A 52,891-nucleotide genomic window follows, 5' to 3' on the forward strand; every position below is an offset into this window, starting at 1 on the left:
GCACGGTCCCGCCGCCACCCGCTCCGCGCGTGCGTGCGTGCGGTGCGCTATGCGGCGAGCCGCTCGCGCTCCGGAGCCGATTCGGTCCGGGTCAGGGGCTGGGCGGCCCTGGACGCCGGCTTCGGCCGCTGGACGGTCAGGGCGACGAGCAGCCCGAGCACGAGTGCCGCGAGAGCGACGACCGCGATCGCCGGGGCTGAACTCGCCTGCGACAGCAGCAGCATGGCGAGTGTCGACAAGATCACGGTGGACGAACCGTAGGCGAGCTGTGCGACGGTCGGACGAGGCATGGCAATCGTGTCCTCGGAAGCGGGGGATGCGTCGTTTCTCGGTTCTCGACTCTATTCGCCTGCATGCCCTGGCAGGGCGGACGGTAAGCGTGACCTAACCAACAGTGCCGGAGCACGGGGGGCGCACGGAGTCATACCGTCCACGAAGTGGACGGACCCACGCGCCCGTTCGATGCCGCGTCGGCCCCGGTTCGGGGAACCGTAAACCGGACGTCCATTCCGCATAGTGCACTTGGCCTGTTCAAGTCAAGGCCTGTCTTTTCCGCTTAACCTCTAGTCAAATGTCGTCACTTGACTACACGCGTTGATCACGTGCCCGCGGAACCTCCACCACCGGACCTCCCTGCCGCGCGCGCGAACGCGGGGGAGGACATCAAGTGACGAGTAGACCCTGGACGTTCAGAGCCGCCGCGATCGGTGTGGCTTTCGCGGCGGTTTCCACCACTCTTTCGGCGTTCGCCGTGGCACAGGCCGACTCGGCCGCCCGTCCCGCGAACGTGGACCGGCACGACCCGCAGCCGGCCAAGGGGATGGCGGAGCACGACCTCGACGGACCGCTGAGCAAGACTCAGGAGGCGCAGCGCCAGGAGGCCCTCAACCAGGTCATATCCGGCGACGCGAAGGTGAAGGAGCGCGGCGGCTCGAAGGTCGTCGAGCTCAAGAGCCGCAAGGGCGACAGCAAGTACGTCGAGCTGGGCCGGGAGAAGACCGACAAGATCTTCACCATCCTGGTCGAGTTCGGCGACAAGGTGGACAGCCGCTACGGCGGCACCCCCGGCCCGCTGCACAACCAGATCGCCGAGCCGGACCGCTCCAAGGACAACAGCACCGCCTGGCAGGCGGACTACAACCAGGAGCACTTCCAGGAGCTGTACTTCGGCTCCGGCACCGGCTCGATGAAGACGTACTACGAGAAGCAGTCCTCGGGCCGCTACTCCATCGACGGTACGGTCTCCGACTGGGTGAAGGTCCCCTACAACGAGGCGCGTTACGGCTCCAACAAGTGCGATCCGGACAACTGCGCCTGGTACGCGGTGCAGGACGGCGTCACCGCCTGGGTCGAGAGCCGGAAGGCCGCCGGCCAGACCGACGCCGAGATCAAGGCGCAGCTCGCCGAGTACGACCAGTGGGACCGCTACGACCACGACGGCGACGGCGACTTCAACGAGCGCGACGGCTACATCGACCACTTCCAGATCGTGCACGCCGGCGAGGACGAGTCCGCGGGCGGCGGCGCGCAGGGCGAGGACGCCATCTGGGCGCACCGCTGGTACGCCTTCGGCACGGACGCCGGCGCCACCGGCCCCGACGGCAACAAGCTCGGCGGCACGCAGATCGGCGACAGCGGCATCTGGGTCGGCGACTACACCATCCAGCCGGAGAACGGCGGACTCGGTGTCTTCGCCCACGAGTACGGCCACGACCTCGGTCTGCCGGACCACTACGACACCAACGGCGGCGAGAACTCCACCGGGTTCTGGACGCTGATGTCGTCCGGTTCCTGGCTCGGCACCGGCAAGAACGAGATCGGCGACATGCCCGGCGACATGACCGCCTGGGACAAGCTCCAGCTGGGCTGGCTCGACTACGACGTGGCGAAGGCCGCGACGAAGTCCAGCCACACGCTGGGCGTCGCGGAGTACAACACGAAGAACAAGCAGGCGCTGGTCGTCGAGCTCCCGAAGAAGGCGGTCACCACCGAGGTGGTCACCCCCGCCGAGGGGCAGAGCCAGTGGTGGAGCGGCAGCGGTGACGACCTGCGCAACACGCTGACCCGTTCGGTCGACCTGACCGGCAAGGCGTCGGCCGCCCTCACCCTGGACGGCTGGTACGACATCGAGGCCGACTACGACTACCTCTACACCGAGGTGTCGGCCGACGGCGGCGCCAACTGGACCGCTCTGGACGGCACGGTGGACGGCCGGCCGATCCCGCGCGACGGCAGCGACAAGCCGGCGCTGACCGGCACGGTCGACGGCTACAAGCCGCTCGCCTACTCGCTGGACGCCTACGCGGGCAAGAAGATCGACCTGCGCTTCCGCTACCAGACGGACGGCGGTGTCGCGCAGAAGGGCTTCGCGGCCGACCGCATCACGGTCACCGCCGACGGCGCGGCGCTGTTCACGGACAACGCCGAGAGCGCGGACGCCGCCTGGACCGCGAACGGCTTCTCCCGGATCGGCGCGTCGTTCACCAACGACTACGCGCAGTACTACATCGCCGAGAACCGCCAGTACGTCTCGTACGACAAGACCCTCAAGGTCGGCCCGTACAACTTCGGCTTCTCGACGACCCGTCCGGACTGGGTGGAGCACTACCCGTACCAGAACGGCCTGTTGATCTGGAAGTGGGACACCTCCCAGGCGGACAACAACACCAGCCAGCACCCGGGCGCCGGTCTGCTGCTGCCGGTCGACTCGCACCCGGCCCAGCTGAAGTGGTCCGACGGCACGCTGATGCGCAACCGCATCCAGTCCTACGACTCGCCGTTCAGCCTGTACCCCACGGACGGCATCACGCTGCACAAGGCGGACGTGCCGACCGTCGTCCCGTCGTCGAAGGGCGTGCCGGTCTTCAACGACCACACGAACACCTACTACGACGAGTCGAACAAGACCGCGGGCGTCAAGATCACTGACACCAACACCAAGATCAAGATCGTCAAGGAGGCCCTGAACGGCTCCACGATCTCGGTCCAGGTCGGCCCTGCGGTGAAGTAAACAGCGTTTCTGCAGGTCAAAGCATGATCGGCGGCAACCCCCTGGCGGGTTGCCGCCGATCGTGTTTAGGTGCGTCCTGTGATTCTCTTATTGACACCGGACAGCACGGGGGTGTGACCGCATGGCCGCAGGAGGTTTCTGCAAGCTGCCGAACGGCACGGTGGTGGTGGCGATGAACCTGCCGAGTCCCGCCGCCGACGGCCCCGGCAGCGTGCGCGTTCTCGTCCACGCCCAGAACCGGGCGCGTGCCCTCACCAGGCTGCGCAACCTGGGGCTGCGCGCCGTCTACCTGCGGGGCAACGCCGCCCCGCCGAGCCCGGACGAGGTCACGGCCGTGCTGCACCATCCCGACGGCCTGATATGGCGCACCGCGCCCGACGCCGGGGCCGTCCAGGGAACCGACCTGACACAGGAGCTGTGGCACCCGATCCGGGCCCTGCTCAGGCGCCCGGCGCCGCAGTCCCAGCCGCAGTCCCCAGCACAGTCCCTCCTCCAGCCCCGGCCCCAGGCGCAGGGCCGCCCGGCCGCCGGGCGGCTGTAGGACCGGCCGCCGGCCGGGTGGGAGCCGCCCCCCGGCCGGGCACGGACCGGCTGCCCGCCCCGGCCGCGGGGTACCGGGCTCCCGGCCGCGGGATTACTGGGCGTCGGGCCGCCGGTTACTGGTTACTGGACGACGGGCTTGCCCGAGAGTTCCACGCCCGCCTCGCGCATCTCCTCCAGGGCCCGCTCGGTGGTCTCCGCGGCCACTCCGGCGGTCAGGTCCAGCAGGACCTGCGTGCGGAAGCCCTCCCGCGCCGCGTCCAGCGCGGTGGCCCGCACGCAGTGGTCCGTGGCGATGCCCACCACGTCCACCTCGTCGATCTTTCGGGCCCTGAGCCAGTCGGCCAGCTGCACGCCGTTCTCGTCGGTGCCCTCGAAGCCGCTGTAGGCGGCCGCGTAGGCGCCCTTGTCGAACACGGCGTCGATGGACCCGGAGGCGACGGCGGGCGCGAAGTTCGGGTGGAAGCCCACGCCCTCCGTCCCGGCGACGCAGTGCGCGGGCCAGGAGTGCACGAAGTCGGGGTTGTCGGCGAAGTGCCCGCCGGGTGCGACGTGGTGGTCGCGGGTGGCCACCACGTGCCGGTAGCCGGCGGGCGCCTGCCCGATCAGCTCGGTGATGGCGGCGGCCACGTCGGCGCCACCGGACACCGCGAGGCTGCCCCCCTCGCAGAAGTCGTTCTGCACGTCTACGACGATCAAGGCGCGGCGCATGGTCGGTGTCCTTCGACTATGGGGTCGGGGTGGGGAGCGGGGCCCGGCCGGTGGGATTCCGAGCCTATTGAGTTCGGATGCGGTAGGGGAGGGGGCGGACGGGTGCGGGTCGGCACCCGCCCGCTTTAGCTACCCGAGGGCCCGTGCGCGTACTCCGTGGGAATGACGGGTTCCCCGCGGGAGAGCTGCGTCGCGGACAGCGGCAGGTTGGCGCGGGCCGCCGCGTGCCGGTCCCGGACGGTGTCCAGCGGTTCGCGGCGGACCACCTCGCCGCCCCGGACCAGCTCGACCAGCAGCTGCCGGCCGGCCAGCTCCTCGGGCACGGGACCGGTGCCGACCACCTCGGCCTCCGCGACGCCGTCCTCGTCCAGGCGCCGCGCGGCCCACTTGCGGCCGCCGACGGAGGTCTTGCCGCCGCTGGACTTCTTCGCGACCGGCACCAGCGGGGCGTCCGGGTCGGCGGACGCGGCGCGCGCGACCAGCTTGTAGACCATCGACGCCGTCGGGTGCCCGGAGCCGGTGACCAGCTGCGTACCGACGCCGTACGCGTCGACGGGCGCCGCCGCCAGCGAGGCGATGGCGTACTCGTCCAGGTCCGAGGTCACGATGATCTTCGTGTCCCGGGCGCCCAGCTCGTCCAGCTGCTGCCGCACCCGGTGCGCGACCAGCAGCAGGTCGCCGGAGTCGATCCGCACCGCGCCCAGCTCGGGCCCGGCCGTCTCGACGGCCGTACGGACGGCCTCGGTGACGTCGTACGTGTCCACCAGCAGCGTCGTGCCCCGGCCGAGGGAGTCGACCTGGGCGCGGAAGGCGTCGCGCTCGCTGTCGTGCAGCAGGGTGAAGGCGTGGGCGGAGGTGCCGACGGTCGGGATGTTGTAGCGGAAGCCGGCCGCGAGGTCGGAGGTGGAGGCGAAGCCGCCCACGTAGGCGGCCCGGGACGCGGCGACCGCGGCGAGTTCGTGGGTGCGCCGGGCGCCCATCTCGATCAGGGGCCGGTCGCCGGCGGCGGAGGACATCCGGGAGGCGGCGGCCGCGATGGCCGAGTCGTGGTTGAGGATCGAGAGGATCACGGTCTCCAGCAGCACGCACTCGGCGAAGGAGCCCTCGACCCGCAGGATCGGCGAGCCCGGGAAGTACACCTCGCCCTCCGGGTAGCCCCAGATGTCGCCGGAGAAGCGGTAGCCGGCGAGCCAGTCGAGGGTCTGCTCGTCGACGACGTGCCGCTCGCGCAGGAAGCCGAGGACGTCCCGGTCGAAGCGGAAGTTCTCGACGGCGTCCAGGACGCGTCCGGTGCCGGCGACGACGCCGTAGCGCCGTCCGTCCGGCAGTCGCCGGGTGAAGACCTCGAACACGCTCCGCCGCTCGGCCGTGCCCGCCTTCAGCGCGGCCTGCAGCATCGTCAGCTCGTACTGGTCCGTGAAGAGCGCCGTCGAGGGAACCTCCACCGGCAGCCCAAGGTCCGCTGTGTTCATGACGAGGATGCTACCCCCATCTCGTCAATCTGACGATTTTGGGTGGCGTGGCCCCGGTCACGTCCCGCGAGGCGGCGCGTTTGTGCCTCCACCCCCCTCCGGTGGCAGCATGGGCCATGTGACGTCACCCGCACCCCTAGAGATCGAACGCACCGAGTCGGCGGAGGAGGAATTCGCCGTACCCGAGCCGGACGTCCCCTGGGTCACCATCGTCCACAACGACCCGGTCAACCTCATGAGCTATGTGACGTACGTCTTCCAGACGTACTTCGGCTACTCCAAGGACAAGGCCACCAAGCTCATGCTCGACGTCCACCACAAGGGCCGGGCGGTCGTCTCCAGCGGCAGCCGCGAGGAGATGGAACGCGACGTGCAGGCCATGCACGGCTACGGCCTGTGGGCCACCCTCCAGCAGGACCGCAAGTAGCGAGCCCGCCCGCCCACCAGCGAAAAGACTCCATGCCCGGACAATTCGAACCGCTCCCCGGCGGCGGCGCGGCCGTCGCCCTCGACGACGTCGAGATCTCCATCATCCGGTCGCTGGCCGTCCAGCTCCTGGAGCTGATCGGTCCCGGCCCCGCCGAGGACGCGCAGGGCGACCCGCTCGCCGAGCTGTTCGCCGAGGGCCCGAGCGAGCCGCCCGCCGACCCGGTGCTGCGCAGGCTCTTCCCGGACGCCTACAGCGACCCCGAGAAGGCTCCGGCGTCACCGCGGGACGCCGAGGAGCGGCGGGCGTACTCCGCCGAGTTCCGCCGTTACACGGAGAACGACCTGCGGGCCGGCAAGCGGGAGAACGCCCTCGCGGTGATCCGCTCCCTGGACGCGCTGGCCGGGGACGGCGGGGCCGTGCTGAAGCTGTCGGCGCAGGAGTCCCGGCAGTGGCTCGGCGCGCTCAACGACCTGCGCCTCGCGATCGGCTCCCGGCTGGAGATCGGCGACGAGGACGACACCGATCTGCTCTACCGGCTCCCGGACGAGGACCCGCGCAAGCCGATGGTGATGGCGTATCTGTGGCTGGGCGGCCTCCAGGAGACCCTCGTGTCCACGCTGATGCCATGATTTGTCCGGATGACGTGTTCGCTCAGAGGACGCTCAAATCCGGATAACGATCCCGTCACCGCTCCTGGGCTTTTCCGGGGCGAGACCGGTTTCTGTGACGGCCGCCACTAAAGCGTGAGTAAACGGCGTGATAAGAACTGGCAACTCCTTCGCGGCACCACCCCTCGCCGTGCTGGAGGAGCCGGCCATCACCGGCGCACACGTTGCCGGAGTGAGAAACGGTCCGAGTCCGCGGACCAACGCTCCCCACTCGCCGGACGGACGACGGCGTTCGCCCCTGCCGCACCGCACACCCCGTAGTGCTGAGCCACGCCAGCACGTCCCCGCGCCCCCGAGGTAGCTCGATGTCACTCGACTCCGTCACCACGTCCATCGACGATGCCGTCAGTGGATTCTTCGAACCGGTCGCCGAGAAACTCGGCGAGATCGTCTTCTACTCCGTCCCCGTCGGAGGAACCGAGCTGCCGCTGATCGTGGCGTGGCTCGTCGTCGCCGGACTGGTGTTCACCACCTGGTTCGGCTTCCTGCAGGTACGCCGGTTCAAGCTGGCCGTCGACGTGGTGCGCGGCAAGCACGACGACCACGGCTCCGCCGGTGAGGTCAACCACTTCCAGGCGCTGACCGCGGCCGTCTCCGGCACCGTCGGACTCGGCAACATCGCCGGTGTCGCCGTCGCCGTCTCCGTCGGCGGTCCGGGCGCGACGTTCTGGATGATCCTGTGCGGCCTGCTCGGCATGGCCACCAAGTTCGTCGAGGTCACCCTCGGTGTGAAGTACCGCGAGGTGCACGAGGACGGCACCGTCTCCGGCGGCCCGATGCACTACCTGCCCAAGGGTCTCGCCGACCGCTTCGGCCGCGGCGGCGCCAGGCTCGGCAAGGTGCTGGCCGTCCTCGCCTCCGTCATGATCCTGTTCTTCGGCCTCTTCGGCGGCAACCTCTTCCAGGTCAACCAGAGCTACACCCAGCTGGTCTCCGTGGCCGGCGGGGAGGACGGCGCCCTCGGCTCCTCGGCCGGCGCGCTGTTCTTCGGCATCCTGGTCGCCGCCCTGGTCGGCATCGTGCTGCTCGGCGGCATCCGCTCCATCGCCTCCGTCACCAGCCGCCTGGTCCCGGCCATGGCGCTCATGTACATCGCCGCCTGCCTGGTCGTCCTCGCCGTCAACGTGACCGCGCTGCCCGGCGCCGTCGGCGAAATCATCGAGGGCGCCTTCAACCCGGAGGGCGTCGCGGGCGGCATCCTCGGCGCCCTGATCGTCGGTTTCAAGCGCGCCGCGTTCTCCAACGAGGCCGGTCTCGGCTCCGCGCCCATCGCCCACGCCGCCGTGAAGACCAAGCACCCGGCGAGCGAGGGCCTGGTCGCCCTGCTGGAGCCGTTCATCGACACGGTCGTCATCTGCACCATGACCGCGCTGACCATCGTCGTCGCCAACCCGGCCAGCTGGGGCGAGGCACGCGAGGGCGAGGACATCGGCGGCGTCACCATCACCTCGGACGCCTTCGAGACCGTGCTGCCGTGGTTCCCGTACGTCCTGACCGTGGCGGTGCTGCTGTTCGCCATCTCCACCGTGCTCACCTGGGGCTACTACGGCCTCAAGGCCTGGACGTACCTCTTCGGCCGCAGCCGGACCAGCGAGACGGTCTTCAAGAGCCTCTACACGCTGCTCGCGGTGGCCGGTTCGCTGCTCACCCTGCAGACGCTGATCGACCTGGCCGACGCGGTGCTGTTCATGCTCGCCGTCATCAACATCGTCGGCCTCTACCTGCTGGCCCCCGTGGTCAAGCGCGAGCTCAACACCTTCCTGGACGCCGTGCGCGACCGCCGCGGCGGGGAGGGCGCCAAGCAGGAGCAGGAGACGGTCGACGCCGGCTGAGCCACCGGCCGCCCCGCACTGTCCGCCGGGCCCGCCCGTACCGACACCGGTACGGGCGGGCCCGGCCGTCGTTCGCTCAGAGGACGCTCAGATCCGGATAACGATCACATCACCGTGGCCGTCACCTGTGCCGAACCGGGCCCTTTATGTCCGCATCTCTTCGTGGCTCACGTCACAGGAGGCCTGCGTGATCACAGTGCGTGCGTGATACACCTTCACGATCGCCCGGCGGACGCCACCCATGTCCCCAGCCGGGTGCGCCACCGAGCCGGCAACCGCCGGCCAGGCACAACTCCAGCAGTCCGGGGGGATCGAGACCCGATCCGGAGGCCCACGAGCGGCCCGGGTCGGCATGGAGAAAGGCGCACACATGACATCGGCGCAGGCCGCCAAGGAGCATGAGGGCAACGCCCCCGAAGAGGGGTACGAGCGCGGGCTCGGCAGCCGTCAGGTCCAGATGATCGCGATCGGCGGCGCCATCGGCGTCGGCCTCTTCCTGGGGGCCGGGGCCAACATCGCCAAGGCCGGGCCCAGCCTGATCCTCATGTACGCCCTCGCGGGCGTCATCATCTTCTTCATCATGCGGGCGCTCGGCGAGCTCCTGCTCTACCGCCCGGTCTCGGGCTCCTTCGCCGAGTATTCGCGCGAGTTCCTCGGCCCGTTCTTCGGCTACTTCACCGGCTGGACGTACTGGCTGATGTGGGTGGTCACCGGCATGGCCGAGCTCACCGCCGCCGCGATCTACGTCAACTACTGGTTCCCGGCGATCCCGCAGTGGGTCACGGCCCTGGTCTTCCTGCTCGTGCTGTTCGTGGCCAACCTGATCTCCGTGAAGCTGTTCGGCGAGATCGAGTTCTGGTTCTCGATGGTCAAGGTCACCGCGCTGATCGGCATGATCGTGATCGGCCTCGGCGTGCTCACCTTCGGCTTCAGCGCCGCCGGCGACACCGCCGCCGTCTCCAACCTGTGGGCCTTCGACGGCTTCTTCCCCAAGGGCGTCGGCTCGTCCCTGATGACGCTCCAGGGCGTCATGTTCGCCTACCTCGCCGTCGAACTCGTCGGTGTCACCGCCGGCGAGTCGGAGAACCCGGAGAAGACCCTCCCCAAGGCGATCAACACCCTGCCCTGGCGCATCGCCCTGTTCTACGTCGGCGCCCTCACCGTCATCCTGTGCGTGGTGAAGTGGACCGAGTTCGCCGAGGGCGTCAGCCCCTTCGTGAAGGCGTTCGCGGTGATCGGCATCCCGGCCGGCGCGGGCATCGTCAACTTCGTCGTGCTGACCGCCGCCCTGTCGTCCTGCAACTCCGGCATGTACTCCACGGGCCGCATGCTGCGCACCCTCGCCGACAACGGCGAGGCCCCGCGCGCCTTCCGGCGGCTGTCGTCGACCAGGACGCCCGCGCTCGGCATCGCCGTCTCGATGCTGTTCATGGGCATCGGCGTGGTCCTCAACTACGTCGTCCCGGAGAAGGCGTTCGGCTACGTCACGTCCGTCGCCACCGCCGCCGGCATCTGGACCTGGCTGATGATCCTGGTCAGCCACGTGCTGTACCGCCGCGCGGTCGACGCGGGCCGGCTGCCCGCCTCGTCCTTCCCGGCGCCGGGCGGCGCGAAGCTCAGCTGGGTCGCCATCGTGTTCCTGCTCTTCGTGACCTGCCTGATCGCGTACGACGCCGACGCCCGCGTCTGCCTGTACGTGATGGCGGGCTGGGCACTCGCCCTGGCCGTCGGCTGGTTCTTCCTCAAGCGCCGCAACCCGCAGGTCGCGGGGCGCCGCCAGGCGGAGTTCGAGAAGGTCTGATCCCTGCGTGATCCCGCCATGCGGACAGCCCCGTACCACCCCTCGGTACGGGGCTGCCTTCTGCTTATCCTGACGCCATGCTGACCATCACCCAGGCCCTCTACGACCGGATCGTCGCCCACGCCCGCGAGGACCACCCCGACGAGGCGTGCGGCGTCGTCGCGGGCCCCGTGGGAGCCGGCCGCCCCGAGCGCTTCATCCCCATGCTCAACGCGGCCCGCTCGCCCACCTTCTACGAGTTCGACTCGCAGGACCTCCTCAAGCTCTACCGCGAGATGGACGACCGCGACGAGGAGCCGGTGATCATCTACCACTCCCACACCGCGACCGAGGCCTACCCCTCGCGCACCGACATCTCCTACGCCAACGAGCCCGGCGCGCACTACGTCCTCGTCTCCACCGCCGACACCGACGGCGCCGGCGACTTCCAGTTCCGCTCCTTCCGGATCGTGGAGGGCGAGGTCACGGAGGAAGAGGTCAAGGTCGTCGAGGCCTACTGAGGGCTTCCGGTTCACCTCCCGGCCCCGCCTGTCTCACCATCCGGTTGAAATCTGTCCGGTATGCGAGATCACACTCGGGGCCCGGCACCGGGAATCGATACGATGAGCCCATGGTTTTCCACGACGTGAGCGAGAAGACGCCGGGCATGCTGCTCGTGGCGCGGCTGCACGTCGACCTGTGCAGGCTCGCCAGCGCCATCTGTTGACGCTGCTCCCTGCCGCCGTACGGCCGTGAGCCGCGGCGCCCCACCCTGCGTACGACCACGCTCTTCCGCGCTGCCGCGCGCCCCGACCACACACCTCCCGACAGGAGCCCTGAGCCATGGCCATCGAGGTCCGCATCCCGACCATCCTCCGCCAGTACACCGACGGTCAGAAGGCGGTGGAGGGCAGCGGTGACACCCTCGCCGAGCTGTTCGCCGACCTCGAGACCCGGCACGCGGGCATCCGGGCCCGGCTCATCGACGAGGCGAACGGCGACCAGCTGCGCCGGTTCGTCAACGTCTACCTGAACGACGAGGACGTCCGCTTCCTCGACGGCATCAACACCAAGGTCTCCGACGGGGACAACATCACGATCCTGCCGGCCGTGGCCGGCGGCATGGCCTGATCCCCGATGCGCTACGACTCCCCGCTGGCCGCGGTGGGCAACACCCCCCTGGTGCGCCTGCCGCGGCTCTCGCCGTCCGCCGACGTCCGCATCTGGGCGAAGCTGGAGGACCGCAACCCCACGGGTTCGATCAAGGACCGTCCGGCCCTGCACATGATCGAGCAGGCCGAGAAGGACGGACGCCTGACCCCGGGCTGCACCATCCTGGAGCCCACCAGCGGCAACACCGGCATCTCGCTGGCCATGGCGGCCAAGCTCAAGGGCTATCGCATGGTCTGCGTGATGCCCGAGAACACCTCGCAGGAACGCCGCGACCTGCTCGGCATGTGGGGCGCGGAGATCATCTCGTCCCCGGCGGCGGGCGGCTCCAACACCGCCGTACGGGTCGCCAAGGAACTGTCGGCCGAGCACCCCGACTGGGTGATGCTCTACCAGTACGGCAACCCGGACAACGCGGGCGCCCACTACGCCACGACGGGCCCCGAGATCCTCGCCGACCTCCCCTCGATCACGCACTTCGTCGCCGGCCTCGGCACCACGGGCACCCTCATGGGCGTCGGCCGCTACCTGCGCGAGCAGAAGCCGGACGTGAAGATCGTCGCCGCCGAACCGCGCTACGACGACCTGGTGTACGGCCTGCGCAACCTCGACGAGGGCTTCGTGCCCGAGCTCTACGACGCCTCCGTGCTGACCACCCGGTTCTCCGTCGGGTCGGCCGACGCGGTCACCCGCACCCGTGAACTCCTCCAGCAGGAGGGCATCTTCGCGGGCGTCTCCACCGGCGCCGCCCTGCACGCCGCGATCGGCGTCGGCAGGAAGGCCCTCAAGGCGGGGGAGAGCGCGGACATCGTGTTCGTCGTCGCCGACGGCGGCTGGAAGTACCTCTCCACCGGCGTCTACACGGCGGCCACCACCGAAGAGGCCATCGACACCCTCCAGGGCCAGCTCTGGGCCTGACGGGCCCCGGCCCGGGAGGCGTTACGTGGCGAGGTGACGGACCTGGTCCCACAGGACCGGGTCCATCACCCCCACCCGCCGGCTGAAGTCCCGCACGGGCACGTCCCGCAGCTCGTCCGTCTCCAGATAGCTCGCCCGGCCCTGCGCGCCGCCGACCGAACCCGGCGGCAGCGGGATCACCCCGGCCCGCTCGTCGCGGTACGTGCTGGTGATCTCCGCGACCACCGCGTGCCGGCCGCGCACCGACAGCACCAGACACGGCCGGTCGTGGCCCCGCGTCCCCGCCGCGTCCACCGGCCCCAGCGGCTCGCCGCCCTCGGTGGACGGCACCCGCGCCCACCAGATCTCCGCCGGCTGAGGCCGCGACGATCCCTGCCGCGCGCGGCGCCGTCCGCGGCGCCCCCGGCCCCATCCGTCGACGAGCGTGGCGACCAGCGCGAGCAGCACCACCACCGCCACCAGCGGCCACCAGGACGTGTCCATACCGACGACGGTACCGGCGTCCCTCCGCTCCCGCGCGCCCCCAATTCACCTCAAGCGCCCCGTTGCCAGCCGAACCGGTGACACCGCAGGTGAGTTCCCCCACAACCGCCCTTGGCGGAGGAGCGACCGGACGTTTTGCGCCTTACGCTCGACGGACCGCACACTGCACGACCCCCGTCGCCCCCATTCAGGATTTCCTGTCGTTCCCGCCAGCGGAGGTTTCTGTTTCATGAAGCTCACCGTCGTCGGCTGCTCGGGGTCGTTCCCGTCCGCGGAATCGGCCTGTTCGAGCTACCTCGTCGAGGCCGACGGCTTCCGGCTGCTCCTCGACATGGGCAACGGCGCCCTGGGCGAGCTGCAGCGCCACTGCGGTCTCTACGACCTCGACGCGATCTACCTCAGCCACCTGCACGCCGATCACTGCATCGACATGTGCGCGTACTTCGTCGCGCGCTACTACCGGCACGACGGCGGCCGCTGCGCCCCCATCCCCGTGTTCGGGCCCGAGGGCACCGAGCACCGGCTGACCACCGCCTACGCCGACACCCCCTCCGCCTCCTCGATGAGCGAGGTCTTCGACTTCCACACTGTGAAGCCGGGCACCTTCGAGATCGGCCCGTTCACGGTCCACACCGAACGGGTCGCCCATCCCGTCGAGGCGTACGGCATCCGCATCGAGCACGGCGGGAAGTCCCTGACGTACTCCGGCGACACGGGCGTGAGCGCCGCGCTGGACGAACTCGCCCGCGACGCCGACCTGTTCCTGTGCGAGGCCGCGTTCACGCACGGCAAGGAGAACATCCCCGACCTGCACCTCAACGGCCGCGAGGCGGGTGAGACCGCCGCCCGCGCCGGCGCCCGGCGCCTGGTCCTGACCCACATCCCCCCGTGGACCGACCCCCAGGTCAACCTCACCGACGCCCGCGCGGTGTTCGACGGGCCGGTGGAACTGGCGGCGCCGAGGACGGCGTACGAGATCTGACGTCCGGCCGCGCAGACGTGCCGAAGGCCCCCGGAGCCATCTCCGGGGGCCTTCGTGGCGGGGTGGGGCTACTTGCCCTCCGCCTTCTGCAGTTCGGCCAGTTCCTCGTCGGACTCGCGGCCCGGCGTCGGCAGGTTGAACTTCGTGATCGCGAACCGGAAGACGACGTAGTACAGCGCCGCGAAGCACAGGCCGACCAGGGCCAGGCCCCACGGGTTGGAGGCGATGCCCAGGTTCAGGAAGAAGTCGACCGCGCCGGCGGAGAAGCCGAAGCCGTCCTTCATGCCCAGCGCCCAGGTCAGCGCCATCGAGACACCGGTGAGGACGGCGTGGATGGCGTACAGGACGGGCGCGATGAACATGAACGTGAACTCGATCGGCTCGGTGACGCCCGTGACGAACGAGGTGAGCGCGAGCGAGAACATCATGCCGCCGACGACCTTGCGGCGCTCCGGGCGCGCGCAGTGCACGATCGCGAGACAGGCCGCGGGCAGCGCGAACATCATGATCGGGAAGAAGCCGGTCATGAACTGCCCGGCGGTCGGGTCGCCCGCCAGGAACCGGGCGATGTCACCGCTCTTGCCCTCGTACTCACCGGCCTGGAACCACGGGAACGAGTTGAGCAGGTGGTGCATGCCGATCGGGATCAGCGCGCGGTTGGCGACACCGAAGATGCCGGCCCCGACGGCGCCCGAGCCCACCAGCCACTCACCGAGGTTGTGCAGGCCCGTGCCGAGCACCGGCCAGATGTAGCCGAAGACGATGCCGATGACCAGGCCCGCGAACGCCGACAGGATCGGCACCAGGCGGCGGCCACCGAAGAAGCCCGCCCAGTCGGGCAGCTTCGTGCGGTAGAAGCGCTGGTAGAGCAGGGCGACGACGAGGCCCATCACCACACCGCCGAGGACCTTGGCGTCCACCGGCGCGTCCACCATGACGACCTTGCCGTCGACGGCCTTCGCCACCTGCGGCAGGTTCTCGTCGGTGAACGTGGCCAGTACGTTCTTGAAGACCAGGTAGCCGACCACGGCGGCCAGCGCCGTCGAGCCGTCCGACTTCTTCGCGAAGCCGATCGCGATGCCCACGGCGAACAGCAGCGCCATGTTGTCCAGGATCGCGTTGCCGCCGGCCGCCATGAAGCCCGCGATCTTCGTCAGGAAGGCCGGGAACTCCGGACGGCCCAGCATGTCGGTGTTGCCGAGGCGCACCAGCAGAGCGGCGGCGGGCAGTACCGCCACCGGCAGCATCAGGCTGCGGCCGATGCGCTGGAGCACTGCCATCACACTCGGGCCCTTTTTCTCGGTTGCCTTCGCGGCGCCGGCGGTGGTCACAACTTCCTCCAGAGGACAAGGCGCCGCCCGGGACAGGGAAGGGGACGGCGGCGTCTGCGGACCGACGCGGCGCGGCTTGCGCCCCGGCCTCATGGCCAGAAGACCGCGTGGTCTACACCAGTGTGGTGTAGACCTGTTGTAGCACGATGGAGGGCGCACAAGGAACCCGCGATTCCGGTGACCGCGGGGCTGCGCCGCGTCACGCCTTCGTGGTGTCCTCCACCTCGTCCTCCGGCTCCCGCCCCGGCGTCTTCAGGTCGAACCGCGTGATCGCGAACCGGAAGACCGCGTAGTACACCGCCGCGAAGCACAGCCCGATCGGAATGATCAGCCACGGCCGGGTCGCCAGGTTCCAGTTGATCACGTAGTCGATCAGCCCCGCCGAGAAGCTGAACCCGTCGTGCACCCCCAGCCCCCACGTCACCGCCATCGACACACCCGTCAGCACCGCGTGCACCACGTACAGCGCCGGCGCGATGAACAGGAACGAGTACTCGATCGGCTCGGTGATGCCCGTCACGAACGACGTCAGCGCCACCGACAGCATCAGACCCCCGACCTCCTTGCGCCGGGCCGGCCGCGCGCAGTGCGTGATCGCCAGCGCCGCCGCCGGCAGCGCGAACATCATGATCGGGAAGAACCCGGAGGTGAACTGACCCGCGGTCGGATCGCCCGCCAGGAACATGTTGATGTCGCCGTGCGCCACCGTGCCGTCCGGCCGCGTGTACGTGCCGAACTGGAACCAGATGGGCACGTTCAGGAACTGGTGCAGACCCACCACCAGCAGCGCCCGGTTCGCGATGCCGAAGATGCCCGCGCCCCACGCGCCCAGACCGCTCATCCAGTCGCTGAAGCTCTCCAGCGCGTCACCGATCGGCGGCCACACCCACAGACACAGCGCCGCGAACGCGATCGCCACGAACGCCATGATGATCGGCACCAGCCGCCGGCCGTTGAAGAAGCCCAGCCAGTCCACCAGCCGCGTGCGGTGGAACCGCTGCCAGAAGTACGCCGCCAGCAACCCGATGACGATGCCGCCGAACACCCCCGGATTCTGGTACGTGAACGCGCTCGTCGTCCCGTCCGCCGCCTGGCATCCGACACCCGACACCACCTGCGCCCCGGCCGGACAGTCCTCCGGGAACTGACGCAGCACGTTGTAGTAGACGAGGAACCCCGCCACCGCCGCCAGCGCCGTCGAGCCGTCCGCCTTCTTCGCCATCCCGATGGCCACGCCGACACAGAACAAGAGGGGAAGACCCAGCGAGCCGTCGAGCAGCGCGCCGCCCGCGCCCGCCATCACCTTCGAGACGTTCGTCCAGCCCAGACCGTCGTCCCCGAACACGTCCGGCTGCCCCAGCCGGTTGAGGATGCCCGCCGCCGGCAGCACCGCGATCGGCAGCTGAAGACTGCGCCCCATCTTCTGCAGCGCCTGGAACAGGCTGTTCCAGCGGTCGCGGGCGGGGCGGGCGGGGCTGGCCGCACTGTCGGTGCTCATCCGGACCCCTTGCTGGGAGGCGGGTTTGGCGGCCGTCCGACCGGTGGTGTAGACCAGTTGCGGACGGTTCCGCTGTCGTGACGCCATCATTTACGTACGTACGAGATGGCCGCTCGCGAAGATGGGCCAACTGTGGGTTACTGCGACAAAGCGGTTCGGATCAGGGAGAAGGAACATGGCCAGCAAGGCTGAGAAGATCGTTGCCGGGCTCGGCGGCATCGACAACATCGAAGAGGTCGAAGGCTGCATCACCCGCCTGCGGACCGAGGTCGTGGACCCCGCCAAGGTCGACGAAACCGCCCTGAAGGCCGCCGGCGCCCACGGCGTCGTGAAGATGGGCAGCGCCATCCAGGTCGTCATCGGCACCGACGCCGACCCGATCGCCGCGGAGATCGAAGACATGATGTGACGCCCGGGCCTCATCTCCCGCCTCACCTCCTGCTTCACCCCTGAGGGGCCCTTTCCCCATGCGGGAAGGGCCCCTCAGCCGCGTGCGGCTAGGCTCGTCCGCATGTCACGCATCGACGGCCGCACCCCCGAACAACTCCGCCCGATCACCATCGAACGCGGCTGGAGCAAGCACGCCGAAGGCTCCGTCCTCGTCTCCTTCGGCGACACCAAGGTCCTGTGCACCGCCTCCGTCACCGAGGGCGTCCCCCGCTGGCGCAAGGGCAGCGGCGAGGGCTGGGTCACCGCGGAGTACGCCATGCTGCCCCGCGCCACCAACACCCGCGGCGACCGCGAGTCCGTCCGCGGCAAGATCGGCGGCCGCACCCACGAGATCAGCCGCCTCATCGGCCGCTCCCTGCGCGCCGTCGTCGACTACAAGGCCCTCGGCGAGAACACCGTCGTCCTCGACTGCGACGTCCTCCAGGCCGACGGCGGCACCCGCACCGCCGCCATCACCGGCGCCTACGTCGCCCTCGCCGACGCCGTCGCCTGGGCCCAGGGCAGGAAACTGATCCGCCCCGGCCGCAAGCCCATCACCGGCACCGTCTCCGCCGTCTCCGTCGGCATCGTCGCCGGCGTCCCGCTCCTCGACCTCTGCTACGAGGAGGACGTCAAGGCGGACACCGACATGAACGTCGTCTGCACCGGCGACGGCCGCTTCGTCGAGGTCCAGGGCACCGCCGAGGCCGAGCCCTTCGCCCGCGACGAGCTCAACGCGCTGCTGGACCTGGCCGTTTCCGGTTGCACCGAGCTGGCGGCACTGCAGAACAAGGCACTTGATACGGTCGCCGGAAAGTAAAGGGCGCCCCAAGACGACCGACGGCGGCAGGCAACCGGCCCACCCGCCCCGGCGTCCTTACCGACACGGGCGTGCGGCTCACCGCCGTACGCCCGACCAGCGGGCCGCCCGGCCCAGACCCAAGGGGAGGGATCGCACCCATGGCCGCGAGCCGACGCCGTCGTAGCCGTATCGCCGTCGCCACCGCAGCGATGGCCGCCGCCGCACTGACGGCCGGCCTGACCACCGGCTGCGCCGCCGTCGACAAGGCGCTGGACTGCGTGCAGACCGCCGACGCCATTGCCGACAGCGTCACGGAACTGCAGCAGGCCGTGGAGTCCGCCTCCAACGACCCGACGCAGCTGGAGGAATCCCTCGACTCCATCGAGAAGAACCTCGGCGACATCGGCGGCAAGACCGACAACGCCGACGTCGAAAAGGCGGTCGACGACCTCAACAAGGCCGTCGAGAACGTCCGCACCTCCGTGCGGAACGGCGACGAGACCCCCGACATCAGCCCGGTCACGGACGCGGCGGGCGAACTGACGAAGGTCTGCACGCCGTAACCCCGCCCGGCACGGCAGGGGTGGCGAGGACGGGATACTGGACGCCATGACGCGCTTGATCCTCGCCACCCGCAACGCCGGAAAAATCACCGAGCTCAGGGCGATCCTCGCCGACGCCGGACTGCCCCACGAACTCGTCGGCGCCGACGCGTACCCGGACGTGCCGGACGTCAAGGAAACCGGCGTCACCTTCGCCGAGAACGCCCTCCTCAAAGCACATGCCCTCGCCCGGGCCACCGGCCTGCCGGCCGTCGCCGACGACTCGGGCCTGTGCGTCGACGTCCTCGGCGGCGCCCCCGGCATCTTCTCCGCCCGCTGGTCGGGCCGCCACGGCGACGACCGCGCCAACCTGGACCTGCTCCTGGCCCAGCTCTCGGACATCGCCGACCCCCACCGGTCGGCCCACTTCGCCTGCGCGGCGGCCCTGGCCCTGCCCGACGGCACGGAACGCGTGGTCGAGGGCCGGCTCCCCGGCACCCTGCGCCACACCCCGTCCGGCACCGGCGGCTTCGGCTACGACCCCATCCTTCAGCCGGAGGGCGACACCCGGACCTGCGCGGAACTGACCCCGGCCGAGAAGAACGCGATCAGCCACCGGGGCAAGGCGTTCCGGGCACTGGTGCCGGTGGTGCGGGAGTTGCTCGACTGACGCGGGAACGGAACGGCCTGCGGATCGATCCTTCGATCCGCAGGCCGTTGACGTGCGGCGGAAGGGATTCGAACCCTCAAGCCCGTTCAAGGGCCACAGATCCTAAGTCTGCTGCGTCGCCATTGCGCCACCGCCGCTAGCCGCCTGCAATCGTACCGGGAGTCGCCCCTCGCCTCTTCCCGCCCCGGCACCATGTGCTGGTGGTGGCGTGACAGTTGGGGCACAGGAACCGCAGGTTCTCCCGCCGGTCGTCGCTCCAGTCGCCGTTGATGTGGTCGACCTCGAGGGGCAGTGGTTCGCCCAGCCAGACCGCCCCGACGCCGCACAGTGCGCAGCGTTCCTCGATGCCGAGTTCGGCCATCGCCTTCTTGAGCCGGCTGCTCGGGGTACGCCTGGCGTGTGCCGACAGATTCTCGGTGAGGACCTCCCGGGGATCCGTTGGCGCCGGTTGTCGCGCCTGTTCGCCGCGCGGACTCCCGAGGTGAAGTGCGACGTGTCGATGCCGTACGCCTTGATCCTCCGGCTGATGTGCGTGGGAGTCGTGTCCTCAGATGCCCAGATCCTTGATGATCTTGGCCACGTGGCCGGTCGCGCGGACGTTGTAGAGGGCGCGTTCCACCTTGCCGTCCTCGTCCACGACGATCGTGGAGCGGATGACGCCCATGTATGTCTTGCCGTAGTTCTTCTTCTCGCCGAAGGCGCCGTACGCGTCCAGGACCTTCTTGTCCGGGTCGGCGAGGAGGGTGACCTTCAGGGACTCCTTGTCGCGGAACTTCGCCAGCTTCTCCGGCTGGTCGGGGGAGATGCCGAGCACGTCGTAGCCGGCGCCGGCCAGGACGTCGAGGTTGTCCGTGAAGTCGCAGGCCTGCTTCGTGCAGCCCGGCGTCAGCGCCGCCGGGTAGAAGTAGACGATGACCTTGCGGCCCTTGTGGTCGGCCAGCGACACCTCGTTGCCGTCGGCGTCGGGCAGGGTGAAGGCGGGGGCCACGTCCCCGGGCTGGAGGCGCTCGGTCATCGGTCTCGACTCCTCTTGCGTGCGTGAAAGGGTGGTGCGGGTCCGAGCCTAACCGGGGGTGCCGACGGTGCGGCCGGGCGCGAAGCTGACAGACTGTCCGGAACAGCGTCAGCAGACTTCGGAGGCCGTACGGTGGCGGACACGTCGGACACCAGAACCCCGGCGCAGATCGAGGCGGACATCAGGCGTCGCCGCGAGGTGCTGGCCGAGACCCTCGACGAGCTCGGGGTGCGCGTGCACCCCAAGACGATCGTGGGCGACGCCAAGGCCAAGGTCGCGGCCAGTGTCGACAACACCCTCGGGCGCGCGTACGTCGGCGTGACCCGCGTCGTCAGCGATGTGAAGGCGCAGTTCACGGACGAGGAGGGCGCGCCCCGGCTGGAGCGCGTCGTGCCCGCGGTGCTGCTCGTGGCCGGTGTCGTCGGGCTCGTCGCCGTGGGGGCCCAGCGGCGCGGCCGGGGCGGTGGGCGCCGGCGGCGCTGAACCGGGGCGCGGGTGACCCACCCGCGCGCGTCCGGGCCGAAGGCAGGTAGGTTCTGAGGCGTGAGCGCCAACAGAAACGACACCCACGACAAGCTGCCCATCCGGATGCTGCACGACCGTGTGCTCGTGCGGCAGGACAACTCCGAGGGCGAGCGGCGTTCCGGGGGCGGCATCCTGATCCCCGCGACGGCGGCGGTCGGCCGTCGGCTGGCCTGGGCCGAGGTCGTCGCGGTGGGACAGAACGTACGGACCGTGGAGCCGGGCGACCGGGTGCTGTACGACCCGGAGGACCGGGCCGAGGTGGAGGTGCGGGGCGTCCCGTACGTGCTGATGCGTGAGCGGGACCTGCACGCCGTGGCCGCGGACCGGTTCGAGGGGTCCGAGGACTCCACGGGGCTGTACCTCTGAAACAGGGATCGTAGAGGGCCGGTGACCATCGTCACCGGCCTTTTTCCGCGTTCTTTGCTACGTTTGTGAGGGTCCACCCGTAGTCATCCGTATCACCCCGACGAGACGCGCCGTACCGGGTCAAGCGACAAGACGACGCACCGCCCCTGTTGGTCCGTGTCTTTCGGAGGTGCTCGTCATGGCCTGGGTTCTGCTCGTCGTCGCCGGTCTGCTGGAGGTCGGCTGGTCGATCGGGATGAAGTACACCGAGGGCTTCACCCGGCCCGTGCCCAGTGTGCTCACCGGCGCGGGCATCGTCGCCAGCATGCTGCTGCTGTCGCAGGCCGCGAAGTCGCTGCCCATCGGTACCGCCTACGGCGTGTGGGTGGGGATCGGCGCGGCGGGTGCGGCGGTGCTCGGCATGGTGGTGCTGGATGAGCCCGTCACCGCCGCCCGGATCTTCTTCGTGTGTCTGCTGCTGGTCGCCGTCGTGGGGCTGAAGGCGACCTCCGGGCACTGAGCCACCCTGGCCCCCTGCCGGGGCGCCGGGGCCCGGTCCGGGGCCCCGGCCGTTCGTTCAGTTCGGGTTCCCGCCGCCTGAGCCGCCCGTGCTCGTCTCGCCCGTCGTGCTCCCGTTGGTGGTGCCTCCGGACCCGGTGGAGGTTCCGCCGTCCGTGGTGCCCCCGTCGGCGGTGCCGCCGGAGCCCGTGGTGCCGCCGTCGGTCGTCGTGCCGCCGTCGGTGGTGCCTCCGGACCCGGTCGTGGTGCCGCCGTCCGTCGTGCCGCCGTCGACCCACCCGGGGGAGCCCGTCGTGGCGCCGCCGTCGGTGGTGCCGCCGTCCGTCGGGCCGTCGGTCTCGCCCGGCGTCTGTCCGCCGCTGTCCGCGCCGCCGGTCGTCGTGCCGCCGGTGTCCCCCGTGCCGGGGTCGGTCGGGGTGCCGGTGGCCGGGGGCCGGGTGTCGCCGGTGCCCTCCTGGAGGTCGAGGTCGAAGTCGGTGACCGGTTCGCCCTTCAGCGCCTCGGCGGTGTACTGCCCCCAGATCTCCGCGGGCGCGCCGCCGCCGTTGATGCGGGGCAGGCCCATCGCGCCGTACAGCGACTTGTGCTCGGCGGTCTCCGGGTCCTGGCCCATCACGGCGACGACGGTGGCGAGTTCGGGCGTGTAGCCGGCGAACCAGGCCGCCGTGTCCTCCTCCGCGGTGCCGGTCTTGCCGGCCGCCGGGCGGCCCGCGGCCTGGGCGGCGGTGGCGGTGCCGTTCTGCACGACGCTCTGCAGGACGGACGTCGTGGTGTCGGCGGCCTCGCGGCTGATGGCCTGCCGGGTCTGCCGCTCGGGCAGGTCCAGGATGTTCCGGCCGTCCTTGGTGACCTTCTCGATCATCGTGTACGTGCCGTGCTTGCCGTGGTTGGCGAGCGTCGCGTACGCCTGTGTCATGTCCAGGACGCTGGCCTGGGCCACGCCGAGCGCGATGGACGGCGAGGGCACCAGTTCGGGCGTGGCCGCGGGCAGGCCGAGGTCGATCGCGGTCTGGCGGACCTTGTCGGAGCCGACGTCGACGGCCATCTGCGCGTACACGGCGTTGACGGACTTGTCGGTGGCCTCGCGGACGGTGACGTCGCCGTAGTCGACGTTGTCCTCGTTCTCCGGCGCGTAGTGGCCGCCGGACCAGCCCTGCACGGGGCGCTGGTCGGTGCCGTCGTAGACGGTGTCGGCGGTGATGGGGCGGCCGTCCTGGGTGACGGAGCCGTTCTCGACGGCGGAGGTGAAGACGAACGGCTTGAACGTCGAGCCGACCTGGAAGTCCCGGCGGGTCGCGTTGGGCGTGTACTGCTTCACGTAGTCGATGCCGTTGTACATCGCGACGACCTTGCCGGTCTTCGTGTCGATGGAGGCACCGCCCGCGCGGACGTAGGTGTCGACCTTGTTGTTCTTCTTGTCCAGCTTGGACATCACCTTGTCGTTGACGGCCTTCACGAAGGCGTCCTGCTTGTCCTTGTGCAGGGTGGTCGTGATGCGGTAGCCGCCCGCGTCCAGCGCCGACTCGTCGACGATCTTGTTCTGGATGAGGTAGTCGCGGACGATGCGCACGACGTAACCGCGCTGCCCGGACAGGCCCGCGGAGACGGTGGTCTCCTTCGGCATCGGGAACTTCAGGCCCGCCCGCTCGCCGGCGTCGAGCCAGCCCTCCTTGACCATGCCGTCCAGCACGTAGTTCCAGCGGGCCTCGGCGGCGGCCCTGTTCTCCGGGCGGGCGACGACGTCGTACTCGCTGGGCGCGTTCAGCAGCGCGGCGAGGTAGGCGCCGCGGGCCGCGTCGAGGTCGGTGGCGTCCACGCCGTAGTAGGCCTGCGCGGCGGCCTGGATGCCGTAGGCGTTGCGGCCGAAGTAGCTGGTGTTGAGGTAGCCCTCGAGGATCTGGTCCTTGGTCTCGGTGCGGTCCAGCTTGATCGCGATGAAGAACTCCTTCGCCTTGCGGGTCAGGGTCTGCTCCTGCGCGAGGTAGTAGTTCTTCACGTACTGCTGGGTGATCGTCGAACCGGACTGCTTGCCCTTGCCGGTGGCGGTGTTCCACCCGGCGCGCAGCATCGCCTTGGGGTCGACGGCGGACTCGGTGTAGAAGTCGCGGTCCTCGGCGGCGAGCACGGCGCGCTGGGCGTCCTTGGACACCTGGGCCAGGCTCACGTTCTCGCGGTTGACCTCGCCGTCGCGGGCGAGCTGGCTGCCGTCGGCGTACAGGTAGACGTTGCTCTGCTTGGTGGCGAGGGCGTTGGCGGGCGGGATCTTCACCAGGGAGTAGCCGAGGAAGAATCCGCCGATGAGCAGCAGGACGACGACGACGAAGGTGCCGAGCACCATTCGCCAGGTCGGGATCAGCCGGCGCCAGCCGGTGCGCCGGGGCCGTCCGGTCCCGTTCTCTTCCGGGCCGGCCGGCTGCGGGTCCGGCTGTGCTGCCTGGCCCGGGTTCGGCTGCTGTGGCTGCGACTCGTCGCTCATCTGGTGCACGGACTCCTGTGCCTCGTATGTCTTGTGCGCCCCTGCGCGCCCACTGGTGAAGACTCTCGCACTAAGCGTTCCGTTCCCGTCCGGTGTCACACCCCGGTAAATCCGTGGCCCGCCCGGTCGCCGGAGGGCTAGGCTCCTTCGCTTGTGCGCCGGTCGGCGAGGAGGGTGGTGGGCGTGGGCTCGGGACGGTTGTACGCGGCCGTCGCGGCGGGCGGTTTCCGACGATACGCGACGTATCGGGCCGCCACGGCGGCCGGGGTGTTCACCAACACCGTCTTCGGGCTGATCCTGGTCCACACCTACCTGGCGCTGTGGGACGAGAAGCCGCATCTCGGCGGCTACGACCAGGCGCAGGCGGTCACCTATGTGTGGCTCGGGCAGGCGCTGTTCGCGGCGCTGGCCATCCAGGGCGGCGGCTTCGAGACGGAGCTGATGGAGCGTATCCGCACCGGTGACGTCGCGATCGACCTGTACCGGCCCGCCGATCTCCAGTTGTGGTGGCTGGCGGCCGACGCGGGCCGTTCCCTGTTCCAGTTGCTGGGCCGCGGTGTGATCCCGTTCGCGGCCGGGACGCTGCTGTTCCCGACGGCCCTGCCGGACGATCCGCTGACGTGGCTGGCGTTCGGTGTCGCGGTGCTGCTGGCGACGCTGGTCAGTTTCGGCATCCGGTACCTGGCGGCGCTGAGCGCGTTCTGGCTGCTGGACGGCACCGGCGTGCTGCAGATGCTGATGGTCGTCGGGCTGTTCAGCTCGGGGATGCTGCTGCCGCTGAACGTCTTCCCGGGCGCGCTCGGCGACGTCGTACGGGCGCTGCCCTGGTCGTCGCTGCTGCAGGCGCCCGCCGACGTGCTGCTCGGGGAGGCCGATCCGCTGGGCACGTTCGCGTTCCAGGCCGGGTGGGCGGCGGTGCTGCTGGCGGCGGGGCGGCTGCTCCAGGCGGCGGCCGCGCGGCGGGTGGTGGTCCAGGGTGGCTGACGGTCGGGTGCCGGAAGGGCTGCGCGCCTACGGGCTGATCGCGGGCATGTGGATCCGGTCCACGATGACGTACCGGGCGTCGTTCGCCATGACCGTGCTGGGCAGCCTGCTGGTGACGGGTCTCGACTTCGTCGGGATCATGCTGATGTTCTCGCAGGTCGACGCGCTCGGCGGCTACACGCTGCCCGAGGTGGCGTTCCTGTACGGCCTGTCGGCGACGTCGTTCGGGCTGGCCGACCTGCTGCTGGGGTCGATGGACCGGCTGGGCCGCCGGGTGCGGGACGGCACGCTGGACACGCTGCTGGTGCGGCCGGTGCCGGTGCTCGCGCAGGTCGCCGCCGACCGGTTCGCGCTGCGCCGCGTCGGCCGGATCGCGCAGGGCGCGCTGGTCCTCGGCTGGGCGCTGGCGAGCGTCGGCATCGACTGGACGGCGGGCAGGCTGCTGCTGATGCCGGTGACGCTGGTCAGCGGCGCGGGGATCTTCGCGGCGGTGTTCGTGGCGGGCGCGGCGTTCCAGTTCGTGGCGCAGGACGCCTCCGAGGTGCAGAACGCGTTCACGTACGGCGGGACGACGCTGCTGCAGTATCCGCCAACGGTGTTCGGGCAGGAGCTGGTGCGCTCGGTGACGTTCGTGCTGCCGCTGGCGTTCGTGAACTGGCTGCCCGCCTCGTACCTGCTGGGGCGGCCGTATCCGCTGGATCTGCCGGGGTGGGTGGCCTTCACGCCGCCGCTGGCCGCCCTCGCGTGCTGCGCGCTCGCGGGGCTGGCGTGGCGGGCGGGGCTGCGGTCGTATCGGAGCACGGGGAGCTGAGGGACGTGGACGGTGGGTTCGCCGCGGAAGGCGGCGGCTTCGTCGAGCTCGACGGGGTCGAGAAGGTCTTCGACGTACGGAAGAAGACGGGTTTCCTGAGCTGGGAGCGGCGGCGGGTCCGGGCGGTCGACGCGCTGTCCTTCACGGTGGCGCGCGGCGAGATGGTCGGCTACATCGGCCCGAACGGCGCCGGGAAGTCCACGACGATCAGATGCTGACGGGCATCCTCACGCCGAGCGCGGGCCGGCTGCGCGTCGCCGGCATCGACCCTTCCCGGGAGCGGACGCGGCTCGCGCACCGCATCGGGGTGGTGTTCGGGCAGCGCACGACGCTTTGGTGGGACCTGCCGCTCATCGACTCCTACCGGCTGGCGCACCGCATGTACCGCATCCCGGACGGGCGTTACCGCGAGAACCTCGACCGCTGCGTCGAACTTCTGGGCCTGGCCGAGCTGTTGGACGTGCCGGTGCGGCAGCTGTCGCTCGGGCAGCGGATGCGCGGCGACATCGCGGCGGCGCTGCTGCACGACCCGGAGGTGCTGTACCTGGACGAGCCGACCATCGGCCTGGACGTCGTCTCGAAGGCGAAGGTCCGGGGTTTCCTGCGGGAGTTGAACGCCGAGCGCGGCACGACCGTGCTGCTGACCACCCACGACCTGCAGGACATCGAGCAGTTGTGCTCCCGCGTGATGGTCATCGACCACGGCCGCCTGATGTACGACGGCCCGCTCACCGGCCTGCACGAGGCGGGCGGGAGCGAGCGGACCCTGGTCGTCGACCTGGAGCGGGAACTGCCGCCCGTCGAGGCGCCGCCGCCCGCCCGTGTCGTACGCGTGGAGGGTCCCAGGCAGTGGCTGGCGTTCCCGGCGTCGGAGTCGGCGGCGCCGCTGGTCGCGGCGATCGCGGCGCGCTATCCGCTGGTCGATCTCTCCGTGCGGGAGCCGGACATCGAGACGGTGATCGCCAAGATGTACGCGGACCACGCGGAGCGCGTAGTGCCCGGAGCGGGTACCTCGTAGGCTGCTGTCATGAGCGACGATGCCCCGGAGCTGCGCGCCTCCGACGCCGACCGTGAACGTGTCGCCGAGATCCTGCGGGACGCCCTCGCGGAGGGCCGCCTCGACATGGCGGAGTTCGAGGAGCGGCTGGAGGCCACGTACGGGGCCCGCACCTACGGGGAGCTGGCGCCCCTTACGCGCGACCTGCCGGCGCCGGGCGTCGCCCCGCCCGTCGCGGCGCCGCACAAGGCACCCGAGGGGGCCGGGAGTTGGGCGGGCCGGATCGTCGGCGGCGACGGGGCGTCCGGCACGGCCGTGGGGGTGCTGTCCGGCTTCCAGCGCAAGGGCCGCTGGACGGTGCCGCGGCGCCTGAACTGCTTCGCCTTCTGGGGCGGTGGCGAGCTCGATCTGCGCGAGGCGAACTTCGCGGACCGCGAGGTCGTGATCAACTGCGTCGCCGTGATGGGCGGCGTGCATGTGATCGTGCCGCCCGGCGTCGAGGTCGCCGTGCGCGGCGTCGGCATCATGGGCGGCTTCGACCAGCGCGAGGACGGCGTGGCCGGTGATCCCGGGGCGCCGCGCGTGATCATCAAGGGCTTCGCCTTCTGGGGCGGCGTCGGCGTGGACCGCAAGCAGACGCGGGCGGAGCGGCAGCGGCTGAAGGAGGAGCGGCGCCAGGAGCGGCTGGAGCGCAAGCAGGCCCGGCGGGAGCTGCGGGAATCGGCCCATGACGACGCGGGCGACACCCACCGCCGGATGCTGGGCGCGCACGAGGACCTGCTGCGGGAGCACCGGCACGGGCACCGCCCCGAGGAGCGTTAGGGGCGCGGGTACGGGACCGCCGGTACGGGACTGCGCGTACGGGACGGCCAGTACGGGGCGTTGGCACGGGATCGGCGGCACGGGACCGCCGGTACGGGGCGCTGGCACGGGATCGGCGGCGCGGGACCGTCGGTACGGGGCGCCGCCGGGTGGCGCCCCGTGACTCACAGCTCGGCCGGCGCCGCGCCCTTCAGGTCGTCCAGGTCGAAGTACTCGCCCATGCGCGCGTACCCCTTGTCGCTGGGGTGGAGGTGGTCGCCCGAGTCGTAGTCGGAGCGCAGCCGCCGCGGGTCGTACGGGTCGCGCAGCGCCCGGTCGAAGTCGACGACCGCGTCGAACACGCGGCCCGCGCGGATCTCGGCGTTGATCTGCTGCCGCACCGCCTCCCGCTCGGGCGTGAAGCCGCGGTGTCCCTTGAACGGCATCAGCGTGGCCCCGACGACCTTGATGCCGTGGGCGTGGGCCTGCCGGACGAGCGTGCGCAGGCCGTCGAGGATCGCGCGCGGGTCGGCGAGCCGCGGGTTGCGCAGGATGTCGTTGACGCCGAGGTCGATGACGACGACCTTGACGTTGGTGCGGCCGAGCACGTCACGGGCGAAGCGGTTCAGCCCGCTGGGGTTGTCCGCGGGGCGGCCCAGGCCGTCCGTGAGGACGCGGTTGCCGCTGATGCCCTGGTTGACGACGCCGTAGCGGGGCACGTCGGCGCCGGACGCGGCGGCCTCGCGCAGCCGGTCGGCGAGGACGTCGGTCCAGCGGGCGTTGGCGTTCGACGTGGACGTGATGCCGTCGGTGAGGGAGTCGCCGAGGACGACGACCGTGCCGTCCGCCTCGTTGCTCAGCACGTCAAGCGCCGTCAAGTAGCGCCAGGACGGCGACTGTTCGGTGAACGCGGCGGCCGTCACGTCCTCGGTGCGGTCGCCCTGGGCGGCGTAGGAGATCTGCCGGGCGTGCGGGTGGTAGGTGACCGGGCCCGCCGGGGTGGGGGAGTAGGTGGTGACGAGGACGTCGCTGTCGTGCGGAATGGCGATGCGGACGGCGTCGCTCATCACCTGCCCGCCGGCCGGGACGACGACCGTGGTGGCGCCGCCCGCGAAGGTGAGCCGGCGCATGGTGCCGGCCGCCGCGGCCGGGGTGCCCGGCCCGGCGGCGACGGCGATCGAGGCGTGCGTGACGGTGAGCGGCGCCTGGCCGTAGAGGTTGGACAGGGTGATGCGGGCACTGGTGCCGCCGACGCTCGTGTGGACGACGTTGCGCACCGAGCGGCCCGCGAGGCCCGTGATCTCCGTGCCCGGTTCGGCGCCGGCGGGCGACGCGGACCAGGTGCCGACCCAGGTGCCGGTGGAGGCGGGTGCGGCGGAGCCGCGCGGGGCACGGCCGTCGGCGACGGTTTCGGTGCGTGCGCCGCCCTCGTCGGACGCGACCCCGACGTACAGTGCGGCGGAAAGAGCCACGATCAGAGCGACGATCGCGGCGAGCAGGGCGTATCCGTGACGCCGGGTCATGCTTGTGCTGTTCTCCTCGGGCGATGGGAGCCCGGGGCTCCGATCTGATGTGCCCATGATGCGACATGGGCGTGAAGGGAACGCACGGGACCCCGCCCGATTCCCCCCTCCGAACAGACGCCGGGAACTCCTGTTCCGTTCCGGGAGTCGGTCAGGAAGGGACAATGTGTGCGGGATCACCGGATGGGTGGAGCGGATGGAACGGACAAAACCGGAAGTGCAGGGCGTAACGGGTGGTCGTGGCGTCCCGGCTTCGGCTGCCCGCGCGATGACCACGTTCAGCCCGGCCGACCTGGAGAAACAGCGCGGCGTGCGCCGCATGAAACTCACCGCGACCGGCCTGCTGCTGTTCGTCGCCGTCGTCTACGTCCTCGCCGAGTGGGCGTCGCACGCGGGCGCCGGCCCCTGGGCGGGCTATGTCGCGGCGGCGGCCGAGGCGGGCATGGTCGGCGCCCTCGCCGACTGGTTCGCGGTCACCGCGCTGTTCCGCAGGCCCCTCGGCCTGCCCATCCCGCACACCGCGATCATCCCCACCAAGAAGGACCAGCTCGGCGTCTCCCTCGGCGAGTTCGTCGGCGAGAACTTCCTCTCCCAGGACGTCGTACGGCAGCGGCTGCGCGCCGTCGGCATCGGCAGCCGCCTCGGCGCCTGGCTGGCCCGGCCCGAGCACGCCGACCGCGTCACGGCCGAACTGTCCACCGCGCTGCGCGGCGCGCTGACCGTGCTGCGCGACTCCGACGTCCAGGCGGTCGTCGGCGAGGCCATCACCCGGCGGGCGGGCGCCCAGGAGATCGCGCCCGGCATCGGCAAGATGCTGGAGAAGGTCGTCGCCGACGGCGGCCACAAACGCGTCGTCGACCTGATCGTCACCCGCGCCCACGACTGGCTGGTCCTGCACGGCGACTCCGTGATGGACGCCGTGCAGGGCGGCGCGCCCGGCTGGACCCCGAGGTTCGTCGACAAGAAGGTCGGCGAGCGCGTCTACAAGGAACTCCTGCGGTTCGTCACCGAGATGCGCGACATGCCCGCCCACCCGGCGCGCGGCGCACTGGACCGCTTCCTCACCGACTTCGCCTCCGACCTCCAGTCCGACACGGACACCCGCGCCCGGGTCGAACGGCTCAAGGACGAGGTGCTGGGCCGGGGCGAGGTCCAGGACCTCATCGCGTCCGCCTGGACCGCCGTACGGTCCATGATCGTCGCGGCGGCCGAGGACGAGCGCAGCGAACTGCGGCTGCGCGTCCGGGCCTCCCTGCTGTCCCTCGGCGCGCGCATGGCCTCCGACCCCAAGGTGCAGGGCAAGGTCGACGGCTGGGTGGAGGGCGCCGCGGTGTACGTGGTGACCACCTACCGCCAGGAGATCACGTCCCTGATCACGGACACGGTGGCCGGCTGGGACGCCGAGCACACGACGCGCAAGATCGAGGCCCACATCGGCCGCGACCTGCAGTTCATCCGGATCAACGGCACGGTGGTGGGCTCGCTGGCGGGCCTGCTGATCTACACGGTGGCGCGGGCGCTGGGGGCGTAGGGCACCCCCGGGCGGTGGCGGGCGGGGGCGCCCGTCCCTGGCATGGAACCGTCATCTCGGGGGCACCCGGCTCAGCGCTTTCGCTCACCGAGGAGGGAGCCCATGAGAGGCGCAGCCGCCGGTGCCCCGGACGGGGCCGGTCGTACGGTCACCACCGCCATCCCCGCCCGTCTGGACCGACTGCCCTGGTCCCGCTGGCACTGGTCGGTCGTCATCGGCCTCGGCACCGTCTGGATCCTGGACGGCCTGGAGGTCACGGTCGTCGGCAACATCTCGGGCCGCCTGTCCGAGCCCGGCAGCGGACTGCCGATCACCTCGGGCCAGGTCACCGGCATGGCCGCCGCGCTCTACGTGGCCGGCGCCTGCCTGGGCGCCCTGTTCTGGGGCCGTCTGACCGACCGGTTCGGCCGCAAGAAGCTGTTCATGATCACGCTGGCGGTGTACCTCGCGGCCACGGCCCTGACCGCCGTGTCCTTCGACACCTGGTGGTTCTTCCTCTTCCGGTTCCTCACCGGCTTCGGCATCGGCGGCGAGTACGCGGCCATCAACTCCGCGATCGACGAACTGATCCCGGCCGAGTACCGGGGCCGCGTCGACCTGATGATCAACGGCAGCTTCTGGCTGGGCGCGGTCGGCGGTTCGCTGCTGTCGATCGTCGCGCTGAACGAGGCCGTGCTGCCCAAGGACGTGGGCTGGCGGCTGACGTTCGCCCTGGGCGCCGTACTCGCCCTGGTCATCCTCCTCGTGCGGCGGCACGTCCCGGAGAGTCCGCGCTGGCTGCTCATCCACGGCCGCGACGACGAGGCGGAACACATCGTGTCGTCCATCGAGCGGCAGATCGAGGCGGAGCGCGGCGAACCGCTGCCGCCGCCGCGGGCGGAGATGACGATCCGCCAGCGCAAGAGCATCACGTTCGCCGAGATCGGCCGCACCGTCTTCACCAAGTACCGCAGGCGCGCGATCCTCGGCTTCGCCCTCTTCATCGGCCAGGCGTTCCTCTACAACGCGATCACCTTCGGCTTCGGCGCGATCCTGACGAGGTTCTTCGACGTGCCGACCGGCAGCACCGGCTACTACTTCGCGGTCATCGCGATCGGCAACTTCTGCGGCCCGCTGCTGCTGGGCAAGCTGTTCGACACGGTGGGCCGCCGGGTGATGATCTCCTCGACGTACCTGCTGTCCGGGCTGCTGCTGTTCGGCACCGCCTGGCTGTTCGACCGCGGCTCGCTGAGCGCCGCGACGCTGACGGCGTGCTGGTGCGCGGTGCTGTTCTTCGCGTCGGCCGGCGCGTCCAGCGCGTACCTCACGGTCTCCGAGGTGTTCCCGATGGAGACGCGGGCCATGTCGATCGCCTTCTTCTACGCCATCGGCACCGCCGCGGGCGGCATCAGCGGACCCCTGCTGTTCGCCGACCTCACCGGCACGGGCAAGGTCGGCGACACGGTGCTCGCGTTCCAGATCGGCGCGGCGCTGATGTGCGCGGCCGGGCTGGTGGCGGCGCTGCTGGCGGTGAAGGCGGAACGCCGCGCGCTGGAGGACATCGCCCGACCGCTGACGGCGGCGGAGCCGACGCCGGGGGCGCGGGAGGCGAGGGTCTGACACAGCGGCTGGCGGTGCGGGAGGGGAGTCTGATGCCGTTGTTGGCGACGCCGACGCCGACGCCGACGCCGACGCCGACGCCGGTCGCGGGAGGCCGCGGTCCGACGCCGACGCCGGGGGCGCGGGATGTGGGGCTACGGTCCGACGCCGTTGCCCGGGGTGCTGGACGCCACGGTCCGACGTCGCGGCCGGGGGCGCGGGTGGCGACGGTCCGACGCGGCGCCAAGGAGGTGGGAGGCCGCGGTCCGACGCCGCGCGGGGGAGCGGGGGAGGGGGAGACTCGGCCGGGACGGGCCCGGAGGTGTCTCAGCCGCGCCGATCGGCGACCGCCCAGGAGGCGAGGGCCACGGCGCCCGCGACCGAGAAGACCGCGGGCCAGGCGCCGACCTTCTTGGCGAGGGGGTGCGATCCGGCGAACGCGGCGACGTACGCGGCCGACAGCGCACCCGCGGCCGGACCGCCCGCCCGCTGCCGCCACTGCCGCGCCGCCGCCGTCCCGGCCGCGGCGAGGACGACCCCGCCGAGCTGCCGCTTCCCGGTCCAGCGGGCCACGCCGTACCCGCCGACGAGACCGCCCGCGGCGACCAACGCGCTGGGAACCTTCGCCATGCCTGCCTCCTGCGGCTGCTGCTGAGTCCGTCGACCGAGACTAACTCCCCGGGAGGGGCGGGGCCGGACGGGGGCGGGACCGGACGAGGCCGGGGCAGCGCCGGAACGGCCGTGCGGTGGAACGTGCGGGTCGAGCGTGCGGGTCGAGCCGAGCTCGCGCCGGCTCCAGGTTGAGTCGGCTCTTGTCAATTTTCCTCGCTCGGAGCTATAAAGAGACAGAAGCCGTAGGGCATCGCACAGAACGCCTCATGAAGGGAGTGAGACTGTGATGCTCATGCGCACCGACCCCTTCCGCGAACTCGACCGACTCGCGCAGCAGGTCTTCGACGCGGCACGTCCGGCCGCGATGGCCATGGACGCCTACCGTTCCGGGGACGACTTCGTCGTTCACTTCGACCTCCCGGGCATCGACCCGGAGTCGATCGAGCTGGATGTCGAGCGCAACGTCCTGAGCGTCCGCGCCGAGCGCACGTCGCCCGCCCCCGAGGGCGCGGAGACGCTCGTCGCCGAACGCCCCACGGGCACGTTCACGCGCCAGCTCTTCCTCGGCGAGACCCTCGACACGGAGCGCATCAACGCCTCGTACGACGCCGGTGTGCTCACGCTGCGCATCCCGGTGGCCGAGCAGGCCAAGCCGCGCCGCATCCCGATCAGCGGCGGCAGCGGTCCCAGGCAGCTGAGCGGATGAGCGCCCGAGGCGCCGGCGTCCGACTCGCCGGGCGCCCGGTTTCCCGAGCGTCCGGCGAGTCGGGCGGGCGAATGCCCGAGCCGGGTGCCCGATCCGTATGAGTCCCGTTTGAGTGACGTCCCGCGGGCCAGGTACCCGGTGCCCGGCCCGCGGGACGCGACCCCCCCTTCCGGCCCAGGAGGAACCCGACCATGAGCGCCACGACGGTGCCGAGCGTGACGGTGCCGAAGAGCATGGTGAGCCACATGACGACGACGCAGACGCTGACGAAGCCGGTCACCACGGCAGGCACGACCGCGACGCGTCCCACGACCCGGTCAATCACGACCGAGGCCACCGCGCCCGCGACCGTGATGTCTGCCGCGACCGCGACCGCGCCCGCGATCTCGGCCGCGACCGCGCCCGCGATCTCGGCCGCGACCGCGCCCGTGATGTCGGCCGTGACGACGACGGAGGCGCCGCCCGCCCGGCCCGGCACCGCGGCGGCCGCATGGTCGGACCTGATCGCCGAGGTCCAGGACGCCGGCCAGTATCCGACGGCGGCGGAGGCGGAACGCGTCACGCGCATCGTGCTGTCGGCCCTCGGCGGTCACGTCGTCGGAGACGAACGCGTCGACCTCGCCCGCGCCCTCCCCGAGGAGGCGGCCCGGGTGATCGCCGACCAGATCCCGGTCACGCGCCGGCTGACGGCGGCGGAGTTCGTGGACTCGGTCGCCACGCGCATCGAGGGAGCGACCCCGGCCACGGCCCGCTGGGACGTCAGCTCGGTCCTCAGCGTCCTGCCGTCCCTGGTGGGCGACGCCCTGACCACCCGGGTCCTGGCCCAACTCCCGCCCGGATACGCGCTGCTCTTCGGCAGGGCGGACCTGAGCCCGACGGCGTAGCGCGCCGCTCCGGGCCCGCGTGCCCGGTCGCCCCGGGAACGGGGTGGTCCATCGAGCCCCAGGACTACGGCGGTTCGTCACCGTGTCGTCGACACCACCCCCGGCGTCACGGCGACACGGCGACACGGCGACGGACCGCCGCAGCCCTGTCCGGACCGGCGATCAGGCGTACCGTAAATCCCGACAGATCCGAAATGACCAAACACGTCGGGGGTACGGATGCTCAGGGTCAGCGTCGTGGTGCCTGTCTACAACGCGGGCACGTATCTGGACCGTTGCGCGCCGTCCCTCCTCGGCCAGACGCTGGGCCGGGACGCGTACGAGGTGATCTACGTCGACGACGGCTCCACGGACGACTCGCCCGAGCGCCTGGCCCGCCTGGCGTCCCGGCACCCGCACGTCCGCGTGATCACCCAGGAGAACTCCGGCTGGCCGGGCAGGCCCCGCAACGTCGGCGTCCGCGCGGCCCGCGGCGAGTACGTCCAATTCGTGGACCAGGACGACGAGTTGATGCCCGAGGCCCTGCAACGCCTCTACGACCTGGCCGTCCGCAACGACTCGGACATCGTCCTCGGCAAGGTCACCGGCACGATGCAGGGCCCGAGCAGCGTCTTCAAGCACACCGTGGACCAGTGCACGGCGGCGGACGCGCCGCTCTTCGAGACGCTGACCCCGCACAAGATGTTCCGCCGCGAGTTCCTGCTCTCCCACGGCATCGAGTTCCCCGAGGGCAGGGTGCGCCTGGAGGACCAGGTGTTCATGGCCAGGGCGTACGTGCGGGCGAAGCGCGTGTCGATCCTCGGTGACTACCCCTGCTACGTCTGGAACCGCCGCGAGGACGGCGGCAACACCAGCGCCGGCGCGACCCTGCCGGAGACGTACTACGCCCACCTGCGCACCGTCGTGGACGCCATCAAGGAGGGCACGGACCCCGGCCCCCTCCAGGACCACCTGCTGCGCCGCTCCTACCGCGTCGAACTCCTGCGCCCGGTCAGCGAACCCCGCATCCTCCAGCGCACGGGCGACCACCTCCGGCGCTACTTCGAGACCGTCCGCCGCATGGCCCTGGACGCCTACCCGCCGGGCGTCCGGGACGGCCTCCCGGCGATCACGCGCCTGCGGGGGAAGCTCCTGGAGGACGGCAACCTGGACTCCCTCCTCGAACTGGCCCGCAGAGTCCGGCAGATCAAGCCCGAGGTGACGGTCGAGGACGTCCACTGGCACAAGGGCAGACTCCTGATCACCACCCGGACCGGCATGATCCGCCCCGACGGCGAACCCCTGACCCTCGTGGACCACCACGGCCGCCTCCTCCTGGACCCCGACCTGCTGGCCGGCATCAAGGGCGCCGAGAACTGGGAGGCCCCGCACCCGTTCGCCTACGCCCACGGAGAACTGCTCGTCCACGACACGACCCGCGACGAGTGGTGGTTCCCGCCCGGCGACCTGGCCCCGCGCACCGAGCCCCTGGGCGACGGCCGCCACCGGGTGGTCCTGGCCGGCCGGTCGACCCTGGACCCGGAAACCCTGCGGGGCAACACCCCCATGCTCCCCGGCACCCACCTGGTCTGGTCCTACGCCCAACTCCTCGGCGTGGGCCGCCGCTCCCGCCTGGCGAACCCGGCCCGCCCGCACATCCCCGCGACGGTGTCCGGCACCCCGCCCCGCCTGGTGGCCCCGGCCTGGACGACCCGCGACGCCCAACTCCGCGCCGCGGTGGCCCCACCCGGCAGCGCCACCATCGCCAAGCGAGTCCTCCTGCACGCGACATCGTCACCCCGCGTCCGCACCACGGCCCGCGACACCCTGAACCACCTTCCGCCGGGGGTGCGACGCAGGATGCGGGCGGTGTTGCGGGGGGTGGATCCTTGGGCTGGGGGTGCTGGGGGTTCTGGGGGTGCCGGGGGTTCGGTGGGTTCGTAGGGGCGGGGGTGCGGGGTACGGCAGGGCGGCCTTCGCCGGGGAGTGCCGCGGCTGCCCGCTGGTGGAGGTGTGCGGCGGCGGCTACCTCCCGCACCGGTTCAGCACGGCGAACGGGTACCGGAACCCGTCCGTCTACTGCGCGGATCTGGCGTATCTCATCGAGCACGTACAGGGTTCTCTACGACAGCACGGCTGGACCCTCGGCGCTTCCGCGCCCGCCACCCAGTGACCCGAGCTGCCCGACACCACCGCGAACGACAGGAACTGCACGCCGATGACCGTGACGATCCGGCCGGCCGAGAAGAACGACGTCCAGGCCGTGGCCGGACTGATCGAGGAGATCGAGCGCTTCTACGGCACGGCCGAATCCGACATCCAGCCGCCCGACGAACGCCTGGCACAGGTCGAGGAGGCCCTGTTCGGCACGCCGCCGCTGGCCTCCGCACTCGTCGTGGAGGACGAGCTCAAGGAGCTCTACGTCCGCGACCCTCTCCGCCGCCAGGGCACCGGCCCCCGCCTCATGGACGAGCTGCGCGCCGTCGCCGCGGCGGGCGTGCTCCGGCGCACTGCTCAGGACGGTCACCGAAGGGGCCCGTGAACTGGCGTGAGCGGCGTGAGGTGGCGGGGCGGGGCCCTGGGCCCTCAACCCTTGATTCCGTACGGAGTGCACGGGGCCCCACGTTTTCCAAGAAGGAAGGGCCGCGCCGGCTGTTACCGCGGCGGTTCCCCAGCCAGGGCCCCGCGCTGTACGGCGTCTATCAGCGCCAACCAAGGCTCATCAGCGATGGTCAGGGTCGCTCCCTTCCGCTGTTTGGAGTCGCGGATCAGAACTCCGGCTTCGACCCGCGCGCACTCCACGCACTCCGTGCCGCTTCCGCCGCTGTAGGAGGACTTGAACCACTGAAGTCTCGAAGGCGCCGTCATGATCACTCCCTGCTTACCCGGTGGATGAGCTCCGTCGATGACTCGAAGTCGAGTGCCTGCGCGCTCAAGTACTCGAACGCCAATCTATAGCGCTCCAGTTCCTGCTTCTTCTCCATGAACACGCTCCCCCCGAGTAGATCGACGTACACGACATCGAGCTCGCGGGCGGGGCCACGCAACACTACGAAGCTCCCAACGGCCGCTGCGTGTGCGCCTTTTGAGAAGGGCAAGACCTGAATGGTTACGTTGGGGCGCTGTGCCAGGGTCAGTAGGCGTTCGAGTTGTTCCTTCATCACGACTTGACCACCGACTTGACGCCTAAGAGCCGCCTCGTCGATCACGCACCAGATGTGCGGTGGCTCATCGCGGTCGAGGAGCTCTTGCCGCTTCATGCGGATGTCGACCATGTGCTGCACCTCCCGCTCTGGGCAGTGCACCTCCGATGCACGATGAACAGCTTCGGCGTAGGCCCGCGTCTGGAGGAGGCCGGGAATGTACATGCACGCGTAGTGATCTTCGCGAACGACCTCATCCTCAAGCGTGAGCATCAGGTTCATTGATTCTGGGATGGGATCGGCAAGTGAACGCCACCATCCTTGGATCTTCGCGCCCTTGGCCAACTCAACCAGAGCGAGGCGCTCCTCGTCCGACGCGTCGTACTCACGGCAGAGGGCGTCGACCGCCGGCCACTTGACTGTGCCCTCCTTGGTCTCGTAGCGGCTGAGCGTCGCTTTCGAGATGCCTACACGGGTACCGGCCTCCTCCAGGGTGAGGCCTTTGCGTTCGCGGAGTCGACGCAGGTCGGCCCCCAGTTGTCGGCGGCGGGTGGTGGGACCAACTGCCATAGAAACAGTCCTTCCTCTTGAACCATCAGATCGTCAGTCAAGCTGGGTGGGACGGCAACGCAGCGTGCGCCGGGGGCGCTCGGCCGCCTGCCGCGCTTCCAGGGAAGTGCTGTGAGAGTTCCATTTTGAGAGTTTCACTGCAACGCTATGTGTGTAATCCACTTCCGACAGCAATCAGTACCGCATCCAGGAGTTGAGCCGTGGACTGTGCCGCCTACAAGCCCAGGGGCCGTTGGGAGTTGGCGTTCGCCGCCCAGCCGGAGGAAGTAGCGGTCGCTCGGCGGCTGGTACGTGCGCACCTGGGCGGCTGGGGGCTCCCTGAACTGGTCGACGCAGCGGAACTGTGCGTCAGTGAGCTGGTCTCCAACGTCGTCACGCATGTCGGTCATGGCGCCCCGGTCAGCCTTGTTGTGTCCGAGGTTGGCGGCCGTCTGCGGATCGAGGTGCGCGACCCTGACACACGCGCCCTACCCACTCTGGTGAACGCGGGCGACGATGCCGAAGTGGGCCGTGGCATGGCATTGGTCGATGCCCTCACAGAGTGTTGGGGCATCCGGATGGAGCCCGACGGCAAGGTGACGTGGTGCGAGTTGGCGGGCCCGTTTCCGGCCAACGAGCATGGGCAACGTGCATGTGTAACGAAAGCGACGCCGCTTCTCAGCTGCTACGGCAACGACCAACTTGTCAGCTCGCCCCAACGGAGCCGGTTGGCTGCGGTGGTGACAGAAGCTGCTGTGATCGACGTTATCGCAGCCCTACTGCACTGGCTGAGGGCTCACGGCCATGACGCGGACGAGGTGCTTGATCGAGCGCAGACTCGCTTTGAGGCCCAGTTCACCGTGGCAGGCGACTCGCCGTGAATGTCAGCTCGCTGCCGAGGAGTACGTCCATACGTCGGCCGGAAGCGGGTGCTTCAGCCGCCAGGTGATGGCCATGGGCTTGCTGCCCTTGTGGGTGACGTACTCCGCTGGGCCAAGCAGCATCCAGGGCTGGGCTCCGCCGATGTCCGTGGTCTTGTAGCGGCGGACGAATAGCAGTACGTGGCTGCCCTGGGCGACATGGTGCTGATAGCGCAACCCAGTGGTGGACGCCTCCCCGGTCTGGTTCTGGGACTCCCAGTGGAAGAGGGTCTCGCTCAGTGCGTAGTCGTGGTAGCGGGTCTGGGGGGAGAAGTCCTTCTCGTCCTTCTCCAGAGTGATGAGGAGCGCGTCGGTCTTGATGGACTCGCACCACTTGACGCCCTCACGGAAATCACCGGGCATAAAGCCGCCGACGTCGGCCTGGCAAAGGGCGGGGAGGATCTCTTCGCGGCTGTAAGACGCATGCACAGTCAAGGGAAGGCCACGGTCGCCGCCAACGCCGAGGAGCGCAATGGGGACGTGTTCGGTGTGGGCGAGGTTGTAGGCCAATACCTGGCGCAGCTCGCTGCGGAACGCGTCCTGCTGTCGCAGCGCAGCAAACCCTGCCTCGTAGCTCGCAAAGCCCTTCCGCGTGACACCACCCAGCGGCCACAGCTGGAAAAAGAGCATGCGTGCGTACGCCTTCCCCTGCTCGTCCAACTCGCTGTAGGCGGGGGCGTCGTCTTCCAGCATGCGCGTGTACGCAGCTACCCGCAGCGGGTCGTCTACGTGGAGGAAGGCCGAGATCCGTTTGAGGAGGGCAGCTTCGCCTTCGGGCGCTTCTCCAGAGAGCAAGCTCGCGCGGCGCAGGAGGCCCGTCCAGGAGTTGCCGTTACCGCGGTAGAGCTCCTTGATCTCCCGCCTGCTCTCCTCCAAGTAACGGGAGAGCTGCGGCTCTGCGTAGGCAGCCACTTCCCGGGCCAGCGTGATGACGTTCACGCTGAGCTGGTCCTTGATGTTGGCGATGATGGTCTTCTTGGCCTTCTCCTCCAGGATGATTTCGCACCCGGAGGGGAGCTGCGGAAAGTCGTGCTCGATGTGGTCGAGCAGTCTCTTGCGCGTCAGGTTCGTCAGCGCGCGGAACTGGTTCTCGAAACGGAACTCCTTGCGGTGCTGGCCGATGAAATCCAGAACGGTCAGCACGGCCTTGCCTTCGGAGCGCCGGAGTCCTCGGCCGAGCTGTTGCAGGAAGACCGTTGCGCTGGAGGTGGGGCGGAGCAGGAGCAGGGTGTCTACGTCGGGGACGTCGAGGCCTTCGTTGAAGAGGTCGACTGAGAAAATCACCTGCAACGCGCCGGACCTCAAGTCCGTCAGGGCCTGGCGGCGCTGATCAGCCGGAGTTTCACCGGACAGGGCGACAGCCGAGAACCCGGCCGCACGGAAGGACTCCGCCATAAAGTGCGCGTGCGCGACCGAGACGCAGAAGCCCAACGCGCGCATCCGGCTCGGATCGGAGACCTTTTCCTCAACTGCCTTCACCACGAGGGCTGCTCGTACTTTGTTGCCTGTCAGGACGTTGCTCAGAGAGCTTGTGTCGTACGCCCCGCGCTTCCACTCCACCGCGCTCAGGTCGGTGTTATCGCTGATGCCGAAGTAGTGGAAAGGAGATAGGAGCTCATTCTCCAAGGCCTCCCACAACCGCATCTCGGCAGCGATGCGCCCGTCGAAGAACTCGTCCTGGATGTTCTTGCCGTCCATGCGCTCCGGCGTCGCTGTCAGCCCGAGCAACTCCAGCGGCTGGAAGCGATCGATGATTTTCTGATACGTCGGCGACGTTCCGTGGTGGAACTCGTCGATCACGATGACGTCGAAGTGGTCGGGAGCAAGGCGATCAAGCGCACGCGCGTTGAGCGACTGCACGCTGGCGAAGACATGCGTCCAGCGCTCAGGGATCTCTCCACTGTGCAGGGACTCTCCGAAGTTCGCGTCGACCAAGACGTCCTGGTAGGTCCGCAAGGACTGTTGCAGGATTTCCTTGCGGTGAGCGACGAACAGGAGGCGTAGGTCGCGACCGTGCTTGTGGCGCAGGTGTTTGTAGTCGAGTGCTGCCATCACGGTCTTGCCTGTCCCGGTCGCCGCTACCAGGAGGTTGCGGTGCCGGTCGTGAACCTCGCGCTCCACATCAAGTCTTTCCAGCATGTCGCGCTGGTGTGGATACGGCCGGACCTCTAGGCCGGAAAGTGTGATGGGGCGATGGGCGGTCGGGGTGGAGGACACCCCGCCGGCCACTGCCAATGCTTCCTGGAGTCGGCTGCCGTCCACGGCGGGGTCGTAGGCCTCAAAGGACGGGTCGCTCCAGTACGCCTCGAAGGTCGCCTCGAACTTCCGCAGAACGTCAGGTGTGGCCACGGAAGAGAGACGGACGTTCCACTCAAGGCCGTCCAGCAGTGCCGCCTTCGAAAGGTTGGAACTGCCGACGTACGCAGTGTCGTAGCCGGTGTTCCTGCGGAATAGCCATGCCTTGGCGTGCAGGCGGGTTGAGCGCGTCTCGTAGCTGACCTTTACGTCGGCATGGAACTCCCGCACCAAGCGGTCCAGTGCGCGTCGCTCGGTGGCGCCGATGTAGGTCGTGGTGAGGACGCGTATCGGCACCCCTCGGTCATGGGCGGCCTGCAAGGAACGCTCGATGATGCGCAGGCCGTGCCACTTCACGAAGGCGCAGAGGAGGTCGACGCGGTCGGCGGTCGCGAGCTCGGTACGCAGTTCGAAGCCGAGGCTTGGGTCTTCCGGGGAGTTGGTGATGAGGGCGGTGTCCGACAAGGGGATGCCAGGTCGGACGGCGAAGACGCCCGGCGCTTCTTGGCGCGTCAGTGCGAGGAGCTGGCGGGGACCGTCAGCGACGAGATCTACCCACTCTTGCGCCCCCTCTAGCGTGCTGATGGATTCCAAGATGTGGTTTGCCGCGTGCACACGATCCTCGGCGGGGAGATTCCGTAGGACGCGGCTGACCGTGCGCGATACGTGCCGGGCGAGCACATGAGGGACTGACTCAGGGCCGACTGCGTCATGCACCGGATGCCACCCGAGCTCGGAGAGCTGCTCCAGCTTCTGCTCGAAACGGAGCGTGATGAGCTGTTCGTACAGGCCAGCAGCAGGTTGGGCCAGCTCCTCCGGCTCAGACACTCAGGCTCCTTCGATCGCTCTGGCAGCTGCGTTCATATGTAACAGAGACCACTGACAACCATGGGCCGAAGTCGTCCGAGGTGGCGCGTGAGGAGCCCACAACCCGCCGTCAGCCAAAAGAGGTTTGACAGCAATGATCGATCTCGATCAAGTATGGACGCGTGGAAATCGAACGGGTTGGCGGGCATGTGCGAGGCGTCCCGGTAGGCGCAGTCTTCGCTGTGCGCAAGGAGGTGCAGAAGGCAAAGCTGCACAGGGATAACCAACGGGGCATCTCGTGGGTTTCAGACGAGGACGGTCTCCAGGTAGGAGACGCGATCGTCCTCCACGGAGGTTACGAGGACGACCAGGACGAGTGGGAGACGATCCAGTACACGGGGGCCTCACCAAGCAAGGACAGGGACCCGAAGACGAAGAAGCTTCTCCGCAGTCAGTCGTGGACCTACCTCGACAACGCCGCGTTGCTGCGGAGCTACCAGCGTGGGTATCACATACGCGTGATCCGCGGGTACAAGGGAGATGCTCGCTACTCGCCAAGTAAGGCCGACGGGTATCGATACGACGGCCTGTACAGGATCACAGCTGCTCGTACCGCAACCTCGAAGTCTCCCGCCCCGGACGGCTCCGAGATTCAGATCTGCCAGTTCGACTTGGAGCGTTTGCCGGAGGACCAGCAGGTCCAGACCGACCTTGAACGCCAGATCATCGACGCATTGGACGAGTCCGCCGAGCAGCAGGAGAAGTTCCCGCGCTCGCGGAGCGTGCAGGTGCGCCGTCTGGTCCGGGACACGGCCGCAGTGAGGCGAATCAAAAGCCTCTACGAGGGGGAGTGCCAGCTCTGTGGCCTTCGGCTGGAAGGGCCGGACGGCAAGCCCTACAGCGAGGGCGCGCATATAAGGCCCTTGGGAAAGCCTCACCACGGCCCTGACGTGGAGCCCAACATCCTTTGCCTCTGCCCGAACTGCCACGTTCGGCTCGACATCGGCGCGGTCGTTGTCGACCACGACTGGTCGGTCGTCATGCGAGCTGGCCTATTCGGCGCAGGTCTCCGGACAAAGCTCCTGGTGAAAAAGGGGCATCGCGTCCACCCGGAGTACCTGCGCTACCACCGGGATTACTGGAGTAAGCGCGGGGTGGGCTCAGCGAGTTGAACCCACCCTCGTAGGAAGAAGAGGCGGGCGGGCGGCGCGGGGAGCGCATGCCCCGCTAAGCAACCGCCCCCTCTACACCCCGTGACACTCCCCATAAGCGCCCCCCGCCCCGCACCAGCACTCCGCCCCCCGCTGCGGAGGCCACGGCATCGCCCGCCCGCGGGCCGCCAGTGTCGTCGCGTACTGCGGCAGCAGTGTCGTGTCCGTCGGGGACGTGCCCTCCGAGGCCGCGAAGGCCTCGTAGGACGGGACCGTGCCCGTGACGATGCCCAGGTTGGGGGTGCCGGAGGCGGCGAGTTCGCGGAGGGACTGCTCTATGGCGGCCAGGTGTTCCTCGTGGGACGGGTACTCCGCCGACAGGGACGGGTACGCCTCCAGGAGTTCCCTCAGTTCGTCCGTCGGCCAGTGCAGGACCGCCACCGGGAACGGGCGGGACAGGGCCTCGCGGTAGGCGCCCAGTTCCGCGCGCAGGCGGAAGATCTCCGCCTCCAGTTCCGCCGGGTTGTCCGAGCCGAGGGACCACACGCGCTTCGGGTCGTGGAGCTCGTCCAGGGAGACCGGCAGCGTGTGCAGGGTGTCCGCGAGGGCGTCCCACTCGTCGTGGGCCACGCCCAGCATGCGGCGGACGCGGTGGCGGCCGAAGAGGAGGGCGTGCGCCGACTTCGGAGGCTCCGGCGCGTCCTTCAGGAACTTGGTCGCGCCCTCCGTGAACGTCTCGTGCGCCGCCTCCAGTTCGTCGTGCGACTCCAGCGCCTCCGCGACGATCACCCACGCCGCCGGGTCCCGCGGGGACGCCGCGCGGACGCCCTCGATGATCGCCCTGGCCTCGGCCTCGTGGTCGTACTCCCACAGGTTCGACGCCTTGAGCGCCCGCACCAGGACCGGGTCCTCCAGCGTGTCCGGCGACGACAGCAGGCGGTCGTAGAGCGCGGTCGCCGCCGGGCGGTCGCCGGCCAGTTCCAGATGGGCCGCGGCCCGCAGCAGCAGGGCCTCGGCGTCCTCCGGGTACAGGCCGGCGGTTCGCTCCAGGCGTGCCGCTTCGGCGGAGTGGTCGACGTTCTCGGCAGGCGTGTCGGGGCGCATGGGGGACACGGTACTGCCGCCCGCCGACGTACGTGAGGTATCCGCAGGCCAGCCGCGTTCCGCCACCGCGCCGACACGGTGCCGACACCGGGCCGCCACCGCCTCGCCACGACGTTGCCGCCGCTGTTGCCTCGCCGCGACGTCACCGTCGCCGGCGCCTTGCCACGGCACCGCGGTCACGTCAGCATGCCGCCGCCGTACCGCCCCCGCCGCGCCGCCGTACCGAGGTACCGCCCGCCGTACCGGCGGCCCGCCCGCACCCCGCGACCGGCCCCGCGCCCCCCGCCGCCAACGCCCGCCCTACACCGTCACCCCGTCCACCTGAAGCGTCTGCACCGAGAGTGCCGCGAACGGCACCGCCACCGATGTGCCGTTCAGATACGTGTCCGAGTGGGCCGTGTAGAGGTCGCCGCCGCCCGTCGTCACCGTGTTCCAGCGCGGGACCAGGCCGGACGGGCCGCCCGTCGCCGTCGCGAAGCGGGACAGGTCGAAGGTCAGGGTCTGCGGGGACGTCGACGTGTTCGCCGCCACGATCACCAGGCGCCGTGCCGCCCGGTCCAGCGCCGCCACCGCGTAGCTCACGCCGGTGTCCAGGATCGTCATGCCGGGGCGGATGTGCCGGGAGAACTGCGCGAGCACGTAGTACTTCGTCTGCACCGCGCCCGGCTGGAGGGTCACCGGGTCGTACGCGATCGTCGCCCAGCCGGGGCTCGGGTCCATGACCTGCCAGTACGCCCAGGCCGTCGGGTGCAGCCAGCGGAAGTCGGAGAGCAGGTTGCTCGCCATGGTCATGCCGGTGCCGTCGCGGTCGCCCGTCTCCGAGTTCCACAGGACCTTGCGGGCCGTGGTCACGACGTCCGTGTAGAGCAGGTCGCGGCGCCCGCCGGAGCCCTGGTAGCCGTGCACGTTCACCTGGTGGACCAGGGACTTCGTGCTCGCGGAGAAGGAGTTCCAGGTGGTGCGGCCCAGGTCGTAGCTCGTCTCGTCGGACGCCGAGATACGGGTGCCGGTCAGGCCCCGCTTGTCCAACTCGCTGCGCAGGTGCGGCAGTACGGCCGCCTGCACACCGGCGTCCATGTGGCAGCCCTCCTGCGTGCCGGTGGCCGTCCACCAGCCGGAGCTGGGCTCGTTGAAGGGGTCGACCGTCGCGAAGTTCACCCCCCAGTTCCGGCGGGCGTGCAGGGCCACCGCCGCCAGGTGGGCCGCGTGCTGGCGGTAGTTCCACGTCTGGAGGTTGTTGCCGCCGTCGGCCGCGCCCGACGGGTTGTGGTTGTTGCACATCCACCACATCGGGGAGTTGGCGAACAACTCGCTGATCGCGCCGCGCTGCGTGGCCTTCACCAGCATCGCGCGCTGCGCCGCGTCCGCCGACCACTTCCAGGCGGACGACTCCGGGTCCTCGTTCCTCCAGTCCTGCCAGAAGCCCTCGATCTGCTTGAACTTCGGGATGTTGGGCGACGCGACCATCGTCTCGCCGTTCACGCTGTTCCAGCTGCACGCGCCGAGGTTGTAGCGGGCGATGTTCAGGCCGAGGCCGGGCAGCGTCCGGCCGCCGTACGCGACCTGCTGGGTGGTGAAGAAGAGGTCGGCGAAGTCGTCCCGGGTGCCGAAGACGTTCGCCCACCAGGCCAGGGAGGTGCCCCAGCCCTCCCAGGTGCCGTAGGTGGTCGAGGGGTTGACGCCGACCGTGGCGTCGGCGTGCGCGGTGCCGGTCGCCAGGCCGCTGCCGAGGAGGGTGCCACCCGCGGCCGCCAGCAGGGTTCTGCGTCGGATCATCGCTTCTCCGGTGAGTGAGGACGCCTCATGCGGCGCCTGTCGTGGGCATGCCATGAGCGTGTCCAGGGATGGGTGATGGCCGTTCGACGCGGCCCCCGGCCGCCGGTCAACAGGAAGCATGGGGGCGGTGCCCGGGGTTGTCGAGAGGGGCGGCACGGTTTCTTACGGCCCTTTCTCAAACCCCTGCATGAAGTCGGCCGGCGCGGCGCTGCGGTAATCTCGCACCACGCGTGTCACGTCGGTCGAAGGCGGAGGGAGGCAGCCGTGCGAGAAGGTCGCGCCGGCCTGCGTCCCGCCCTCGTGCCGCTCGTGCTGCTGCTCCAGGTGCTGCTGCTCGACACCGGCAGCCTCACCGCCACCGTCGCCCTCGCCGCGACCGCCGCCGCCGGGTCCGCGCTCACCGTCTGCTCCGTGATCGTCGCCCGCTGCGCGCCCGCCGTGCCGCCCACCCGGGTGCGTACGGCCATCCGCGACCGGAACCGGCGTACCGCCTTCCTGCCGCAACGCGACCCCGACGCCAAGGGGCGCACCCGGCCCCGGGCACCCGGACTCGCCCTCCCGGCGACCGTCGCGTAGGGCACCAGCCGCTCATCGGACCGTGACCCCGCGCGGGTCGTCATGCCGCCATCTCCTCTTCCGGCACGACGAGACCCCCGGAGGGCTCACCCATGTCCGTTTTCGCCAACCTGGTCGGGCACCTGGCCGACCTGCTCCAGCCGCTGTTCGGCGCCGGTGCCGCCGCTGCCGCCATCGTCCTGTTCACCGCGTTCGTACGGCTCCTGGTCCTGCCGCTGTCCCTGGCCGCCGCGCGCGGGCAGCGGGCCCGCACCGCGCTCCAGCCGAAGATCGCCGAGCTGCGCCGCAAGCACGCCAGGAATCCCGAGAAGCTCCAGCGGGCCGTGCTCGAACTGCACGCCGAGGAGAAGGTGTCGCCGCTGTCGGGCTGCCTGCCCAGCCTGTGCCAGGCGCCCGCGTTCTTCCTGCTGTACCACCTGTTCTCCAGCACGACGATCGGCGGCCGGGCCAACGAACTGCTCGCCCACCAGTTGTTCGCCGCGCCCCTCGGCGGGCGCTGGGCGGACGCCCTCGGGGGCGGCGGCGTGTTCGGGGACGCCGGGCTCGTCTACGTCGCGCTGTTCGCGTTCGTCGCGGCCGTCGCCGCGTTCACCTGCCGCCGCACCAAGCGGACCATGGCCGCCAACCCCGCCATGGCGGCCGCGAGCGGGGAGCAGGTGCCGGGGCTCGGTGCGGTCAACCGGGTCGTGCCGTTCCTGTCGTTCTTCACGCTGATCAGCGTCGCCGTCGTGCCGCTCGCCGCCGCGCTGTACGTGGTGACCAGCACGACGTGGAGCGCCGTCGAACGGGCCGTGCTCTACCGGTGAGCCCTCGGGCTCCACCGGTCAGCCCTCGGGGCGGGCGGCGCGGTCCAGTCCGTGAACGGGGTATTGCGGGCTGGTCGCTCCTCGTGGAGGATCAGCCAAGTCCGCCGACGGCCGCGCCCGCCGCACCCGGGTCGCACGTGGTCGGCGGGCGACCGCGATCGAGGGAGATTGTGATCATGAAGCTGCTGCGAGTCGGTACGGCGGGGCAGGAACGGCCCGCGCTGCTCGACGCCGGGGGCACCCTGCGCGACCTGTCCGGCCTGGTACCGGACATCGACGGGGCGCTGCTCGCCGACGACGCGGCGCTCGACCGGCTCCGCGCCGCGGCCGACGCCGGCGAGCTGCCCGTGCTGGACGGCACCGGGCTGCGGATCGGGCCGCCGCTGGCCCGCATCGGCAAGATCGTGTGCATCGGGCTGAACTACCACGACCACGCCCGCGAGACCGGCGCCGAGCCGCCCGCCGAGCCGGTCGTCTTCTTCAAGGCGCCGGACACGGTGGTCGGCCCGTACGACACCGTGCTCGTGCCGCGCGGTTCGGTGAAGACCGACTGGGAGGTCGAGCTCGCGGTCGTCGTCGGCCGTACGGCCCGCTACCTCGACTCGGCCGAGGAGGCGCTCGGCCACGTCGCCGGGTACGCCGTCGCGCACGACGTGTCCGAGCGGGAGTTCCAGATCGAGCGGGGCGGCACCTGGGACAAGGGCAAGAACTGCGAGACGTTCAACCCGCTGGGGCCCTGGCTGGTGACCGCCGACGAGGTGCCCGACCCGCAGGACCTCGCCCTGAAGCTGTGGGTCAACGGCGAGCTGAAGCAGGACGGCACGACGGCCGACCAGATCTTCCCGGTCGGCGAAGTCGTCCGGTACGTCAGCCGGTTCATGACCCTGTACCCGGGTGACGTCATCAACACCGGTACGCCCGCCGGGGTGGCGATGGGGCACCCGGAGCCCAAGCCGTACCTGCGGGCCGGGGACGTCGTGGAGCTGGAGATCCCTGGGCTGGGGCGGCAGCGGCAGGAGCTGAAGGACGCGTAGCGCTCCGCGGGCGAGGCGGGGCGAGGCGGGGGTGGGGCTGGGCTGGGTCGCGGCTGCACGGCGGAGCGGATGCACGGCGGAGCGGAGCCGTGGGTCGTCGCGGGTGCGTGGTCCGGGGTGGTGGGGCGCGCCCGGGTGCGCTCCTGGCGGGGCCGCGCTTCGGACGCGGCCCCGCGCGCCCCTCGGGGCGTCACCTCACGCCAGCAGCGATGCCAGGCGGCGCCATTCCGTCCTGGGGAGGGTGTCCCGTTCGGTGCCGGTGACCACCTGGAGCGCCACGTGGTCCGCGCCCGCCGCGTGGAACGTGGCGATGCGGTCGCGGATGCGGGACTCGTCGCCCCACGCGAACACCGCGTCCACCAGGCGGTCGCTGCCGCCGTCCGTCAGGTCGTCCTCCGTGAAGCCGAGCCGCAGGAAGTTGTTCGTGTAGTTCGGCAGGGACAGGTACATGGCCAGGACGCCACGGGCCAGCTCGCGGGCGCGGGCCGGGTCCGCCTCCAGGACCACCTTCAACTCCGGGGCGAGCAGCGGACCTTCGCCGAGGATGCCGCGGGCCTGCGCCGTGTGCTCCGGGGTGACCAGGTACGGGATCGCGCCCGCCGCCCGGTCCCGGGCCAGCTCCAGCGTCTTCGGGCCGAGGGCGGCGAGCACCCGGCGGTCCGCGGGCACCCCGGCGGCGTCCTGCGCGTCGAGGTAGGCGACCAGGGCGGAGTACGGGCGGCGGTACTGCTCGGCCAGCTTGGCGTGGCTCACCCCGAGGCCCAGCGCGAAACGGCCCGGGTGGGCGGCCTCCAGCTCCGCGAAGGCCGCCGCGCTCGCCTCCGCGTCGTGCTGCCAGATGCTCTGGATGCTGGTCCCGACGGTGATCCGGGAGGTCGCCCGGATCAAGGGCTGCGCGTGGTCGGCCGAACTGCTGCCGCCGAGCCAGAGGGCGCCGAAGCCGAGCTCCTCCAACTCGGCGGCGGCCTCGGCGCGTTCATCCCGCCCGTCCGGGTCCTCGGAGCGCAGGGCCGCGCTCCAGACGCCGTACCGTCCGACGGATTCCTTCAGGCTCACTGCGGTGCCGCTCATCGGTGCCGGTCCCTCCGGTGGGGTGCGGTGATCGTCAGTCGTACACCACGCCCAACCGGAGGGCGGCCCCGGATAATCCCGGGGTCCGGAGTCCGGAGTCCGGGGTCCGGGGTCGGGGGTCGGGGGTCCGGGTCCCGGTGCGGGTCACGTCTTCAGGAACTGCTCCAGTGCCTCCACCACGAAGCGGTGGTCCTGGAGCTGCGGCAACCCGGACACCGTCACCGCGCCGATCACGCCCACGTTCTCGACGGTGATCGGGAACGAACCGCCGTGCGCCGCGTACGTGTCCGGATCGAGCCGCGAGGACTCCTCGAACGACGTGCCCTTGGCCCGGAACCGGGCGCCCACCAGGTACGACGCGCTGCCGTAGCGCTCCACGACCCGGCGCTTGCGGGCGATCCACGCGTCGTTGTCCGGGGTGGAGCCCGGCAGCGCCGCGTGGAACAGTTGCTGGCCGGCGCGGTGGATGTCGACGGCCACCGGCGCCTGCCGCTCCCGGGCCATCTCCACCAGCAGCGAGCCGAGCGCCCAGGCGTCGTCGTAGGTGAACTGCCGGAAGACCAGGCGGCGTTCCTGCGCCTCCAGTTCCTCCAGGGTCGGACTGAGCTCCGGATGGAACTTCGGGGTCAGTTCCTGGCTGCGCGGGTTGTGCGGGTTGTTCTGACTGGGAGTCACAGCTTCACCACCACTTCGTCGCGGGCCGAACGGCGGGCCGCCTCCAGGACGTCGAGCGCGGCCGCCGCCTCCCGGGCGGTCACCGGGTTCGGGCCGCCGCCGCGGAGGGCGTTCGCCACGGCCGCATAGTAGGCGGGGTAGTCGCCCGGCAGGGTCGGCTCGGGGAGTCCGCCGCCGGTCAGCGGGGACTCGCCGGCGCCGACGCGGCCCCACAGCGACTCGGGCTCGGTGCCCCAGTCCGCCGCGTCGGGCCCCGGCCGCCTGCCCTCGCGCAGGGCCGCCTCCTGCGGGTCGAGGCCGTACTTGACGTAGCCCGCCCGCGAGCCGAGCACCCGGAAGCGCGGGCCGAGCTGGGCGGTCGTCGCCGAGACGTAGAGGTGGGACCGGACGCCGCCGGCGTGCGTCAGCGCGATGAACGTGTCGTCGTCCGTCTGCGCGCCCGGCCGGCGGATCACCGTCTCCGCGTACACCGAGGTCACCGGGCCGAACAGGACCAGTGCCTGGTCGACGACGTGGCTGCCGAGGTCGTAGAGCAGGCCGCCGATCTCCGCCGGGTCGCCGGACTCCCGCCAACCGCCCTTCGGCTGCGGGCGCCACCGCTCGAACCGCGACTCGAACCGCCATACGTCGCCCAGCTCGCCGGCGGTCAGCAGCCTGCGCAGGGTCAGGAAGTCGTTGTCCCAGCGGCGGTTCTGGAAGACGGACAGCAGCAGGCCCCGCTCCTCGGCGAGGGCGGCCAGCTCGCGCGCCTCGGCCGCCGTGCCCGCGACCGGCTTGTCCACGACGACCGGCAGACCGGCATTCAGGGCCGTGGTCGCGAGCGGGACGTGCGTCTTGTTCGGCGACGCGACGACGATCAGGTCCAGTTCGTCGGCGCGGTCGAACAGCTCGTCCGCCGACGCGGCCACGCGGACGTCCGGGAACTCGGCGCGGGCCTGCTGCTGCCGCTCGGGGTTCGAGGTGACCACCGTGTCCAGGGCCAGGCCCTCGGTGGCGGCGATCAGCGGGGCGTGGAAGACGGAGCCCGCGAGGCCGTAGCCCACGAGGCCGACACGCAGGGGGGTGCCGGGGGGAGTACCAGTCATGCGTCCACTTTCGCAACGGTGTTGCCAAAGTGCAAGTAGGGGCGAGAATGGCAGCGTGAACAGGACGAACGGTGGCGCGAACCTGCTCGCCCTGCGCAGCCACAACACCGCGCTGGTGCTCGACCTGCTGCGCACGGCGGGCGCCGGGGGAATCAGCCGGCTGGAACTGGCCGAGCGGACCGGGCTCACCCCGCAGGCGGTCAGCAAGATCACGGCGCGGCTGCGGGAGGACGGGCTCGTGGCGCAGGCCGGGCGGCGGGCGTCGACGGGGGGCAAGCCGCGGACGGTACTGCGGCTGGTGCCGGAGGCGGGGCACGCGGTGGGGGTGCATCTGGACCGGGACGAGCTTCGGGCGGTGCTGGTGGATCTCGACGGGGTGGTGGTGGCGGAGCGGCGGTGTGCGGTGGATCTGGGCGCCGGGGCGGATGCCGTGGTGGGGGTGGTGGGGCGGGAGGTCGGGGCGTTGGTCGGGGGTGGTGGTGCCGGTGGTGAAGGTGGTGCCCGTGGTTCTAGTGGTGCGGGTGTTGCTGGTGATGCAGGTGGCGCCGCCGGTGCCGGTGCCTGTGCCTGTGCCGGTGGCGCTGCCGGTGCCCTCGGTGCGGAGGCTGTGGGGGGTTCCTGTTCGTTTTCGGTGCTCGGTGTGGGGGTTGCGCTGCCCGGGCCGCTCGATCATGCGCGCGGGGTGTTGCAGCGGGTCACCGGGTTTCCCGAGTGGGACGGCTTTCCGCTGCGGGACGCGTTGGCGCGGCGGCTGGGGGTGCCGGTCGTCGTGGACAAGGACACCAATGCCGCGGCACTGGGGCTTGCGGCGAAGGGGGAGGGCGGGGGCGGTTCCTCGTTCGCCTACCTGCATCTCGGTACGGGGCTGGGGGCCGGGTTGGTGATCGGCGGGGCCGTGCACCGGGGGGCGCGGACCGGGGCCGGGGAGTTCGGGCACCAGGTCATTCAGCTGGACGGGCCGCGGTGCGGGTGCGGGGACCGGGGGTGCGTCGAGGCGCTGTGTCTGGCCGCCGTGGCGCGGGGTGAGATGGGGGAGGCGGCGCGGGTGCTGGGGGCCGGGGCCGCGAACCTCGTGGGGCTGCTGGACATTGACCTCGTGCTGCTCGGTGGGCGGACGGTGGAGGGGGCGCCGGGGGAGTTCGTGCGGGGGGTTGCGGCTGTGCTGGATGCGCGGGCCCGGAGGGAGGGGCGGGGGGGGGGCGGGGTGCCGGGGCGGCGGTCCCGGCGCTGCCGCCGGGGTTGGCCAGGGGGCCGGGCTCGGGGGTGAAACCGAGGTCGGCGGCGTTGCGCAGGAGGGCGCGGGTACGGGCGTGGGCGTACCGCACGCGGAAGAGCGGGTTGCTCT

50 protein-coding genes, 1 tRNA gene, 3 pseudogenes and 1 riboswitch are annotated in these 52,891 nt (G+C 70.5%); of the genes and pseudogenes, 34 read left to right on the forward strand and 20 right to left on the reverse strand.

What is annotated here, in order from left to right; translation table 11 throughout:
* Positions 1–47: 47 nt before the first annotated feature.
* Entirely contained in the window at positions 48–290 is a 243-nt protein-coding gene (locus QC282_RS27885) for a hypothetical protein (RefSeq protein ID WP_279552345.1), read from the reverse strand.
* 377 nt (positions 291–667) lie between these two features.
* Here QC282_RS27885 and QC282_RS27890 point away from each other — a divergent pair, with 377 nt between their 5' ends.
* On the forward strand, positions 668–3,010 hold the full coding sequence (locus QC282_RS27890) for an immune inhibitor A domain-containing protein (RefSeq protein ID WP_279552346.1): 2,343 nt from the start codon (positions 668–670) through the stop codon (positions 3,008–3,010).
* Between the two features lie 121 nt (positions 3,011–3,131).
* Positions 3,132–3,473: pseudogene (locus tag QC282_RS27895) on the forward strand (hypothetical protein); the annotation flags it as partial.
* A gap of 200 nt (positions 3,474–3,673) precedes the next feature.
* Here QC282_RS27895 and QC282_RS27900 read toward each other — a convergent pair.
* Both QC282_RS27900 and QC282_RS27905 read right to left on the reverse strand, forming a co-directional pair.
* Positions 3,674–4,261, reverse strand: a complete 588-nt coding sequence (locus QC282_RS27900; RefSeq protein ID WP_279552347.1) for a nicotinamidase — start codon at positions 4,259–4,261, stop codon at positions 3,674–3,676.
* A gap of 125 nt (positions 4,262–4,386) precedes the next feature.
* The gene (locus QC282_RS27905) at positions 4,387–5,733 is read right to left on the reverse strand and encodes a nicotinate phosphoribosyltransferase (RefSeq protein WP_279552348.1); all 1,347 of its coding nucleotides are present in this window, start codon (positions 5,731–5,733) and stop codon (positions 4,387–4,389) included.
* Between the two features lie 109 nt (positions 5,734–5,842).
* Between QC282_RS27905 and clpS the strand changes: the two genes are divergently transcribed.
* The 8 genes from clpS (at position 5,843) to QC282_RS27940 (ending at position 12,531) form a co-directional block, all read left to right on the forward strand.
* Positions 5,843–6,160, forward strand: a complete 318-nt coding sequence (clpS, locus tag QC282_RS27910; RefSeq protein WP_279552349.1) for an ATP-dependent Clp protease adapter ClpS — start codon at positions 5,843–5,845, stop codon at positions 6,158–6,160.
* A gap of 32 nt (positions 6,161–6,192) precedes the next feature.
* On the forward strand, positions 6,193–6,792 hold the full coding sequence (locus QC282_RS27915) for a DUF2017 domain-containing protein (RefSeq protein ID WP_279552350.1): 600 nt from the start codon (positions 6,193–6,195) through the stop codon (positions 6,790–6,792).
* A 344-nt stretch (positions 6,793–7,136) separates the two neighbouring features.
* Positions 7,137–8,663, forward strand: a complete 1,527-nt coding sequence (locus QC282_RS27920; protein ID WP_279552351.1) for an alanine/glycine:cation symporter family protein — start codon at positions 7,137–7,139, stop codon at positions 8,661–8,663.
* A gap of 370 nt (positions 8,664–9,033) precedes the next feature.
* Complete coding sequence (locus QC282_RS27925) at positions 9,034–10,464, forward strand: amino acid permease (RefSeq protein ID WP_279552352.1); 1,431 nt, start codon at positions 9,034–9,036, stop codon at positions 10,462–10,464.
* 77 nt (positions 10,465–10,541) lie between these two features.
* Positions 10,542–10,964 carry a M67 family metallopeptidase gene (locus QC282_RS27930; protein WP_279552353.1) on the forward strand — a complete coding sequence of 141 codons (423 nt, stop codon included), beginning with the start codon at positions 10,542–10,544 and terminating at the stop codon, positions 10,962–10,964.
* A gap of 110 nt (positions 10,965–11,074) precedes the next feature.
* On the forward strand, positions 11,075–11,170 hold the full coding sequence (locus tag QC282_RS32370; protein ID WP_316959376.1) for a putative leader peptide: 96 nt from the start codon (positions 11,075–11,077) through the stop codon (positions 11,168–11,170).
* A gap of 116 nt (positions 11,171–11,286) precedes the next feature.
* Complete coding sequence (locus QC282_RS27935; protein ID WP_279552354.1) at positions 11,287–11,574, forward strand: MoaD/ThiS family protein; 288 nt, start codon at positions 11,287–11,289, stop codon at positions 11,572–11,574.
* A 6-nt stretch (positions 11,575–11,580) separates the two neighbouring features.
* On the forward strand, positions 11,581–12,531 hold the full coding sequence (locus QC282_RS27940) for a cysteine synthase (RefSeq protein ID WP_279552355.1): 951 nt from the start codon (positions 11,581–11,583) through the stop codon (positions 12,529–12,531).
* Between the two features lie 21 nt (positions 12,532–12,552).
* Here QC282_RS27940 and QC282_RS27945 read toward each other — a convergent pair whose 3' ends face one another.
* Positions 12,553–13,014, reverse strand: a complete 462-nt coding sequence (locus tag QC282_RS27945; protein WP_279552356.1) for a type II toxin-antitoxin system PemK/MazF family toxin — start codon at positions 13,012–13,014, stop codon at positions 12,553–12,555.
* Positions 13,015–13,243: 229 nt separating this feature from the next.
* On the opposite strand from QC282_RS27945, the gene QC282_RS27950 reads away from it, so the two are divergent.
* Entirely contained in the window at positions 13,244–13,996 is a 753-nt protein-coding gene (locus tag QC282_RS27950; RefSeq protein WP_279552357.1) for an MBL fold metallo-hydrolase, read from the forward strand.
* A 68-nt stretch (positions 13,997–14,064) separates the two neighbouring features.
* Here the strand turns inward: QC282_RS27950 and QC282_RS27955 are convergent, their stop codons facing one another.
* Positions 14,065–15,327: a PTS transporter subunit EIIC gene (locus QC282_RS27955; RefSeq protein WP_279552358.1), complete on the reverse strand. Its 1,263-nt coding sequence runs from the start codon at positions 15,325–15,327 to the stop codon at positions 14,065–14,067.
* Between the two features lie 199 nt (positions 15,328–15,526).
* Positions 15,527–16,825, reverse strand: a complete 1,299-nt coding sequence (locus QC282_RS27960) for a PTS transporter subunit EIIC (protein WP_279552359.1) — start codon at positions 16,823–16,825, stop codon at positions 15,527–15,529.
* Positions 16,826–17,000: 175 nt separating this feature from the next.
* Between QC282_RS27960 and QC282_RS27965 the strand changes: the two genes are divergently transcribed.
* From QC282_RS27965 to rdgB, 4 genes are all read left to right on the forward strand, one after another.
* Positions 17,001–17,234: a PTS glucose/sucrose transporter subunit IIB gene (locus QC282_RS27965; protein ID WP_279552360.1), complete on the forward strand. Its 234-nt coding sequence runs from the start codon at positions 17,001–17,003 to the stop codon at positions 17,232–17,234.
* A gap of 102 nt (positions 17,235–17,336) precedes the next feature.
* On the forward strand, positions 17,337–18,074 hold the full coding sequence (rph, locus tag QC282_RS27970; protein ID WP_279552361.1) for a ribonuclease PH: 738 nt from the start codon (positions 17,337–17,339) through the stop codon (positions 18,072–18,074).
* Positions 18,075–18,214: 140 nt separating this feature from the next.
* On the forward strand, positions 18,215–18,619 hold the full coding sequence (locus tag QC282_RS27975) for a hypothetical protein (RefSeq protein ID WP_279552362.1): 405 nt from the start codon (positions 18,215–18,217) through the stop codon (positions 18,617–18,619).
* Between the two features lie 46 nt (positions 18,620–18,665).
* Positions 18,666–19,268, forward strand: a complete 603-nt coding sequence (gene rdgB, locus QC282_RS27980) for an RdgB/HAM1 family non-canonical purine NTP pyrophosphatase (protein ID WP_279552363.1) — start codon at positions 18,666–18,668, stop codon at positions 19,266–19,268.
* Positions 19,269–19,321: 53 nt separating this feature from the next.
* Here rdgB and QC282_RS27985 read toward each other — a convergent pair.
* The 3 genes and pseudogenes from QC282_RS27985 to bcp form a co-directional block, all read right to left on the reverse strand.
* Positions 19,322–19,405: transfer RNA gene (locus QC282_RS27985), tRNA-Leu, on the reverse strand.
* Positions 19,405–19,662: pseudogene (locus tag QC282_RS27990) on the reverse strand (HNH endonuclease); the annotation flags it as partial. The gene QC282_RS27985 and the pseudogene QC282_RS27990, both read right to left, overlap by 1 nt.
* A gap of 153 nt (positions 19,663–19,815) precedes the next feature.
* Positions 19,816–20,283, reverse strand: a complete 468-nt coding sequence (gene bcp / locus QC282_RS27995) for a thioredoxin-dependent thiol peroxidase (protein WP_279552364.1) — start codon at positions 20,281–20,283, stop codon at positions 19,816–19,818.
* Positions 20,284–20,415: 132 nt separating this feature from the next.
* Between bcp and QC282_RS28000 the strand changes: the two genes are divergently transcribed.
* The 3 genes from QC282_RS28000 to QC282_RS28010 all read left to right on the forward strand — a co-directional run bounded on the left by QC282_RS28000 (position 20,416) and on the right by QC282_RS28010 (position 21,673).
* Complete coding sequence (locus QC282_RS28000) at positions 20,416–20,766, forward strand: DUF3618 domain-containing protein (RefSeq protein WP_279552365.1); 351 nt, start codon at positions 20,416–20,418, stop codon at positions 20,764–20,766.
* A 60-nt stretch (positions 20,767–20,826) separates the two neighbouring features.
* Entirely contained in the window at positions 20,827–21,174 is a 348-nt protein-coding gene (locus tag QC282_RS28005) for a co-chaperone GroES (RefSeq protein WP_279552366.1), read from the forward strand.
* Between the two features lie 77 nt (positions 21,175–21,251).
* A riboswitch (guanidine-III (ykkC-III) riboswitch) is annotated at positions 21,252–21,316 on the forward strand.
* A gap of 36 nt (positions 21,317–21,352) precedes the next feature.
* The gene (locus QC282_RS28010; protein ID WP_279552367.1) at positions 21,353–21,673 is read left to right on the forward strand and encodes a multidrug efflux SMR transporter; all 321 of its coding nucleotides are present in this window, start codon (positions 21,353–21,355) and stop codon (positions 21,671–21,673) included.
* A 57-nt stretch (positions 21,674–21,730) separates the two neighbouring features.
* Here QC282_RS28010 and QC282_RS28015 read toward each other — a convergent pair whose 3' ends face one another.
* On the reverse strand, positions 21,731–24,148 hold the full coding sequence (locus tag QC282_RS28015) for a transglycosylase domain-containing protein (protein ID WP_279552368.1): 2,418 nt from the start codon (positions 24,146–24,148) through the stop codon (positions 21,731–21,733).
* Positions 24,149–24,331: 183 nt separating this feature from the next.
* On the opposite strand from QC282_RS28015, the gene QC282_RS28020 reads away from it, so the two are divergent.
* From QC282_RS28020 to QC282_RS28035, 4 genes and pseudogenes are all read left to right on the forward strand, one after another.
* Positions 24,332–25,132 carry an ABC-2 family transporter protein gene (locus QC282_RS28020; protein WP_279552369.1) on the forward strand — a complete coding sequence of 267 codons (801 nt, stop codon included), beginning with the start codon at positions 24,332–24,334 and terminating at the stop codon, positions 25,130–25,132.
* A gap of 46 nt (positions 25,133–25,178) precedes the next feature.
* On the forward strand, positions 25,179–25,943 hold the full coding sequence (locus QC282_RS28025; RefSeq protein ID WP_279552391.1) for an ABC transporter permease: 765 nt from the start codon (positions 25,179–25,181) through the stop codon (positions 25,941–25,943).
* Positions 25,940–26,961: pseudogene (locus QC282_RS28030) on the forward strand (ATP-binding cassette domain-containing protein). Before QC282_RS28025 ends, QC282_RS28030 begins: the two are co-directional and overlap by 4 nt.
* Before the next feature lie 9 nt (positions 26,962–26,970).
* Positions 26,971–27,762, forward strand: a complete 792-nt coding sequence (locus tag QC282_RS28035; RefSeq protein ID WP_279552370.1) for a DUF1707 domain-containing protein — start codon at positions 26,971–26,973, stop codon at positions 27,760–27,762.
* 164 nt (positions 27,763–27,926) lie between these two features.
* On the opposite strand, the gene QC282_RS28040 is transcribed toward QC282_RS28035, so the two are convergent.
* Positions 27,927–29,264 carry an SGNH/GDSL hydrolase family protein gene (locus tag QC282_RS28040; RefSeq protein WP_279552371.1) on the reverse strand — a complete coding sequence of 446 codons (1,338 nt, stop codon included), beginning with the start codon at positions 29,262–29,264 and terminating at the stop codon, positions 27,927–27,929.
* 196 nt (positions 29,265–29,460) lie between these two features.
* On the opposite strand from QC282_RS28040, the gene QC282_RS28045 reads away from it, so the two are divergent.
* Complete coding sequence (locus tag QC282_RS28045; protein ID WP_279552372.1) at positions 29,461–30,795, forward strand: DUF445 domain-containing protein; 1,335 nt, start codon at positions 29,461–29,463, stop codon at positions 30,793–30,795.
* Between the two features lie 102 nt (positions 30,796–30,897).
* Entirely contained in the window at positions 30,898–32,394 is a 1,497-nt protein-coding gene (locus QC282_RS28050) for an MFS transporter (RefSeq protein WP_279552373.1), read from the forward strand.
* Positions 32,395–32,700: 306 nt separating this feature from the next.
* Here the strand turns inward: QC282_RS28050 and QC282_RS28055 are convergent, their stop codons facing one another.
* The gene (locus QC282_RS28055; protein ID WP_279552374.1) at positions 32,701–33,003 is read right to left on the reverse strand and encodes a hypothetical protein; all 303 of its coding nucleotides are present in this window, start codon (positions 33,001–33,003) and stop codon (positions 32,701–32,703) included.
* A 268-nt stretch (positions 33,004–33,271) separates the two neighbouring features.
* Between QC282_RS28055 and QC282_RS28060 the strand changes: the two genes are divergently transcribed.
* The 4 genes from QC282_RS28060 (at position 33,272) to QC282_RS28075 (ending at position 37,096) form a co-directional block, all read left to right on the forward strand.
* On the forward strand, positions 33,272–33,691 hold the full coding sequence (locus QC282_RS28060) for an Hsp20/alpha crystallin family protein (RefSeq protein ID WP_279552375.1): 420 nt from the start codon (positions 33,272–33,274) through the stop codon (positions 33,689–33,691).
* A gap of 431 nt (positions 33,692–34,122) precedes the next feature.
* Positions 34,123–34,575, forward strand: coding sequence for a DUF2267 domain-containing protein (locus tag QC282_RS28065; protein WP_279552392.1), 453 nt, complete (start codon positions 34,123–34,125; stop codon positions 34,573–34,575).
* Between the two features lie 237 nt (positions 34,576–34,812).
* Positions 34,813–36,498, forward strand: a complete 1,686-nt coding sequence (locus tag QC282_RS28070; protein ID WP_336621093.1) for a glycosyltransferase — start codon at positions 34,813–34,815, stop codon at positions 36,496–36,498.
* A gap of 274 nt (positions 36,499–36,772) precedes the next feature.
* Positions 36,773–37,096, forward strand: coding sequence for a hypothetical protein (locus QC282_RS28075; RefSeq protein ID WP_279552377.1), 324 nt, complete (start codon positions 36,773–36,775; stop codon positions 37,094–37,096).
* Positions 37,097–37,209: 113 nt separating this feature from the next.
* On the opposite strand, the gene QC282_RS28080 is transcribed toward QC282_RS28075, so the two are convergent.
* Positions 37,210–37,422, reverse strand: coding sequence for a DUF397 domain-containing protein (locus tag QC282_RS28080; RefSeq protein ID WP_279552378.1), 213 nt, complete (start codon positions 37,420–37,422; stop codon positions 37,210–37,212).
* Between the two features lie 2 nt (positions 37,423–37,424).
* The gene (locus tag QC282_RS28085) at positions 37,425–38,267 is read right to left on the reverse strand and encodes a helix-turn-helix transcriptional regulator (protein WP_279552379.1); all 843 of its coding nucleotides are present in this window, start codon (positions 38,265–38,267) and stop codon (positions 37,425–37,427) included.
* Between the two features lie 200 nt (positions 38,268–38,467).
* On the opposite strand from QC282_RS28085, the gene QC282_RS28090 reads away from it, so the two are divergent.
* On the forward strand, positions 38,468–39,127 hold the full coding sequence (locus QC282_RS28090) for an ATP-binding protein (protein WP_279552380.1): 660 nt from the start codon (positions 38,468–38,470) through the stop codon (positions 39,125–39,127).
* A gap of 3 nt (positions 39,128–39,130) precedes the next feature.
* On the opposite strand, the gene QC282_RS28095 is transcribed toward QC282_RS28090, so the two are convergent.
* On the reverse strand, positions 39,131–42,289 hold the full coding sequence (locus tag QC282_RS28095) for a DEAD/DEAH box helicase (protein ID WP_279552381.1): 3,159 nt from the start codon (positions 42,287–42,289) through the stop codon (positions 39,131–39,133).
* A gap of 161 nt (positions 42,290–42,450) precedes the next feature.
* On the opposite strand from QC282_RS28095, the gene QC282_RS28100 reads away from it, so the two are divergent.
* Positions 42,451–43,440 (forward strand): YDG/SRA domain-containing protein, encoded by a 990-nt coding sequence (locus tag QC282_RS28100; RefSeq protein ID WP_279552382.1) that lies wholly within the window; start codon positions 42,451–42,453, stop codon positions 43,438–43,440.
* A 72-nt stretch (positions 43,441–43,512) separates the two neighbouring features.
* On the opposite strand, the gene QC282_RS28105 is transcribed toward QC282_RS28100, so the two are convergent.
* Both QC282_RS28105 and QC282_RS28110 read right to left on the reverse strand, forming a co-directional pair.
* Positions 43,513–44,523, reverse strand: a complete 1,011-nt coding sequence (locus QC282_RS28105) for a hypothetical protein (RefSeq protein ID WP_279552383.1) — start codon at positions 44,521–44,523, stop codon at positions 43,513–43,515.
* 300 nt (positions 44,524–44,823) lie between these two features.
* Complete coding sequence (locus QC282_RS28110) at positions 44,824–46,299, reverse strand: glycoside hydrolase (protein WP_279552384.1); 1,476 nt, start codon at positions 46,297–46,299, stop codon at positions 44,824–44,826.
* 264 nt (positions 46,300–46,563) lie between these two features.
* Between QC282_RS28110 and QC282_RS28115 the strand changes: the two genes are divergently transcribed.
* The 3 genes from QC282_RS28115 (at position 46,564) to QC282_RS28125 (ending at position 48,715) form a co-directional block, all read left to right on the forward strand.
* Positions 46,564–46,875 carry a DUF6412 domain-containing protein gene (locus QC282_RS28115; protein ID WP_279552385.1) on the forward strand — a complete coding sequence of 104 codons (312 nt, stop codon included), beginning with the start codon at positions 46,564–46,566 and terminating at the stop codon, positions 46,873–46,875.
* A 92-nt stretch (positions 46,876–46,967) separates the two neighbouring features.
* Entirely contained in the window at positions 46,968–47,681 is a 714-nt protein-coding gene (locus tag QC282_RS28120; RefSeq protein ID WP_279552386.1) for a membrane protein insertase YidC, read from the forward strand.
* A 176-nt stretch (positions 47,682–47,857) separates the two neighbouring features.
* Complete coding sequence (locus QC282_RS28125) at positions 47,858–48,715, forward strand: fumarylacetoacetate hydrolase family protein (protein ID WP_279552387.1); 858 nt, start codon at positions 47,858–47,860, stop codon at positions 48,713–48,715.
* 195 nt (positions 48,716–48,910) lie between these two features.
* Here the strand turns inward: QC282_RS28125 and QC282_RS28130 are convergent, their stop codons facing one another.
* The 3 genes from QC282_RS28130 to QC282_RS28140 form a co-directional block, all read right to left on the reverse strand.
* A complete protein-coding gene (locus tag QC282_RS28130; protein WP_279552388.1) occupies positions 48,911–49,786 on the reverse strand; it encodes an LLM class F420-dependent oxidoreductase in 876 nt (291 codons plus the stop codon).
* A 144-nt stretch (positions 49,787–49,930) separates the two neighbouring features.
* Positions 49,931–50,416, reverse strand: a complete 486-nt coding sequence (locus tag QC282_RS28135) for a heme-degrading domain-containing protein (protein ID WP_279552393.1) — start codon at positions 50,414–50,416, stop codon at positions 49,931–49,933.
* Between the two features lie 41 nt (positions 50,417–50,457).
* Positions 50,458–51,546: a Gfo/Idh/MocA family oxidoreductase gene (locus QC282_RS28140; protein ID WP_279552389.1), complete on the reverse strand. Its 1,089-nt coding sequence runs from the start codon at positions 51,544–51,546 to the stop codon at positions 50,458–50,460.
* Positions 51,547–51,601: 55 nt separating this feature from the next.
* Between QC282_RS28140 and QC282_RS28145 the strand changes: the two genes are divergently transcribed.
* A complete protein-coding gene (locus tag QC282_RS28145) occupies positions 51,602–52,813 on the forward strand; it encodes an ROK family transcriptional regulator (RefSeq protein WP_279552390.1) in 1,212 nt (403 codons plus the stop codon).
* Positions 52,814–52,891 lie beyond the last annotated feature (78 nt).

This window comes from Streptomyces sp. DH24 (genome assembly GCF_029813775.1).
Classification (GTDB): Bacteria; Actinomycetota; Actinomycetes; order Streptomycetales; family Streptomycetaceae; genus Streptomyces.

Coding starts and splice junctions, on each gene's coding strand:
- QC282_RS27885 (WP_279552345.1), bottom strand. CDS start 290: ATGCCTCGTCCGACCGTCGCACAGCTCGCCTACGGTTCGTCCACCGTG.
- QC282_RS27900 (WP_279552347.1), bottom strand. CDS start 4,261: ATGCGCCGCGCCTTGATCGTCGTAGACGTGCAGAACGACTTCTGCGAG.
- QC282_RS27905 (WP_279552348.1), bottom strand. CDS start 5,733: ATGAACACAGCGGACCTTGGGCTGCCGGTGGAGGTTCCCTCGACGGCG.
- clpS (WP_279552349.1), top strand. CDS start 5,843: ATGGGCCATGTGACGTCACCCGCACCCCTAGAGATCGAACGCACCGAG.
- QC282_RS27915 (WP_279552350.1), top strand. CDS start 6,193: ATGCCCGGACAATTCGAACCGCTCCCCGGCGGCGGCGCGGCCGTCGCC.
- QC282_RS27920 (WP_279552351.1), top strand. CDS start 7,137: ATGTCACTCGACTCCGTCACCACGTCCATCGACGATGCCGTCAGTGGA.
- QC282_RS27925 (WP_279552352.1), top strand. CDS start 9,034: ATGACATCGGCGCAGGCCGCCAAGGAGCATGAGGGCAACGCCCCCGAA.
- QC282_RS27930 (WP_279552353.1), top strand. CDS start 10,542: ATGCTGACCATCACCCAGGCCCTCTACGACCGGATCGTCGCCCACGCC.
- QC282_RS32370 (WP_316959376.1), top strand. CDS start 11,075: ATGGTTTTCCACGACGTGAGCGAGAAGACGCCGGGCATGCTGCTCGTG.
- QC282_RS27935 (WP_279552354.1), top strand. CDS start 11,287: ATGGCCATCGAGGTCCGCATCCCGACCATCCTCCGCCAGTACACCGAC.
- QC282_RS27940 (WP_279552355.1), top strand. CDS start 11,581: ATGCGCTACGACTCCCCGCTGGCCGCGGTGGGCAACACCCCCCTGGTG.
- QC282_RS27945 (WP_279552356.1), bottom strand. CDS start 13,014: ATGGACACGTCCTGGTGGCCGCTGGTGGCGGTGGTGGTGCTGCTCGCG.
- QC282_RS27950 (WP_279552357.1), top strand. CDS start 13,244: ATGAAGCTCACCGTCGTCGGCTGCTCGGGGTCGTTCCCGTCCGCGGAA.
- QC282_RS27960 (WP_279552359.1), bottom strand. CDS start 16,825: ATGAGCACCGACAGTGCGGCCAGCCCCGCCCGCCCCGCCCGCGACCGC.
- QC282_RS27965 (WP_279552360.1), top strand. CDS start 17,001: ATGGCCAGCAAGGCTGAGAAGATCGTTGCCGGGCTCGGCGGCATCGAC.
- rph (WP_279552361.1), top strand. CDS start 17,337: ATGTCACGCATCGACGGCCGCACCCCCGAACAACTCCGCCCGATCACC.
- QC282_RS27975 (WP_279552362.1), top strand. CDS start 18,215: ATGGCCGCGAGCCGACGCCGTCGTAGCCGTATCGCCGTCGCCACCGCA.
- rdgB (WP_279552363.1), top strand. CDS start 18,666: ATGACGCGCTTGATCCTCGCCACCCGCAACGCCGGAAAAATCACCGAG.
- bcp (WP_279552364.1), bottom strand. CDS start 20,283: ATGACCGAGCGCCTCCAGCCCGGGGACGTGGCCCCCGCCTTCACCCTG.
- QC282_RS28010 (WP_279552367.1), top strand. CDS start 21,353: ATGGCCTGGGTTCTGCTCGTCGTCGCCGGTCTGCTGGAGGTCGGCTGG.
- QC282_RS28015 (WP_279552368.1), bottom strand. CDS start 24,148: ATGAGCGACGAGTCGCAGCCACAGCAGCCGAACCCGGGCCAGGCAGCA.
- QC282_RS28025 (WP_279552391.1), top strand. CDS start 25,179: ATGTGGATCCGGTCCACGATGACGTACCGGGCGTCGTTCGCCATGACC.
- QC282_RS28035 (WP_279552370.1), top strand. CDS start 26,971: ATGAGCGACGATGCCCCGGAGCTGCGCGCCTCCGACGCCGACCGTGAA.
- QC282_RS28040 (WP_279552371.1), bottom strand. CDS start 29,264: ATGACCCGGCGTCACGGATACGCCCTGCTCGCCGCGATCGTCGCTCTG.
- QC282_RS28045 (WP_279552372.1), top strand. CDS start 29,461: ATGGAACGGACAAAACCGGAAGTGCAGGGCGTAACGGGTGGTCGTGGC.
- QC282_RS28050 (WP_279552373.1), top strand. CDS start 30,898: ATGAGAGGCGCAGCCGCCGGTGCCCCGGACGGGGCCGGTCGTACGGTC.
- QC282_RS28055 (WP_279552374.1), bottom strand. CDS start 33,003: ATGGCGAAGGTTCCCAGCGCGTTGGTCGCCGCGGGCGGTCTCGTCGGC.
- QC282_RS28060 (WP_279552375.1), top strand. CDS start 33,272: ATGCTCATGCGCACCGACCCCTTCCGCGAACTCGACCGACTCGCGCAG.
- QC282_RS28065 (WP_279552392.1), top strand. CDS start 34,123: ATGTCGGCCGTGACGACGACGGAGGCGCCGCCCGCCCGGCCCGGCACC.
- QC282_RS28075 (WP_279552377.1), top strand. CDS start 36,773: ATGACCGTGACGATCCGGCCGGCCGAGAAGAACGACGTCCAGGCCGTG.
- QC282_RS28080 (WP_279552378.1), bottom strand. CDS start 37,422: ATGACGGCGCCTTCGAGACTTCAGTGGTTCAAGTCCTCCTACAGCGGC.
- QC282_RS28085 (WP_279552379.1), bottom strand. CDS start 38,267: ATGGCAGTTGGTCCCACCACCCGCCGCCGACAACTGGGGGCCGACCTG.
- QC282_RS28105 (WP_279552383.1), bottom strand. CDS start 44,523: ATGCGCCCCGACACGCCTGCCGAGAACGTCGACCACTCCGCCGAAGCG.
- QC282_RS28110 (WP_279552384.1), bottom strand. CDS start 46,299: ATGATCCGACGCAGAACCCTGCTGGCGGCCGCGGGTGGCACCCTCCTC.
- QC282_RS28120 (WP_279552386.1), top strand. CDS start 46,968: ATGTCCGTTTTCGCCAACCTGGTCGGGCACCTGGCCGACCTGCTCCAG.
- QC282_RS28125 (WP_279552387.1), top strand. CDS start 47,858: ATGAAGCTGCTGCGAGTCGGTACGGCGGGGCAGGAACGGCCCGCGCTG.
- QC282_RS28130 (WP_279552388.1), bottom strand. CDS start 49,786: ATGAGCGGCACCGCAGTGAGCCTGAAGGAATCCGTCGGACGGTACGGC.
- QC282_RS28140 (WP_279552389.1), bottom strand. CDS start 51,546: ATGACTGGTACTCCCCCCGGCACCCCCCTGCGTGTCGGCCTCGTGGGC.